The sequence below is a fragment of the Streptomyces sp. NPDC006923 genome, from assembly GCF_040635655.1.
Lineage (GTDB): Bacteria > Actinomycetota > Actinomycetes > Streptomycetales > Streptomycetaceae > Streptomyces.
Genome location: NZ_JBEYIF010000014.1, coordinates 115,343 through 162,823 on the forward strand (window position 1 = coordinate 115,343; position 47,481 = coordinate 162,823).

At 69.5% G+C, this 47,481-nt stretch carries 45 protein-coding genes (1 of these 45 running past the window's edge); 33 read left to right on the top strand and 12 right to left on the bottom strand.

Annotated features, from left to right (window positions below; all coding sequences use genetic code 11):
- Positions 1 to 344 carry the final stretch of a GntR family transcriptional regulator gene (locus tag ABZ707_RS25570; protein WP_360179254.1) on the top strand. 346 nt of this gene lie to the left of the window's left edge, so the window shows 344 of its 690 coding nt (coding positions 347–690); the start codon falls outside the window, past its left edge; its stop codon occupies positions 342 to 344.
- A 219-nt stretch (positions 345 to 563) separates the two neighbouring features.
- Here ABZ707_RS25570 and ABZ707_RS25575 read toward each other — a convergent pair whose 3' ends face one another.
- On the bottom strand, positions 564 to 845 hold the full coding sequence (locus tag ABZ707_RS25575; RefSeq protein WP_360179256.1) for an HPr family phosphocarrier protein: 282 nt from the start codon (positions 843 to 845) through the stop codon (positions 564 to 566).
- A 170-nt stretch (positions 846 to 1,015) separates the two neighbouring features.
- Here ABZ707_RS25575 and ABZ707_RS25580 point away from each other — a divergent pair, with 170 nt between their 5' ends.
- From ABZ707_RS25580 to ABZ707_RS25625, 10 genes are all read left to right on the top strand, one after another.
- On the top strand, positions 1,016 to 3,883 hold the full coding sequence (locus ABZ707_RS25580; RefSeq protein ID WP_360179258.1) for a GNAT family N-acetyltransferase: 2,868 nt from the start codon (positions 1,016 to 1,018) through the stop codon (positions 3,881 to 3,883).
- A gap of 75 nt (positions 3,884 to 3,958) precedes the next feature.
- Positions 3,959 to 4,558 (top strand): DUF5998 family protein, encoded by a 600-nt coding sequence (locus ABZ707_RS25585; RefSeq protein WP_360179260.1) that lies wholly within the window; start codon positions 3,959 to 3,961, stop codon positions 4,556 to 4,558.
- Positions 4,558 to 5,754, top strand: coding sequence for a nucleotide pyrophosphatase/phosphodiesterase family protein (locus ABZ707_RS25590; protein ID WP_360179262.1), 1,197 nt, complete (start codon positions 4,558 to 4,560; stop codon positions 5,752 to 5,754). The genes ABZ707_RS25585 and ABZ707_RS25590 overlap by 1 nt, the downstream gene beginning before the upstream one ends.
- A 100-nt stretch (positions 5,755 to 5,854) precedes the next feature.
- Positions 5,855 to 6,505, top strand: a complete 651-nt coding sequence (locus ABZ707_RS25595) for a thymidine kinase (RefSeq protein ID WP_360179264.1) — start codon at positions 5,855 to 5,857, stop codon at positions 6,503 to 6,505.
- A 77-nt stretch (positions 6,506 to 6,582) separates the two neighbouring features.
- Positions 6,583 to 7,092: a DinB family protein gene (locus tag ABZ707_RS25600; RefSeq protein ID WP_360179266.1), complete on the top strand. Its 510-nt coding sequence runs from the start codon at positions 6,583 to 6,585 to the stop codon at positions 7,090 to 7,092.
- Between the two features lie 1,079 nt (positions 7,093 to 8,171).
- On the top strand, positions 8,172 to 9,308 hold the full coding sequence (locus ABZ707_RS25605) for an ATP-binding protein (protein ID WP_360179268.1): 1,137 nt from the start codon (positions 8,172 to 8,174) through the stop codon (positions 9,306 to 9,308).
- Positions 9,305 to 9,712, top strand: a complete 408-nt coding sequence (locus ABZ707_RS25610; protein WP_319680726.1) for a roadblock/LC7 domain-containing protein — start codon at positions 9,305 to 9,307, stop codon at positions 9,710 to 9,712. The genes ABZ707_RS25605 and ABZ707_RS25610 overlap by 4 nt, the downstream gene beginning before the upstream one ends.
- Positions 9,709 to 10,083 carry a DUF742 domain-containing protein gene (locus ABZ707_RS25615; RefSeq protein WP_360179270.1) on the top strand — a complete coding sequence of 125 codons (375 nt, stop codon included), beginning with the start codon at positions 9,709 to 9,711 and terminating at the stop codon, positions 10,081 to 10,083. The genes ABZ707_RS25610 and ABZ707_RS25615 overlap by 4 nt, the downstream gene beginning before the upstream one ends.
- Positions 10,058 to 10,648 carry an ATP/GTP-binding protein gene (locus tag ABZ707_RS25620; RefSeq protein ID WP_360179272.1) on the top strand — a complete coding sequence of 197 codons (591 nt, stop codon included), beginning with the start codon at positions 10,058 to 10,060 and terminating at the stop codon, positions 10,646 to 10,648. Before ABZ707_RS25615 ends, ABZ707_RS25620 begins: the two co-directional genes overlap by 26 nt.
- 11 nt (positions 10,649 to 10,659) lie before the next feature.
- A complete protein-coding gene (locus tag ABZ707_RS25625) occupies positions 10,660 to 12,018 on the top strand; it encodes a cytochrome P450 (RefSeq protein ID WP_360179274.1) in 1,359 nt (452 codons plus the stop codon).
- Between the two features lie 2 nt (positions 12,019 to 12,020).
- On the opposite strand, the gene ABZ707_RS25630 is transcribed toward ABZ707_RS25625, so the two are convergent.
- From ABZ707_RS25630 to ABZ707_RS25640, 3 genes are all read right to left on the bottom strand, one after another.
- Positions 12,021 to 13,937 carry an acyl-CoA dehydrogenase gene (locus ABZ707_RS25630; protein ID WP_360179276.1) on the bottom strand — a complete coding sequence of 639 codons (1,917 nt, stop codon included), beginning with the start codon at positions 13,935 to 13,937 and terminating at the stop codon, positions 12,021 to 12,023.
- 811 nt (positions 13,938 to 14,748) lie between these two features.
- Entirely contained in the window at positions 14,749 to 15,510 is a 762-nt protein-coding gene (locus tag ABZ707_RS25635) for a PIG-L deacetylase family protein (protein ID WP_360179345.1), read from the bottom strand.
- Positions 15,511 to 15,620: 110 nt separating this feature from the next.
- Positions 15,621 to 15,896 (bottom strand): helix-turn-helix transcriptional regulator, encoded by a 276-nt coding sequence (locus ABZ707_RS25640; RefSeq protein ID WP_360179278.1) that lies wholly within the window; start codon positions 15,894 to 15,896, stop codon positions 15,621 to 15,623.
- A 62-nt stretch (positions 15,897 to 15,958) separates the two neighbouring features.
- Here ABZ707_RS25640 and map point away from each other — a divergent pair, with 62 nt between their 5' ends.
- Complete coding sequence (map, locus tag ABZ707_RS25645) at positions 15,959 to 16,726, top strand: type I methionyl aminopeptidase (RefSeq protein WP_360179280.1); 768 nt, start codon at positions 15,959 to 15,961, stop codon at positions 16,724 to 16,726.
- Between the two features lie 96 nt (positions 16,727 to 16,822).
- Here the strand turns inward: map and ABZ707_RS25650 are convergent, their stop codons facing one another.
- On the bottom strand, positions 16,823 to 17,599 hold the full coding sequence (locus ABZ707_RS25650) for a VOC family protein (RefSeq protein WP_360179282.1): 777 nt from the start codon (positions 17,597 to 17,599) through the stop codon (positions 16,823 to 16,825).
- Between the two features lie 209 nt (positions 17,600 to 17,808).
- Here ABZ707_RS25650 and ABZ707_RS25655 point away from each other — a divergent pair, with 209 nt between their 5' ends.
- Positions 17,809 to 18,636, top strand: coding sequence for a sulfurtransferase (locus ABZ707_RS25655; RefSeq protein ID WP_360179284.1), 828 nt, complete (start codon positions 17,809 to 17,811; stop codon positions 18,634 to 18,636).
- Positions 18,637 to 18,736: 100 nt separating this feature from the next.
- On the opposite strand, the gene sepH is transcribed toward ABZ707_RS25655, so the two are convergent.
- Positions 18,737 to 19,771 carry a septation protein SepH gene (gene sepH, locus ABZ707_RS25660; RefSeq protein WP_360179286.1) on the bottom strand — a complete coding sequence of 345 codons (1,035 nt, stop codon included), beginning with the start codon at positions 19,769 to 19,771 and terminating at the stop codon, positions 18,737 to 18,739.
- A 489-nt stretch (positions 19,772 to 20,260) separates the two neighbouring features.
- Between sepH and ABZ707_RS25665 the strand changes: the two genes are divergently transcribed.
- On the top strand, positions 20,261 to 21,139 hold the full coding sequence (locus ABZ707_RS25665; protein ID WP_360179288.1) for a hypothetical protein: 879 nt from the start codon (positions 20,261 to 20,263) through the stop codon (positions 21,137 to 21,139).
- A gap of 15 nt (positions 21,140 to 21,154) precedes the next feature.
- On the opposite strand, the gene ABZ707_RS25670 is transcribed toward ABZ707_RS25665, so the two are convergent.
- Both ABZ707_RS25670 and ABZ707_RS25675 read right to left on the bottom strand, forming a co-directional pair.
- Positions 21,155 to 22,480, bottom strand: a complete 1,326-nt coding sequence (locus ABZ707_RS25670) for a D-arabinono-1,4-lactone oxidase (protein ID WP_360179290.1) — start codon at positions 22,478 to 22,480, stop codon at positions 21,155 to 21,157.
- Complete coding sequence (locus ABZ707_RS25675) at positions 22,434 to 23,687, bottom strand: MFS transporter (protein ID WP_360179292.1); 1,254 nt, start codon at positions 23,685 to 23,687, stop codon at positions 22,434 to 22,436. The genes ABZ707_RS25670 and ABZ707_RS25675 overlap by 47 nt, the downstream gene beginning before the upstream one ends.
- Before the next feature lie 107 nt (positions 23,688 to 23,794).
- Here ABZ707_RS25675 and ABZ707_RS25680 point away from each other — a divergent pair, with 107 nt between their 5' ends.
- Both ABZ707_RS25680 and ABZ707_RS25685 read left to right on the top strand, forming a co-directional pair.
- The gene (locus tag ABZ707_RS25680) at positions 23,795 to 24,922 is read left to right on the top strand and encodes a ferrochelatase (protein ID WP_360179294.1); all 1,128 of its coding nucleotides are present in this window, start codon (positions 23,795 to 23,797) and stop codon (positions 24,920 to 24,922) included.
- A gap of 12 nt (positions 24,923 to 24,934) precedes the next feature.
- Positions 24,935 to 25,750, top strand: coding sequence for an inositol monophosphatase family protein (locus tag ABZ707_RS25685; protein WP_360179296.1), 816 nt, complete (start codon positions 24,935 to 24,937; stop codon positions 25,748 to 25,750).
- 167 nt (positions 25,751 to 25,917) lie between these two features.
- Here the strand turns inward: ABZ707_RS25685 and ABZ707_RS25690 are convergent, their stop codons facing one another.
- The gene (locus tag ABZ707_RS25690) at positions 25,918 to 26,091 is read right to left on the bottom strand and encodes a hypothetical protein (RefSeq protein WP_360179298.1); all 174 of its coding nucleotides are present in this window, start codon (positions 26,089 to 26,091) and stop codon (positions 25,918 to 25,920) included.
- A gap of 348 nt (positions 26,092 to 26,439) precedes the next feature.
- Between ABZ707_RS25690 and ABZ707_RS25695 the strand changes: the two genes are divergently transcribed.
- The 4 genes from ABZ707_RS25695 to ABZ707_RS25710 all read left to right on the top strand — a co-directional run bounded on the left by ABZ707_RS25695 (position 26,440) and on the right by ABZ707_RS25710 (position 29,963).
- Positions 26,440 to 27,093, top strand: a complete 654-nt coding sequence (locus tag ABZ707_RS25695; protein ID WP_319680710.1) for a response regulator transcription factor — start codon at positions 26,440 to 26,442, stop codon at positions 27,091 to 27,093.
- Between the two features lie 5 nt (positions 27,094 to 27,098).
- Positions 27,099 to 28,334, top strand: a complete 1,236-nt coding sequence (locus ABZ707_RS25700; protein WP_360179300.1) for a HAMP domain-containing sensor histidine kinase — start codon at positions 27,099 to 27,101, stop codon at positions 28,332 to 28,334.
- Positions 28,335 to 28,738: 404 nt separating this feature from the next.
- A complete protein-coding gene (locus ABZ707_RS25705) occupies positions 28,739 to 29,035 on the top strand; it encodes a DUF4193 domain-containing protein (protein WP_030350183.1) in 297 nt (98 codons plus the stop codon).
- A 13-nt stretch (positions 29,036 to 29,048) separates the two neighbouring features.
- Positions 29,049 to 29,963, top strand: a complete 915-nt coding sequence (locus ABZ707_RS25710; protein ID WP_360179302.1) for a hypothetical protein — start codon at positions 29,049 to 29,051, stop codon at positions 29,961 to 29,963.
- An 80-nt stretch (positions 29,964 to 30,043) separates the two neighbouring features.
- Here ABZ707_RS25710 and ABZ707_RS25715 read toward each other — a convergent pair whose 3' ends face one another.
- Positions 30,044 to 30,502, bottom strand: a complete 459-nt coding sequence (locus ABZ707_RS25715; RefSeq protein ID WP_360179304.1) for a DUF3093 domain-containing protein — start codon at positions 30,500 to 30,502, stop codon at positions 30,044 to 30,046.
- 58 nt (positions 30,503 to 30,560) lie between these two features.
- Between ABZ707_RS25715 and ABZ707_RS25720 the strand changes: the two genes are divergently transcribed.
- The 11 genes from ABZ707_RS25720 to ABZ707_RS25770 all read left to right on the top strand — a co-directional run bounded on the left by ABZ707_RS25720 (position 30,561) and on the right by ABZ707_RS25770 (position 42,040).
- Positions 30,561 to 31,181 (top strand): PaaI family thioesterase, encoded by a 621-nt coding sequence (locus tag ABZ707_RS25720; RefSeq protein WP_360179306.1) that lies wholly within the window; start codon positions 30,561 to 30,563, stop codon positions 31,179 to 31,181.
- Positions 31,178 to 31,693, top strand: coding sequence for a dUTP diphosphatase (gene dut / locus ABZ707_RS25725; RefSeq protein WP_360179308.1), 516 nt, complete (start codon positions 31,178 to 31,180; stop codon positions 31,691 to 31,693). The genes ABZ707_RS25720 and dut overlap by 4 nt, the downstream gene beginning before the upstream one ends.
- Position 31,694: 1 nt before the next feature.
- The gene (locus tag ABZ707_RS25730; RefSeq protein ID WP_360179310.1) at positions 31,695 to 32,471 is read left to right on the top strand and encodes a DUF3710 domain-containing protein; all 777 of its coding nucleotides are present in this window, start codon (positions 31,695 to 31,697) and stop codon (positions 32,469 to 32,471) included.
- A gap of 301 nt (positions 32,472 to 32,772) precedes the next feature.
- Positions 32,773 to 32,862: a K(+)-transporting ATPase subunit F gene (gene kdpF / locus ABZ707_RS25735; protein ID WP_033264828.1), complete on the top strand. Its 90-nt coding sequence runs from the start codon at positions 32,773 to 32,775 to the stop codon at positions 32,860 to 32,862.
- Positions 32,863 to 32,864: 2 nt separating this feature from the next.
- Complete coding sequence (gene kdpA / locus ABZ707_RS25740) at positions 32,865 to 34,529, top strand: potassium-transporting ATPase subunit KdpA (protein WP_360179313.1); 1,665 nt, start codon at positions 32,865 to 32,867, stop codon at positions 34,527 to 34,529.
- Positions 34,526 to 36,664 carry a potassium-transporting ATPase subunit KdpB gene (gene kdpB, locus ABZ707_RS25745; protein ID WP_360179315.1) on the top strand — a complete coding sequence of 713 codons (2,139 nt, stop codon included), beginning with the start codon at positions 34,526 to 34,528 and terminating at the stop codon, positions 36,662 to 36,664. Before kdpA ends, kdpB begins: the two co-directional genes overlap by 4 nt.
- A gap of 14 nt (positions 36,665 to 36,678) precedes the next feature.
- Entirely contained in the window at positions 36,679 to 37,341 is a 663-nt protein-coding gene (locus ABZ707_RS25750) for a potassium-transporting ATPase subunit C (RefSeq protein ID WP_360179347.1), read from the top strand.
- Positions 37,342 to 37,576: 235 nt separating this feature from the next.
- On the top strand, positions 37,577 to 40,123 hold the full coding sequence (locus tag ABZ707_RS25755; RefSeq protein ID WP_360179317.1) for a sensor histidine kinase KdpD: 2,547 nt from the start codon (positions 37,577 to 37,579) through the stop codon (positions 40,121 to 40,123).
- Positions 40,124 to 40,149: 26 nt separating this feature from the next.
- Positions 40,150 to 40,839 (top strand): response regulator, encoded by a 690-nt coding sequence (locus tag ABZ707_RS25760; protein WP_360179319.1) that lies wholly within the window; start codon positions 40,150 to 40,152, stop codon positions 40,837 to 40,839.
- A 34-nt stretch (positions 40,840 to 40,873) separates the two neighbouring features.
- The gene (locus ABZ707_RS25765) at positions 40,874 to 41,260 is read left to right on the top strand and encodes an OB-fold nucleic acid binding domain-containing protein (protein ID WP_360179321.1); all 387 of its coding nucleotides are present in this window, start codon (positions 40,874 to 40,876) and stop codon (positions 41,258 to 41,260) included.
- Between the two features lie 3 nt (positions 41,261 to 41,263).
- Complete coding sequence (locus ABZ707_RS25770; RefSeq protein WP_360179323.1) at positions 41,264 to 42,040, top strand: DUF3159 domain-containing protein; 777 nt, start codon at positions 41,264 to 41,266, stop codon at positions 42,038 to 42,040.
- Positions 42,041 to 42,109: 69 nt separating this feature from the next.
- On the opposite strand, the gene ABZ707_RS25775 is transcribed toward ABZ707_RS25770, so the two are convergent.
- The gene (locus ABZ707_RS25775; RefSeq protein ID WP_319680699.1) at positions 42,110 to 42,787 is read right to left on the bottom strand and encodes a TrkA family potassium uptake protein; all 678 of its coding nucleotides are present in this window, start codon (positions 42,785 to 42,787) and stop codon (positions 42,110 to 42,112) included.
- Positions 42,787 to 43,455 carry a TrkA family potassium uptake protein gene (locus ABZ707_RS25780; protein WP_360179325.1) on the bottom strand — a complete coding sequence of 223 codons (669 nt, stop codon included), beginning with the start codon at positions 43,453 to 43,455 and terminating at the stop codon, positions 42,787 to 42,789. The genes ABZ707_RS25775 and ABZ707_RS25780 overlap by 1 nt, the downstream gene beginning before the upstream one ends.
- A gap of 224 nt (positions 43,456 to 43,679) precedes the next feature.
- Here ABZ707_RS25780 and ABZ707_RS25785 point away from each other — a divergent pair, with 224 nt between their 5' ends.
- A complete protein-coding gene (locus tag ABZ707_RS25785; protein ID WP_360179327.1) occupies positions 43,680 to 45,728 on the top strand; it encodes an APC family permease in 2,049 nt (682 codons plus the stop codon).
- A 111-nt stretch (positions 45,729 to 45,839) separates the two neighbouring features.
- The gene (locus ABZ707_RS25790; protein WP_360179329.1) at positions 45,840 to 47,168 is read left to right on the top strand and encodes a class I SAM-dependent RNA methyltransferase; all 1,329 of its coding nucleotides are present in this window, start codon (positions 45,840 to 45,842) and stop codon (positions 47,166 to 47,168) included.
- Positions 47,169 to 47,481: the final 313 nt, after the last annotated feature.

The window sequence follows — 47,481 nt, forward strand, 5'->3', positions numbered from 1 at the left end:
GGCGCGGTCAGGGAGAGGACCTGCGCTCCCTCGGCGCCTGGTTCCACGAGACGCTCGCCCAGGCCTCCGGAAGCCCCGCGCTCACCGCGCTGCTCACCCAGCTCCGGCACAAGATCGCCTGGATGTACATCGTCGAGCAGCCCGCTCATCCCGTGGAGTCCTGGGCGGAGCACGGCGCGATCGTGGACGCGGTGGCACGCGGTGACGTGGAGCGCGCACGGACCCTGACGGCGCTGCACGCGGAGCGCACGGCGGTGGTGCACCGGCTGCGGCGGCCGGATCGCGGCCGGGAAAAGGTGAGGGCTTCGCAACATGCCGTAAACATCGCGAGCGCCCGCACTTAACAATGGCACCGTATACAAAGAGAAGAAATCCGCGGGCCTTATTCATTGCTGCCCGTATTGAAACTACGGGGCCGCGCTGCGTTGAATTACGCGCACCGCGGCCCCGTCATGAAAAAGTCCCGCACGGCCCTGCCCGTGCGGGACATTTGTGTCCGACGTTCTACCGTCAAGACATTCATCGCCGGGACGCTCTGGCGTCGAGACGACTGCCGTCCGGTGTCAGACGGTCTCGGGAAGCTCGTCGAGCCCTTCGGCGACCAGCTTCGCCAGCCGGTCCAGGGCGGCCTCGGCGCCGTCCGCCTCGGAAGCCAGCACGATCTCCTCGCCGCCCTGTGCGCCCAGACCGAGCACCGCCAGCATCGAGGCCGCGTTGACGGGGTTGCCGTCCGCCTTCGCGATCGTCACGGGGACGCCGGTGGCCGTGGCGGCGCGGACGAAGATGGAGGCGGGGCGGGCGTGCAGGCCCTCGGTCCAGCCGACATTGACGCGGCGCTCAGCCATGGTGTTGCCCTTCACGTCTCATGATGTTGTCTAGACCAGTGTCTCATGTTCCGCCGAACTCCTTCCGGCGGGCCCCGGTCCGGACCGGCCGCGGGCGGGCCTCACCACTCTGCCCCAGAGTGACCGGCGCATCCACCGCCCCGGGCCGGGCGGGCCGTAGGCTCTGGGACATGGAGACGCAGCCGGACCACGCGTACCCCGGACACTGGGAAGCGGACGTGGTGCTGCGCGACGGAGCCACCGCCCGGATCCGCCCCATCACCACCGGCGACGCCGAGCGGCTGGTCAGTTTCTACGAACAGGTCTCCGACGAGTCGAAGTACTACCGCTTCTTCGCCCCCTATCCGCGCCTCTCCGACCGGGATGTGCACCGCTTCACCCACCACGACTACGTGGACCGGGTCGGGCTCGCGGTGACGGTGGGCGGGGAGTTCATCGCCACCGTCCGCTACGACCGGATCGACAGTCTGGGCCGCCCGGCGTCGGCCCCCGCCGACGAGGCGGAGGTCGCCTTTCTCGTCCAGGACGCGCACCAGGGCCGCGGTGTCGCCTCGGCCCTACTCGAACACATCGCGGCTGTCGCCCGCGAGCGGGGCATCCGGCGCTTCGCCGCCGAGGTACTGCCGGCGAACAATAAGATGATCAAGGTGTTCCGGGACGCCGGATACACCCAGCGGCGCAGCTTCGAGGACGGTTCCGTACACCTCAGCCTCGACCTGGAACCCACCGTCGAGTCCCTCGCCGTGCAGCGTGCCCGGGAGCAGCGCGCCGAGGCACGCTCCGTGCAGCGCCTCCTCACCCCGCGCTCGGTCGCCGTCGTCGGCACCGGCCGCGCGCCCGGCGGCGTCGGCCGCACCGTGCTGCGCAACCTGCTCGACGGAGGCTTCACCGGGCGCGTCTACGCGGTCAACCGCGCCTTCGCAGCGGACCTGCGAGAGACCGACGGCGTCCCCGCCCTGCGCTCCGTCGCCGAGGCCGGCGAGCCCGTCGACCTCGCGGTACTGGCCGTACCGGCCGAGCGCGTGCCGGAAGCGGTCGCGGACTGCGGTGCGCACGGCGTCCAGGGCCTGGTCGTCCTCTCCGCCGGTTACGCGGAGAGCGGGGCGGAAGGGAGGGAGCGCCAGCGCCAACTGGTGCGCCAGGCGCGTTCGTACGGGATGCGCATCATCGGCCCCAACGCCTTCGGGATCATCAACACCGCCGAGGCGGTCCGGCTGAACGCGTCCCTCGCGCCCGAGCCGCCCGACCGGGGACGGATCGGTCTCTTCACCCAGTCCGGCGCGATCGGCATCGCTCTGCTCTCCGGGCTCTACCGGCGCGGCACGGGCCTGTCCTCCTTCATCTCCGCGGGCAACCGGGCGGACGTCTCCGGCAATGACTTCCTCCAGTACTGCTACGAGGACCCGGACACCGACGTCGTCCTGCTCTATCTGGAATCGATCGGCAATCCACGCAAGTTCACCCGGCTCGCCCGGCGCACGGCGGCGGTGAAGCCGGTCGTGGTCGTCAAGGGAGCGCGCCACAGCGGCAGCGCGCCGCCGGGACACGCGGTCCCGGTGACACGTATCCCGGACGCCACTGTCTCCGCGCTGATGAGCCAGGCCGGGGTGATACGCGTCGACACGGTCACGGAACTCGTCGACGCGGGCCTTCTGCTCGCCTCCCAGCCCCTCCCGTCAGGACCCCGGGTGGCGATCCTGGGCAACTCCGAGTCCCTCGGCCTGCTCACCTATGACGCCTGCCTCACCGAAGGGCTCCGTCCGCTCCCGCCCCTCGATCTGACGACCGGGGCGGCCCCGGCGGACTTCCGGGACGCGCTGGCGACGGCGCTGGCGGACCCGGCGTGCGACGCGGTCGTGGTGACGGCGATTCCCCGGGTCGGCGAGACCGGCACGATGGACCCTTCGGACGGCGGGGCGCTGGGCACGGCCCTGCGCGCGGCGGCGGCGGGCGGCCCGGCCAAGCCGGTGGCGGTGGTCCATGTCGAGATCGTCGGCCTCGCGGAGGCGTTGTCGGCGGTCGCCGGCGGCGCGTCCGGCCCGGCCGTCGCCCGCGCCACGGAACCGGACGGCCCGGCCGAGGTCGCCACCGGTACGGCGCGGCCCGGAGCCCCCGTGACCACGACCACCGGCGGTGGCCCGGAGCCCGCCGGGCCGCGGCCCGGCACCGGGCGGATCCCCGCGTATCCGGCCGCCGAGCGGGCCGTACGCGCGCTCGCCGAGGCCGTCACCTACGCCCAGTGGCGGCGGCAGGCCGCCGAGCCGGGAAAGGTCCCCGAATACGACGACATAGACGAGGGCGGCGCCGCCGCCTCCATCGAGAGGCTCCTCGGCGGCTCGACCGACCCCCGGGGCGTGACCCTCACCGCGGCCGACACCCGGGAGCTCCTGGCCCGGTACGGCATCTCCGTGCGGCCGGCCCTGGCCGCGCCCGGTCCCGACGAGGCCGCCGGCGCGGCCGCCCGGCTGGGCTATCCCGTCGCGCTCAAGACGACCGCGCCCCGCCTGCGCCACCGCGCCGACCTCGGGGGCGTACGGCTGGACCTCACCGACGAGGCACAACTGCGCCTCGCGTACCGCGAGCTGACCGAGACGTTCGGCGGGCCCGCCGAGCTCAGGCCCGTCGTCCAGGCCATGGCGCCGCGCGGCGTCGACACCGTCGTCCGGGCCGCGATCGACGCCGGCGCCGGAGCCGTGCTCTCCTTCGGGCTCGCGGGCGCCGCCTCCGAACTGCTCGGCGACCTCGCCCACCGGCTGGTTCCGGCCACCGACCGTGACGCCGCCGAGCTGATCCGGTCCATCAGGACGGCCCCGCTGCTGTTCGGCTGGCGCGGCTCGGAACCCGTCGACACCGCCGCCCTGGAGGAGCTGCTCCTGCGGGTGTCCCGGCTGGTCCACGCCCACCCGGAGATCGTCTCCGTCACGCTGGAACCGGTGGTCGTCGCGACGCACGGACTCTCCGTCCTTGGCGCGGACGTCCGGCTCGCGCCGAGGCCCGCCCGCGACGACCTCGGTCCGCGCCGGCTGCCGAGCTACTGAGCGGCGGCGCGGGGCCGTGGCGGGCGCCTCGCGGAGCGTCTCCGGCAGCCATCCGGCCACCGTAGGATGGAGCCCATGGCGAAGACCGGTACGACGACCCAGGGGCTGCGCACGGCGATCGAGCGCAGCGGCTACTACCCGGCTCTCGTGGCCGAAGCGGTGGAGGCCGCTGTCGGTGGCGAGCAGATCGCGTCGTACCTGGTGCACCAGGAGACCACGTTCGACGCCAACGAGGTGCGACGGCATGTCACCGTCCTCGTGCTGACGGCCCACCGTTTCATCGTCAGCCACACCGATGAGCAGGCCGCCGACTCCAGCTCCCCGACCCCGTACGCCACCACCTCCACCGAGTCGGTCAAGCTCGACCGGATCTCGTCCGTCGTGGTCAGCCGGGTCGTCGCCAACCCGGAGTCCTACACCCCCGGCACCCTGCCCCGCGAAGTCGTCCTCACCATCGGCTGGGGCGCCGTCTCCCGGATCGATCTGGAGCCCGCCGCCTGCGGCGATCCCAACTGCGAGGCGGACCACGGCTACACCGGCAGCTCCACCGCCGACGACCTGAGCCTGCGGGTCAGCGAGGCCGGCGACGGTCCCGACGCGGTCCGGCAGACGCTGACGTTCGCCCAGGCCCTCTCCGAAGCGACCGCGGCGGCCGGCGCGGCGACCGGCCGCTGATGACCGCCCCGTCCCTCTGGCCGGATTCCGTCCCTCTCGACCCCGGTGCGGCGCCGCTTCCCGAGTACGGCAGCGGCTCGCTCGCCGACCTGCTGCCCACACTCGCGGCCGGGCAGGGTGTACCGGATCTGACGGCGGCCATCCCCGAGCTGACTCCCGCCGACCGGAACTGCGTCTTCCTGATCGACGGTCTCGGCTGGGAGCAGATCACGGCGCATCCGGCCGAAGCGCCCTTTCTGACCTCGCTGCTCGCCACCTCGCGCGGTTCCACCGGCCGTCCCATCACCGCCGGCTTCCCGGCCACCACCGCGACCTCGCTCGCCTCCGTCGGTACGGGTCTGCCGCCCGCCGCACACGGCCTGCCGGGCTACACCGTCCGCGATCCCGCGACGGGCGCGCTGATGAACCAGCTCCGCTGGAAGCCCTGGACGGCGCCGCACGTCTGGCAGCCGTACCCCACCGTCTTCCAGCTCGCCGACGCGGCGGGCGTCCACACCGCCCAGGTGTCCTCGCCGACGTTCGAGCACACCCCGCTCACCAAGGTCGCGCTCAGCGGCGGCACCTTCCTCGGCCGGCTCTCCGGCGAGGAACGGATGGACCTGGCCGCCGAGCAACTCGCCGCGGGAGACCGCTCGCTGGTCTACACGTACTACAGCGAGGTCGACGGCAAGGGCCATCGCTTCGGGGTGGACTCCGATGCCTGGCGTGGCCAGCTCATGTACGTCGACCGGCTGGTCCAGCGGCTCGCCGAGCAACTGCCGCCCCGCGCCGTGCTCTATGTGACCGCGGACCACGGCATGATCGACATCCCCTTCGACGAGCGGTCGCGCATCGACTTCGACGAGGACTGGGAGCTGCGCGCCGGGGTCGCCCTGCTGGGCGGCGAGGGCCGGGCCCGCCATGTGTACGCGGTGCCGGGCGCCGAGGCCGATGTGCTCACCGTCTGGCGCGAGGTGCTGGGCGAGCAGTTCTGGGTGGCGAGCCGGGACGAGGCGATCGCGGCGGGCTGGTTCGGTCCGCCGGGCGCGATGGACGAGCGGGTGTACGGACGGATCGGCGATGTGGTCGCGGCGGCCCACGACGACGTGGTCGTCACCGCCTCGGTCCGGGAGCCGCACGAGTCCGCGATGGTGGGGATGCACGGCTCGATGACCCCCGTCGAGCAGCTCGTTCCCCTCCTCGAAGTACGCTCGTAGCCGCCCGATCGACCACCGACCCCCGTTCCTCCGCGCGGGACACCCGTGCGCGCGGCGACCCGGCCGCGCAGCCGTACAACCGAAAGGCCGTCACTCCGTCATGCCAGAGCTGGTGTTTTTCTCCGGCACCATGGATTGCGGGAAGAGCACCTTGGCGCTCCAGATCGGACACAACCGTTCGGCCCGGGGGCTCCAAGGCGTCATCTTCACCCGCGACGACCGGGCGGGCGAGGGCAAGCTCTCCTCCCGTCTGGGCCTGGTCACCGAGGCGGTCGAGGCCACCGAGGGCATGGACCTGTACGCCTACCTCGTGAATCAGCTCTCCCAGGGTGGCAAGGCCGACTATGTGATCGTGGACGAGGCGCAGTTCCTCGCTCCGCAGCAGATCGACCAGCTCGCCCGGGTGGTGGACGACCTCGGGCTGGACGTCTTCGCCTTCGGGATCACCACCGACTTCCGCACCAAGCTGTTCCCCGGTTCGCAGCGGCTGATCGAGCTGGCCGACCGGATCGAGCAGCTCCAGGTCGAGGCCCTGTGCTGGTGCGGGGCCCGCGCCACCCACAACGCCCGTACGGTGGACGGCGAGATGGTCGTCGAGGGCGCTCAGGTCGTCGTCGGCGACGTCCACCGCCCGGCGGCGGAGATCGGTTACGAGGTCCTCTGCCGCCGCCATCACCGCCGGCGCGTGACCTCGGCCTCGGCCCACGCGAGCGCCCTCTCCCCGGACGTCCTCCCGGTCAACCACGCCTGACACCTCCTGTCCGGGGACGGCCGAGGGGAGCGGATACTCGTCCCGACAAACACCGGCACGGACGAGGAGCATCCTCAATGACCAGCGACAACCGCACGGGCCCGCCCAGCTTTGGCAGCGAACGCGAAATGCTGCGGGCCTTCCTCGACTACCACCGGGCGACCCTCGCCATGAAGTGCGAAGGTCTGACCGACGAGGAGTTGAGGCAGCGGTCGATGCCGCCGTCGACGCTGTCGCTGCTCGGCCTGGTGCGGCACATGGCGGAGGTGGAGCGTGCCTGGTTCCGTCGAGTGTTCGAGGACAGCGACGCGCCCATGGTCTGGTCCGACAAAATCGACTTCCAGGCCGCCTATGACGCGAGCGAGTCGACGAGGGACGAGGCGTTCACGGCCTGGGAGGCCGAGGTGCGGCACTCGCGCCGCGTCGAACAGGAGGCTCATTCCCTGGACCTGGCGGGATATCAGCCGCGATGGGGCGAGGAGGTCTCGCTGCGGATGGTGATGGTGCACGTGCTTCTGGAATACGGCCGCCACAACGGGCACGCTGATTTTCTGCGTGAGGGTATCGACGGGACCGTGGGCGCCTGAGTCCGCGCGAGGGCCCGGTCTCTGCCCGCTGATCGCTTTCGGAGAAGCACCCGCGCGTTCGGCGGAAGGCGTCCAACACCTGTATGTGAATTCGGCGTTGTACCTGTTCCCCATGCCGAAGAGAAGAGAATGCGCACACGTCCGGAGAGGGCTCGTCGGAGCAGCCGGAAGCCGCGCGACGAGGTGCCCGACCGCCGATCCGGGCGGACCCATGAACAGATGGGAGAGGTTCCGTGAAGGGATTACGGGGCGGGGGTCCGGTGGACAGTCTGTATCAACGGCCGGGCGGGGACCCGGGTCGTTCCTTTCACCGCCGACTTGCCCGGCTTTGATCGGGTCGCTGGTCATCCTTACCCGGGTAATCCAATTCGTGCCCACTCCGAGCGAGGGAATCGGGAGAAACGGCGTCATCCGGCGGGCGACGGCGATATCTCCGTCTCCCGACGGGCTCAACATCCGAAGTCCCGTTTGTGTCAGGCCCTGAACGAGACCGTGTGCCGACGCTCCAGGTGCGCCGGGAGCCGTCCGGCGGGGTCGGAGAGCCTCGCGGGCGCCCCTGAACGATCCGTCGCGAGCCGTGTGGACGGGTGGCCCCGGGCGCGCTCGCACCCGTCACGCGAAGTGGCCGGCCTGGGCGGGCGGACGGCCCGGGCGGACGCTCCGTAAGCGCGCCTTCGCCGTGCGAATCCATGCCGGGCGCCATGCGAAACGGGTGGTTCGGCCGGAAAGGGGTAAGTGTTCCGAGCGGACCCTCGGGGGCGGCTAATGGGCGCCAATGATCTTAAAACGGAAATCCCGCTGAAAATGTGTCAGATGGCAGAAAAAGCGCAGGTGGGCCGGGCTGTCGGTTCATGGCGTGGTGATAGACTTGCTAAGTAATGTCAAACTCGCTATAGCGTTGTGGATTCAACGCTTCGGCCCAGAAAGTCAGTCATCCCTGGGAGAACTGTGCCATTAGTCCGGCCTTTAATGCGGGCAGGCGTGCGCGGCCCATCCCGTATGTCCATGACCGTGTGCTCATTTCAACGCACACTCTAGGCATTCAGTGCCCGGTCGTACACTCGTCCGAAGAGAGTCTTGTGACGCAATACTTTCAGGATCCAGCGTTTTGGGGTTTGATCGCTGGTACTCCCATCGCCGCAACCGCGATTGTTCGCGGTAGAAAATCGATTGCCGCGCTGCGGAAGGAGAAGGAGGAGCTCAAGTCCCATTACGCGAGGCTTGAGGACCATTACACCGAGGCCGTGGAAGAGGCCAAGGACGCGGCCGAAGAAGCCACAAAAAACGCCCTGAAGGCCGCTATGCGTACTCTTCAGGGTCTTGCGAGTGAGCAGCAGCTCGCCATCACCAAAATCCAGGACAAGTATGGAGAGCTCCAGATTCTCCAGGACCTCCTGGACATCGACCACATGAATTCGCAGTTCGCGCGGCGCGCCCAGTCCATTGCCGTGCTCTGCGACGGCTGGCTCGGCCGCCAGCGCGCCGCCGCCTCTCTTTACGACGTGGTCCGCAGCGCCAAGGGCCGTATCCGCCACTTCACGCGTGTCGAAATCCGCGCCCAGAGCAACGTCGCGATCGTCAGCCGCGCCGTCGAACCGGTCGCGCTCACGCTTGCCGAACTGCTCGACAACGCCACCAGCTACTCGGCGCCGGAAACGATCATCGAGATCAATATCCGGCCCGTGCCCAAGGGCGTCTGCATCATCGTCGACGACGCCGGTGTCGGCATGAACGAGGAAGAGAAGAGCAGGGCGGCGAAGCTCCTTTCGAGTGAGCGCTCACCCGGTGTCTCCGGTCTCGGCAACCCGCCGCAGTTCGGCTTCACCGTGATCGGTGTGCTCGCCGCCCGCTACGGCTTCACCGTCTCGGTGGACTCCACTTCTCCCTACGGTGGCGTGCGCGCGGTCGTGCTTCTTCCCGAGGAGCTCCTCACAGCCATGCCCGAGCCGGAGCCCGAGCCCGAGGAGAGTTCCGCCGTGGCCGCGTCCTCCCCGATGCCGCCCGAAGAGAGCGCGGTAACCCCCAGAACCACGTTCGGCGGTCTGCCGAAACGCCGGCGCCGCGGTGCGATATCCATCGTGCCGGCGGCCGAGAGCGCGGACGCCCCGGCCCGGAGCAGCGAACAGGCAGCCTCCGTCATGGGCGCGTTCCAGCGGGGCACGCAGTCGGGCCGTCGTTCCACCAACACAAGCAGTGAAGGGCATGAGGCTCAGTGAATTACGATCTCTCGTGGATGCTTGACAGTGCTCTGGAAGTGCCCGAAGCACGCCACGCGATTCTCGTTTCCGCCGACGGTCTGCTGATGGCGCGATCGAAGGATGTCGGCAAGGACCACGCCGACACCGTCGCCGCCGCGATGAGCGGTATGCAGTCGCTCAGCCGTACGGTCGCCGATTTCTGCGGCGGACCCGACCAGCGGCCCCAGTGGCGGCAGACGCTGGTCGAGTTCGACCACGGCTGGGTTTTCCTCATTTCCGCGGGTGAGGGTGCCTATCTCGCCGTTTCCGCCTCGCCCGAGGTCGACATGGCGGAGATCACCTTCCGTATGCAGCAGCTTGTCGGACAGCTCGGGAAGGCGCTGACGAGCCCGCCCCGTGAGAATTCCGAGGCGAGGGCATGACCACGCCGGACGAGTCCGAGGTGGAGGCCACACCCTTAGTGCGACCGTATGTGATTACCAACGGTCGCGAACTGATCGACGACAACGATTTCTCGTTGATCACCTTGGTTACGGTCTCGGAGGACGTTCCGCGCAACGGGCTGCTGGACCCGGAGAAGCGCCGGCTGCTGGAACTGTGCTCCGGAGGGTTTCTCTCGGTCGCCGAAATAGCCGGGCACATCCAGCTTCCCGTCGGCATCGTCAAGATCCTCCTGCACGACCTCACGGCGGAGGGCTACCTCTACACCCGCGCCCCCATTCCGCCCGCAAAAAGAGTCAACAGGCAAATTCTCGAGGAGGTGCTGAATGGGCTCCAAGCTCGCTTTGGATGACAGCGTCTACCTGCGCGATTCGGTGCAGACGGCGGCCAAGATTCTCGTGGTCGGGCATTTCGCCGTCGGCAAGACGACCTTCATCGGGACCATGTCCGAGATTCCTCCGCTGCGTACCGAAGAGGTCATGACGCGGGCCGGCGAGGAAGTCGACGATCTCAAGGGCACCTCCACCAAGACCACGACGACGGTCGCCATGGACTTCGGCCGTCTCACACTCAGTGAGAAACTGGTCCTTTATCTCTTCGGAACACCTGGACAGCAGCGCTTCGTGCAGGTGTGGGAGGACATGTCACGCGGTGCGCTGGGCGCGCTCGTCCTGGTGGACCCGGAGCGGCTCGAAGAGTCTTTCCCGGTGATGGACCTGGTGGAACACTACGGAATCCCCTATGCCATAGCGGTGAACAGATTCGTCGGGAGACCGGATCACTCCGACGACGAGATCCGAGAGGCGCTCGACCTGCTCCCCGAGACCCCCCTCGTCAACTGCGACGCCCGTGACCAGCGTTCGTCCGCGAACGCCCTCATCGAGCTCGTTCGTTACCTCCAGTCACGCCTCAACTAGGAGTCCGACCCATGCCCTCTCCTGCGGATATCCCCGCCCCGCCGCCAGGCTGCCCGGCGCACAACAGCGGCAAGGGAATCCCCCTGTACACAGCTGATTTCGCCGATGACCCGCAGGCCCACTACGAGTACATGCGCGGCTTCGGGGTCGCCGCGCCCGTCGAACTCGCGCCCGGTGTGGACGCCTCGCTGGTCACGGACTACGCGGCGGCGCTCCATGTGCTGCAGAACCCGGACGTCTTCGGCCGTGACTCACGGCGCTGGCGGGCCCTCAACGAGGGCCGTATACCGGCGAACAGCCCCGTCCTGCCCATGATGGCGTTCCGGCCGGGTCCGCTCTTCACCGACGGGCCCGAGCATCTGAGGCTCCGTCAGGCCATGACGGACAGTCTGGCGAAGATCGACAGCCGTTGGGTGACCCGGCTGGGCGAGCGAATCGCCAAGTACCTGATCGAGCAGTTCAAGGGCCGTGGCACGGTCGACCTGGTCCGCGAATACGCGCAGGTCCTCCCGCTGCTCGTCTTCAACGAGCTGTTCGGCTGCCCCGCCGACGTGGGTGACCGGGTGGTGTTCGGCATCTCGGGCATCTTCGACGGGACCGACGCGGAGAGGGCCAACAAGGTGCTGGGGGAGGCACTGTTCGAGCTGGTGACGCTCAAGCGCAAGGAGCCCGGCGAGGACGTCATCTCCTGGCTGATGCAGCATCCGGCCGGCCTGACCGACGAGGAGATGATCCCGCAGATCATCCAGCTCATCGGTGGCGGGACGGAGCCGCTGGCGAACCTCATCGCGAGCGCCCTGGCGGTGCTGCTCTCCGAGGAGACGATCGCCGGGCTGCACTCCGGCGGTCTGCTGGTTGAGGACGCTGTCAACGAGGTCCTCTGGAACAGCGCCCCCATCGCCAACTACGCCACCCATTTCCCCCTGCAGGATGTCGAACTGTCCGGGTACCGGCTGGACGCCGGGGACCCGGTGCTCATCAGTTTCGCCGCGGCCAACACCGACCCCAATCTGTCCGGGGACCGGCAGACGCTCAGCAAGCGGGCGCATCTGGCCTGGGGGGCCGGGCCGCATGCCTGCCCCGCCAAGGATCCCGCGCTGCTGATCTCCGTGCAGGCCATTGAGAACCTCCTCAAGGACCTGCCGGACATCGAGCTGGCGGTGCCCTCGGAGAATCTGGCCTACCGGCCGGGCCCGTTCCACCGGGCGCTGAGTTCACTGCCCGCGCGATTCACCCCCGTCCGGACCTCGCAGCGGGAGAACGCGACCCGGACCGCGGTCCGCACCGCCGGCGGACCCCGGACCGAGGACGCGTCCGCACCCCAGAAGGGGAAGTTCTGGAGTGGCTTCCTGGCCTGGATGAAGGGCTGAGATCAGTGGGTCGCGGAACCCGAGTCTGAGGCCAGTGGCCACGTCGACCAACTGTCTCCCTCGTCACCGATCCGGCCGCCGCTGGCGATCGGCACGGTGGCGAGGAACTCGGCGGGCAGGTCGAACGCGTCCACCAGACCCAGCATATGAGGGGCCAGACCGGCGATGAGGTCATTGCGGACCCCCGGGAACGCCCGCACATGGTCGGCGGTCAGATGCCCGTCGGCGAGCAGCCGGCCCGTGTGCGGGTCGAGCTGACGGAGCAGGAACAGCCGGCACAGATCCTCCAGCAGGTTCCGTGCCGTCGGATCGGCCGCCCGGCCCGCCGCGGCGATGAACGCGTCCGCGGCCTGTCGGCAGACATGCGCCGACACCATTTCCAGTGCCGTTTCGGACGCCTCGTTCCAGCGTCCGAGCGGATCTCCCGCGGGGCCCTGGCGCAGGGCGATCCTCGCCCGGCGCTGTGCGTCGGACTCGACCTCGGCCAGGAGGTCCCGCAGAAAGCGGAGATCGGTCAACGACCTCTCGGCCAGGGGCTCGTCGAACGGCCGACGGCTTTCCATCTGATGGCCGAAGAGCATCTCGGACGCCGCCTTGTTCCAGATGACAAGGTTGTCGCCCTCCGCGGTGATGCCGCCCTCTATGTTCAACGGCAGGTCGGAGATGCCGTTGACCGGGAAGAGTCCCTGAGCCCCGCACCGCTCCCGGGACTCGATCGCGATCGCGCGGGCCTGCCAGGTGATCCACCCCTTGGTGATCGCGACCAGGCGCTCGGTGTCGGCGCGGTTCTCCGGTGTGTGCCCGACCCACTGGGAAACCACATCCCGGTGGAGGAGCGTCATGGCGTACGCCGTCGCGATCGAGTCGAGCAGGCGGCTGTGATGGCTGCGATGCGCCACCACGGGGATCTGCTCACCGCGCTTCATCCCGCTGATGTGGCGGGAGTGTGCGTGCCGTACGGCGATGGTCAGCGCCGCCCTCGACATGCCCAGGGTGCCCGCGCTCATGCAGAGCTTGCCGGTGGTGACACGGCCGATCGAGTGCAGGAACCGCTTGCGCGCGCTGCCCAGCGTGCTGTCGAGCCGGCCTTCCCCGTCCAATCGGCCGTGCTCCGCTTCGAGCAGCGCCTCACGCGGCAGCCGCACCATGTCGAAGCGGGTCAGACAGTGGTCGACAGGGGTGCCGGTACGGTCAGGGAGTTGCCTGACGTGGACCCCGGGCAGATGGCCGTTCTCGTCGCTCAGCGGGGTGAGGAAGAGGAAGGCGCCCTGGTCCGCTCCGTCGACCAGCAGCCGCGCCGCCACAACGGCCGACTTCGGGCCGCCCGCCAGGCTGGTGTTGGGCATGAACTTCTGCGCGCGGTCATTGGGCGTGTGAAGGATGAACCCGCCGGTCTCCCGGTCGTATGCAGCGGTTGTCTCAAGAGCCGCCACGTCATTGCCATGACCGAGCTCGGTGCAGAGGAACGTGCCCGTACGCCGCATCTCGGTGAAGGCGGACAGATCGCGCCCGCCGTTGTCGGTGTCCTGTTCCAGCAGACTGCCCAGAAACAGGTTGTAGTGGATGCTCGCCAGGGTGCAGAGACCGCCGTCCACGACCCCGGTCCACTCGTGGAGTGCCGAGAGCCGCTGCGGGTCCAGGGCCAGGTCCGTGGGAGAACCGGCCACGTCGTTGACCAACCGCAGACGCGAGTAAGAGAGTTCCACGCGTTCCGCGGGGGACAGACCGGGACGGTGCCGAAAATCCGCCGCGGAGAGGAGGTTGCGCCATGCTCCATGAACCCGTGCCTGGTCGTCACCGTCGAAGAGCAGGTGCCTGAGTTCAGAACGGGCCCTGTCCTGTCCCTGCGTCGGCAGGGACGGCAGCACCGGGGCGGTGCCCTGGGGAAGATCCTTGTCACGAAATGTCAGCATGGTCATGAATAACTCCGCATGAATGCCCTACGCCAACGAACAGAACTTGAGACAATTTAATACGGGCAAGACTATTGCCTCCAGCGTTTTCAAGATCTTTTTTTGAGTGGAAAATCACTCGGGGGGACACTTGAGGATGCCGTCGAGCTCCATTACCCTCGGCGCACTTGAATTGCCAGGCCCTGGCCCCGTGTGTTTAGGAGTAAGGCCAAGATTAAACGGCTGCGCCTCGGGGAAGTGTTGAAAGTTTTAGTCAAATCTCTGGAGTCGTTACGCTACGGGTCGTGACGACGGAGGCGAAGAGTCACCACCCGGCGACCCTCCGCCTGACACCCGGACGCGTTGCACAGTGGACTTGAGGTGGGAATTCCCTCGATGTCCCATGTTTCCGACATATGCCCGGACCGTGATGCCGACTGCCTGCTGTTGGGGGGTGCCGCCCTCTCGGTGATCGCTTCCGGCATTTTTGTTTCCCGTTGTCTTGATTTCGATGGCCTATTCTGAGCGGGATGGATTAACTTTGTCAATTCCCGGCCCGGGATATCTTCATTCATGCGCCGCCGTAAATGGCGGAGAATGCTGACGGGTGGCTTCAATGAAATGCCTCATCGGTATTCCGTCGAAATGGCGGGGGTCGGCCATTCGGGTCATTCGTGCGAAGCGGGTGCATAACCATGCGCCAGGGCATGGCGGAGCCGGGTGACTGGCGGCGACGGTCCGCGGTGTCCACGCGCCGGGGTTCACCCGTCCGGCGGGCCGGCGCGCACGTCCGGACGGTGGCGGTGAACGACCGGCCGGACCCCGCTGAAACGGCGGGTCAGATTGTCAACTGCCGCAACCCGCCCGGAGGGTGGGCGAGGCTGACGCGGGTGTAGTACTCGGTGCCGAGGATGCGGTTCCGGGTCTCCTCCGGGAGGCGGGACAGGATCCCGGGCAGCGGACGCTCCCCCTTCACCTGGCCGCGGTGCGCCAGGATCGCGCGCCACTTCCGGTCCAGCCACGGCCGGACGTCCACCGTCGCGGTGACATGGTCGTCCGGCACGCTCAGCACCGACTTGCCGACCCGGCTCAGGAGTTCGCCGAGATCGCCGACGTCCGAGTGGGGATGGGTCGCGAGGTAGACGGCGCGAGGCTGCCACGGCTCGCCTGCTTCGGGGTAAAGCTGCCCCAGCCCGGCGGAGGTCACGGCGAGCATGGTCATCCGGTGGGTGTGGCGGTGATCGCGATGTCCTGTCAGCTGACCGTAGGCATCGTGGGTGATGACGATCTCGGGCCGGACCTCCCTGATGTGGGCGACGAGACACCCGACCGCTTCGTCGACGGGCACATCGCACCATCGCGGTCGCCCGGGAGCGGATTCGGGAACGCGGTGGTCCGCGTAGCCGGGCATGCGCGGTGGCTCGCGGATCCCCAGGGCCGCCAGCGCGTCGGTGAGTTCGGGAGCGCGCGAGCTGTCGGATGCCCAGGTGGCGGTGACAACGGCCGTACGGGCACCCGCTTCGGCGTGCTGAGCAAGGACGCCGCCGGAAGCGATCGCCTCATCGTCCGGATGTGCGAAGACGGCCAGAACGCTGGGCAACACGGGTCTCTCCTCGTCCGGTCCGGTCACTTGCCGTCGGTCGGGTGGCAGAGCGGATCGCGTGCGCTGTCAGCTGCGTCTTTCCCTCGGACCGCGGGCTCTCCTGACGTTCACGCCGACATGGCCCGGCCGCCGTCGTCGGCGTCCTCCGCACAGGCTGCGGCCAGGTCGTCCAGCGACAGGTCCAGCGCGTGGGCCAGGGCCGCCACGGTGAAGAAGGCCGGGGTCGGGGCCCGGCCGGTCTCGATCTTACGGAGTGTCTCCGCGGACACCCCGGCCGCCGCCGCCACGTCCACCATGCTGCGGTCACCGCGGACCTCGCGGAGCAGGGCCCCGAAGCGTTCTCCGCGTCGCCGCTCTTCCGGGCTCAAAGGAACTCTCACCATGCCTGTGATACTAATACCGGTATAAGTATTGGGTAGCTCGACAGCGCAGGGAGTCACGACACATGGTGGAGATCAAGACCGACACGGCACTGGAGGCGATGCGGGAAGCCGGACGCGTCGTGGCCGAAGCCCTTGCCGCCGCCCGCCGATCGGCAGCCGTGGGGGTCAGCCTGCGCGAACTCGACGAAGCCGCCCGCACCGTCCTGACCAAGGCCGGGGCGCGCTCGCCGTTCCTGGGCTACCAGCCCTCCTTCGCCCCCACCCCCTTCCCGGCGGTCATCTGCGCGTCCGTCAACGACGCCCTCGTGCACGGCATCCCCGGCGACTACCGCCTGCGCGACGGTGACCTGGTCAGCGTCGACTGCGGAGCCGAACTCGACGGCTGGACCGGCGACGCCGCGATCAGCTTCACCGTCGGCACCCCCCGCCCCGCCGACCTGGAACTCATCGCCGCCACCCAGCGGGCGCTGGACGCCGGCATCGCCGCCGCCACCGTCGGCCACCGCATCGGAGACATCTCCCATGCCATCAACACCGTCGTCCGCGCCGCCGACTGCGGCATGCCGACCGACTTCGGCGGCCATGGCATCGGCCGCCGGATGCACGAGGACCCCCACGTCCCCAACCAAGGACGACCCGGCCGCGGCTTCCCCCTGCGCCACGGACTCACCCTCGCCATCGAGCCGATGCTCATGGCCGGAGGGCACAACGACTACCGCACTGACCCAGACGGGTGGACCCTGCGCACGATCGACGGCAGCCGCGCCGCCCACATCGAACACACCATCGCCATCACCGAGGACGGCCCCCGCATCCTCACCCAGCTCTGATCTCGAACGCGCTCACGCGCGGGGCAGAAGACGCCGGCCCCGACCGCGGACGCCACCCCAGGGCACGCGAGTCCGGCAGGATCCGGACGAGAGGCCCTAGCCGGCGGACGACCGCACGATCGTGAAGATCGCGCCCTCCGGGTCCGCGACCGTCGCGCTCCGCCCGTTGACGGTCTCCCGAGGCGGCTGGAGCACTTGTCCGCCCAGCTCGGTCACCAGGCGCGCGGTGGCGTCGGTGTTGCCCACCTCGAAATGGGTCATCCAGTGCGCGCCCCGGTCACGGGCCAGCGCCCGTCCCACCCCGTGCAGTGAGGCGACCGGTCGTCCCTCCAGAAGGAGTGTCAGAAAGTCGAAGTCGGCGGAGACGACCGCGTCGACCTCGTAGTCGAAGAGTGCCTCGTAGAACTTGCCGACCACGGAGGTGTCGCGCGTGATCAGCTCGTTCCAGACCGGGGTGCCATGGGCCCCGGCCACCGCCGTCCCGGTGTGCGCCATGGCCTGCCAGATGCCGAAGACCGCGCCCGCCGGGTCCGAGGCTATGGCCATCCGGCCGGCCTCGGCCGCGTCCAGCGGTCCCACACCGACCGTGCCGCCGTGGCTCCTGATCGTCTCGGCGGTCTTGTCGGCGTCGTCCGTCGCCAGATACGTCGTCCAGGCGATCGGCAGATGGCGGTCGGGCGGCAGTTGACCGATTCCCGCGATCTCCTTGCCGTCGAGCAGCCCGTGGACGTACGGTCCGAGCTGTCGCGGCCCGGGTCTGAACTCCCAGCCGAACAGCGCTTCGTAGAAATCCTGAGTCGTGGCAAGGCCGTGCACCATCAGACTCACCCAGCATGGTGTGCCGGGTGTGCGCCGGGTCGCTGCCTCGGTCATCGTCACTCTCCTCGGACCATCGTGGTGGCTGTGTGGAGACCGGGCACGCCGCCCTGAGCCGAAGCGGTGGCCGTACCCGAGCAGATGCTCGCACCCACCGGCACACGGCGCTCCGGGCCGCGCCGCTTTTGGCGGGATCTCGATTCGGTGTTTACCGCCTTTTTCTCAGTGGTTGGGGACGGGGCGGACCGTGCGCGAGGATGGATTCCATGACAGCCATCATCAGCGCGGCCCAACTCGTCGGCGAGTCGGCCGGGACGCGTCCGCCGGTACTGCTCGATGTCCGCTACGCGCTGGGCGGGCCCCCCGGCCGACCGGAATACGAGGCCGGACATCTGCCGGGCGCCGTGTATGTCGACCTCGACGCGGAACTCGCAGGTCCGCCGGGTGCGGGCGGCCGGCATCCGCTGCCCGACGTGGCGGCCTTCGGCGCGGTGATGCGCCGCGCCGGGGTCTCGGCGGACTCGCCCGCAGTGGTGTACGACGGGGGCCAGGGCTGGGCCGCCGCCCGTGCCTGGTGGCTCTTGCGCTGGACGGGTCATCGCGATGTCAGGGTGCTGGACGGCGGCCTCGCGGCCTGGACCGGCCCGCTGTCCACCGAGATCCCGACCCCGGAACCGGGTGATTTCAGCCCCGTCGCCGGTTCGCTTCCGGTGCTGGACGCGGACGGAGCGGCGGCCCTGGCCCGCGAGGGTCTGCTGCTGGACGCCCGGGCGGCCGAGCGCTATCGGGGTGAGGTCGAGCCGATCGACCGGGTCGCCGGCCACATCCCCGGCGCGGTGTCGGCTCCCACGACGGAGAACGTGGACGAGGACGGCCGGTTCCTTTCCGCCGAACGGCTGGCCGCCCGTTTCGCCGGACTCGGCGCGGCGGACGCCAAGGAGATCGGGGTCTACTGCGGTTCGGGGGTCTCCGCGGCCCATGAGCTGCTCGCCCTGGAGATCGCCGGATTCCGGGCCGCCCTGTACGCGGGTTCCTGGTCCGAGTGGTCCGCGGCCGGTGACCGCCCGGTGGCCACGGGACCCGACCCCCGGTAACCGCGAACGCGAGGGCCCCGTACGCGCATGGCGTACGGGGCCCTCGCTCTACTACGCGTCACGAATGTCCGCTTCCCCCCGCGACGGTGGGCCGAACGGGCTACTCCTGCTTCTTGCGGCGTGTACCGAACACAATCTCGTCCCAGCTCGGCACCGCCGCCCGCCGGCCCGGTCGGACACCGTCCGCCTCGGCCTGGCGGTCCGTCGTACCCGTGAGCCGGTCCCGGTGTCCGGTCACCGAACGGGGCATCAGCACATCCGCGTACGCCGATCCCGCCCCGGCCGACGCGGCGGGCGCCACCGGCTCCTCCGTCTCCGGATCGTGTCCCGGATCCAGGTCCGGCGGCTCCGGCGGCGCGGGCCGCTCGGGCACCACCATGTCGCCGCGGAAGCTGGGGACCGCCTCCAGCAGGCTGGTCAGGGAGTCGCGCTCGCTGTTCTCGTCGGACTCGGGCAGCGCGGGCCGCTCCAGCGCGCGGTCCAGGGACCGGTCCAGCGGCCGGTCGCGCGGCAGCCGCGCGATCCGTGGGACGAACGGGAAGCTCGGCTCCTGCGTGACCGTGTCGTCGGTGTCGCCGATGAGCGCGCGCGCCTCGTCGTCGACGGCCTGGACGAGCCGCCGCGGCGGGTCGTACGTCCAGCTCGCCGAGTGCGGTTCGCCCGCGACCCGGTAGACGAGCAGGACCTCCCAGGTGCCGTCGTCACGGCGCCACGAGTCCCACTGCACGGTGTCCTTCTCGGCGCCGCGCAGCGTCAGCCGCTCCTGCACCGCCTCACCGAGCTGGGGTCCCGTGTTCTCGCCGGGGCGCCGCACGGCGGTCTTCCTGGCGCGCTCGGCCATGAAGGCGCGCTCGGCGAGCACCGGTCCCTCGAACCGGCGGACCCGGTCGACGGGGATGCCGGCGAACTGGGCGACCTCCTCGGCGGAGGCACCGGCCCGTATACGCGCCTGGATGTCACGCGGTCTGAGGTGGCTCTCCACCTCGATCTCGATCTGGCCGAGGCGGGCGCGGTCATTGCGCACGGCGGCCCGCAGGCGCTCATCAATCGGAAGCGTGTATTCCGTGCTGTCGGCAGCCTTGAGCACCAGTCGTGTGCCGTCGTTTGAGACGGCCACGACACGCAGTTCGGGCATGGGAACCTCCCGGGTGGTGCCTGCCGACGTCACGTGCGTCGCTGCTTCCGCTAGTCGAGTGTGGCCTGCCCGGGTGCAGCCTGCCACAACCTTGCCGTGCTGCCCGGCGTGTCGGGCCTGGGCCCTGGACCGCCGTTATGGCACGGTTACCTCTTTGCGACGCAGAGTGACATACCCGGTCACTCCGTGCAGCAGGCGCCCGTGCGGAGCCGCGGCGCCGCCGGATCGAGTGCCACCTTCGGCCCCCTTCCCGCAGGTCCCGGACACCCAAGAGAGAGTCCGGCCCCAGGGCTCGCCACAGTACTCCATTCGGGCCATGGGGGTGGACCGGCGCGCCGCCCAAGTTCTCCGTAGGCGCGGGAGTTGAGGCGCCGGGGCACCCGCGAGGGGTGTCATGTTTCACAGAACCTACAAAAACGGAACTATTCGCTTCGCTCAGTTGTCCCTCACTGGTGCGGGGTAGAACGGCTGGGCGAGCAGAGGGCGGAGATGGATCAGAAGCTGGGCGGCGGCACGGAACGGCGGGACGGCGAGGTCCGGCAGCGGGAACGGCGGCTCGACCTGACCGTGCCGCAGGTCGCGGGCAGCGCGCTCGCGGCGATCGCCGCGGCGGTGCTCGCCTCGCAGCTCGGCGTCTACGGCACGGTCATCGGCGCGGGTGTGGTCAGCGTGGTCGCCACCGCCGGCGGTTCGGTCTTCCAGCAGCTCTTCCGGCGTACCGGCGAGCAGATACGCGTGGTCACCGTCCAGGCGAGGCCGGGCGGCCGGCGCGGTCGGGGGCGAGACGGTCAGGACGATCCGCGCGACCCGGGTGAGGTGGCCTGGGCGCTGCCCCGGCCGGAGGGCCACACCGGGCGGTTCGGCGCGGCCACGACGCACGGCAGCCGGATACGGGGCTGGAAGCGGCCCGCTCTCGGCGCCGTCGCCGTCTTCCTGGTGGCGATGATCGGGATCACCGGATACGAGCTGATCTCCGGTCAGGACCTGAGCGGGGGCAAGGGAACGACCGTCGGTTCCGTCGTACGCGGCGGCGACCGGTCCGTGCCCGCGAAGCCTCCCGCCGACTCCCCGGACCCGGACCCGACCCCGGGCGACCGGGCCCCGGGTGACGCGGTCACTCCTGGCGGACCGTCCGGCGACGGCCCGAGCACCGGGCCGGAACAGGACGGCACGGGCGTCACACCGCGGTCTCCGACGCCCACTCCCTCGCGTTCGGGCGGCGACCCCGCCTCGCAGCCGCCCGGTCCGACGCCGACCCCCTCCGGTACGTCCGGAGACACCGCGGGGGCCGGTGGCACCGACGGCGGCGCGACGGGACAGCACACCGGTCCCGGGGCGGCGGACCGGCAGACGGAGACGGATCGCTGAGACGGTCACCGGGGTTCAGGCTCCCAGGACTCGTCGCAGATAGTCGTTGCCGAACAGCCGGTCCGGGTCCAGCCGGTCGCGCAGGGCCGTGAACTCGGCGAAGCGCGGATACACCCCGGAGAGGTACTCCGCGTCCCGGGTGTGGATCTTGCCCCAGTGCGGCCGTCCGGCGTGCGCGGTCATGATCCGTTCCACCGCGGTGAAGTACGAGCGGTACGGCGTGCCCCGGTAGAGATGGACCGCGATGTACGCGCTCTCACGTCCCGAGGCCGTCGAGAGCGGGATGTCGTCCGAGGGCGCGGTCCGTATCTCCACCGGGAAACTCACCTTCAGGGGTGAGCGCTCGATCATCGCCTTGACCTCGCGCAGCGCGCCGACCGCGGCCTCCCGGGGCAGTGCGTACTCCATCTCCACAAAACGCACCCGGCGCGGGGACGTGAAGACCTTGTACGGGATGTCCGTGTACGTACGGGCGGACAGCGCGCGGCTGGAGATCCTGGCGATGGCCGGGATGACCGCGGGAACGGCCCGGCCGAGTGAACAGGCCACCTGGAACGCGCCGTTGGAGAGGAATTCGTCGTCCACCCAGCCGCCGACCCTGCCGGGCGGGGCCAAGAGGCCCGAACTGCGGTTGTTGCGCTTGGTGTTGCAGTTGCCGGTGTGCGGAAACCAGTAGAACTCGAAGTGCTCGTTCTCGGCGACGTGCTGATCGAATTCCGCCGTGACCCGGTCGAAGGCCATCGGCTCTTCGCGGGCCGTCAGCAGGAAGACCGGTTCGACGGCGAAGGTGATGGCGGAGACCACACCCAGGGCGCCCAGTCCGATCCGGGCGGCGGCGAAGACGTCCGGGTTCTCCTCGGCGGAGCAGCGCAGCAGTGTGCCGTCCGCCGTGACGATCTCCAGGGCCCGGATCTGAGCGGCTATGGAGGCCGAGTCACGGCCGGTGCCATGGGTCCCGGTGGAGGTCGCGCCGGCGACGGTCTGCTCCATGATGTCGCCCATGTTGGTGAGCGACAGGCCCTCTCCGGCCAGCGCCGCGTTCAGGCGCCTGAGCGGAGTGCCCGCCTCCACCGTGACCGTGCCCGCGGCCCGGTCGATCTCCCGGATGCCGGTCAGCAGATCGGGGCGTATCAGCACCCCGTCGGTGGCGGCGGTGGCGGTGAAGGAGTGGCCCGTGCCGGCCGCCTTGACCCGGAGGCCGTCCCGCGCCGCCTCGCGTAACACCTCGGTGAGTTCTCCGGTGGAGGCCGGGAACACCACCCGGGCCGGCCGGGCGGTGACGTTCCCCGCCCAGTTACGCCACCCGCTCCTGGTCGTCGTGCGTGTGTGGGTCCTGGTCATCCGCCCCGCGCCCTCCCAGAATCGGCACCGGCACGCGCAGCCGGCGATACCCCAGGAACGCCACCACGGCCGCGGCCGCGCCCGCCACGACGGGCACCCCGTACCCCGCCTCGGCACCGGCGGCGTCGACCACCCAGCCGGCGGCCGATGAGCCCAGCGCCACGCCGACCGCGAGCCCGGTACTGGTCCAGGTCATGCCCTCGGTCAGCTTGGTGCGCGGTACGTGCGCCTCGACAAGGGCCATCGTGGTCACCATCGTCGGTGCGACGGAGAGGCCCGCGACAAAGAGCGCCACGGCCAGAAACGGCAAATTCCCGGCCAGTTGGAGGGGGATCATACTCACGGCCATCGCGCAGACACCCACCAGCCACCTCCGCGGGGCGGGCCCCTTGAGATGCAGCAGCCCGAACACCACGCCCGCGGTGCAGGATCCCAGCGCGTAGACCGCGAGCACCAGGCTCGCTGCCGTCTTGTGGCCCTGCTCCTCGGCGAAGGCGACCGTCACCACGTCCACCGCGCCGAAGATCGTTCCGGTCGCCACAAAGGTCGCCACCAGCACCCGCAGGCCGGGGGAGCGCAGCGCCGAACCCGCGGTGTGGTGCTCGGACGGCCCCGGCACGGGCTCGGTCGCACGCTGCGCGGTCAGCCAGAGGACGCCGACGACCAGGAAAGCCGCCGCGAGCAGCGGGCCGGCCTCCGGGAACCACACCGTCGAGAGGCCGATGGAGATGATCGGGCCGAAGATGAAGCACACCTCGTCGACGATCGACTCCCACGAGTACGCGGTGTGCAGTTCACGCGGCCGGCCGCGGTGGATCGCCGCCCAGCGGGCCCGCACCATCGCGCCCACACTCGGCATACAGCCCGTGCCCACGGCGAAGACGAACAGTGTCCAGTCGGGGGCGCCCTGCTGGGCGCAGAGCAGCAGCCCGGCGATGCTCACCACGGTGATCAGCGTCGTCGGACGCAGGACCCGTCGCTGGCCGTGCCGGTCGACGAGCCGGGAGATCTGCGGGCCCAGCGCCGCTGCCGACATCGCCATCGTCGCGGAGACCGCTCCCGCCAGTCCATAACGCCCGGTGAGCTGCGAAATCATCGTCACGACACCGATGCTGGTCATGGCCAGCGGCAGCCTGCCGATCAGACCGGCCGCACTGAATTCCCAGGTGCCGGAAGGGGCGAATATCGCACGGTAGGAACTGGGCAACGGACGCTCCGGTAAGTGATGAATCAGGCCGCTACAGCTTACGGGCGTACCCACGCCCTCCGCGCCGCGGTTTCCCGGCGGACCGGGGCGGATGGCAGGATCGAAACATGTCCGAACAGCCTGCGACTTCCCCCTACGACGCCCTGCTCCTGCTCTCCTTCGGCGGCCCCGAGGGCCCGGACGACGTGGTCCCGTTCCTGGAGAACGTGACCCGGGGGCGCGGTATCCCCAAGGAGCGGCTCAAGGAAGTGGGCAAGCACTACTTCCTCTTCGGGGGAGTCAGCCCGATCAACGAACAGAACCGCGCCCTGCTGGACGCGCTGCGCAAGGACTTCGCCGAGCACGGGGTGAACCTGCCGGTCTACTGGGGCAACCGCAACTGGGCCCCCTATCTGACCGACACCCTGCGCGAGATGACCAACGACGGCCGGCGCCGGATCGCCGTCCTCGCCACCAGCGCGTACGCCTCGTACTCGGGCTGTCGCCAGTACCGCGAGAACCTCGCCGACGCGCTCGCCACCCTGACTGCGGAGGGACTCGAACTGCCGCGGGTGGACAAACTGCGCCACTACTTCAACCATCCGGGCTTTGTCCGGCCCATGACAGAGAGCGTGCTCGCCTCGCTCGCGGACCTGCCCGAGGACGTCCGCGCCGGGGCGCACCTCGCCTTCACCACCCACTCCATCCCCGAGACGGCGGCCGACACCTCGGGGCCCGTCGAGGCGCACGGTGAGGGCGGTGCCTATGTCGCGGAGCATCTCGACGTCGCCCGGGTGATCGCCGAGGCGGTGCGCGAGGAGACCGGCGTGGCCTACCCCTGGCGGCTCGTCTACCAGTCCCGCAGCGGCGCTCCGCACATCCCGTGGCTGGAACCTGACATCTGCGACCACCTGGAGACGCTGCACGGCGAGGGCGTCCCGGCCGTCGTGATGGTCCCCATCGGCTTTGTCTCGGACCATATGGAAGTCCTGTACGACCTCGACACGGAGGCCACCGCCAAGGCCGCGGACCTCGGCCTGCCCGTCCGCCGTTCGGCGACGGTGGGAGCGGACCCGCGCTTCGCCGCCGCCGTACGCGATCTCGTCCTGGAGCGGGCCGCGACCGAGCGGGGGCGTGCGGTGGAACGCTGCGCCCTGGGGGCGCTCGGCCCGAGCCATGATCTCTGCCCGGCCGGGTGCTGCCCGGCCCGTGCCCCCAGGCCCGCCGCGGCGGGCGCCGACAGCCCGTACGCCTGAAGGAGCCAAGCAGTGACCGACGCCCGGCCCGAGGCCGCCCTCACCGACGAACTGCTCGCACTCGCCCTGGAGGCGGCGCGCCGGGCCGGCGCGCTGCTGCGCGACGGCCGTCCCGACGATCTCGCCGTCGCCGCCACGAAGTCCAGCCCCGTCGACGTCGTCACCGAGATGGACATCGCCGCCGAGAAGCTGATCACGGCCTATCTGGCGGAGCACCGCCCCGACGACGGCTTCCTCGGCGAGGAGGGCGCCAGCTCGCCCGGCGGCAGTGGCATCCGCTGGGTCATCGACCCGCTGGACGGCACGGTGAACTATCTCTACGGGCTGCCGACCTGGTCCGTCTCCATCGCCGCCGAGCGGGACGGCGAGAGACTCGTCGGGGTCGTCGAGATCCCGATGCGCCGGGAGACCTTCCGGGCCGTGCTGGGCGGCGGCGCCTTCGTCAACGACCGGCCGGTCCGCTGCCGCCCCGCCCCGCCGCTGGAGCGCGCCCTGGTGTCGACCGGTTTCAACTACGTCACCGCCGTCCGCACCCACCAGGCGGAGATCGCCGCCCGGCTCGTCCCGCTGCTGCGCGACATCCGGCGCGGCGGGTCGGCGGCCGTCGACCTGTGCGATGTGGCGGCCGGCCGTCTTGACGGCTACTACGAGCGCGGACTGCACCCCTGGGACCTCGCCGCCGGCGATCTCATCGCGCGCGAGGCCGGCGCGCTCACCAGCGGCCGTCCCGGCACCCCGCCCGGCTGGGACCTCACGGTGGCCGCGACGCCCGGGGTCTTCGAGCCGCTGCTGGCGCTGCTGGAGGAGTACGGCGCCTGGCACGACTGAGCCGGCCCACCGTGCCCGCCGCTCGGCGGGCACGGAGAAGGGCCCCGGCGCCGTCCCCTCGGCACCGGGGCCCTTCTCGTTGGTTCTGTACGGCTCTTGTCTTGACGGCTCTGTACGGCTCTGTAAGTGGTAGGGCTGTCCAGGAACGTACATCCGTGGTGCGTGGGTCAGAAGCTGGCGGCGCCTACCTCCACACCGTGTTCGGCGGCGAGCCGGCGAAGATCGTCCAGCTCTTCCTGTTCGACGTCCGCGAGGAAGTCGTCGCCCATTTCGCGGGCTCGGGTGAGATCAGTTTCCGTGGCCTTTATACGCTGCAGCAGCCCGGCGGTGAACGCGTCCATTGCGCCCCCTCGTCGTGGGTCAGTGGCACGGGGGTGTGCCGACGTCTTGGTCAGTGGCACGGGATGTGCCGACGGCGGATGGATCACGCACCCACTGTCTCTGGATGACAGATAAGGGTGTGGCATGCCACAAACAGGGCGTGATCTAGGGTGTGCAGTCGTCTTCCCCAGGCTCCGTCATCGAGAAACCTCAACCCGACAAAGAATCCATTCCATTCCCGTCGTGCCAGGTCGTCCGCATCGTCTTACCGCCGGTTTATGGGCGTAACGGGCAGGATGTAGCAGCACAACCAGTGCTACGACCTGCCCTGATCACGGCTGACGGGGCTCAGAGGAAGGAACAGCGACGTGCGAGTACTCGTCGTCGAGGACGAGCAACTGCTCGCCGATGCGGTGGCCACCGGACTGCGCCGGGAGGCCATGGCCGTCGACGTCGTGTACGACGGCGCCGCCGCTCTGGAGCGTGTCGGAGTCAATGACTACGACGTGGTGGTGCTGGACCGCGATCTTCCGCTGGTCCACGGCGACGACGTGTGCCGCAAGATCGTGGAACTCGGGATGCCCACCAGGGTCCTGATGCTCACGGCCTCCGGCGATGTCAGCGACCGGGTCGAGGGCCTTGAGCTGGGCGCCGACGACTATCTCCCCAAGCCCTTCGCGTTCAGCGAGCTGACCGCCCGGGTGCGGGCGCTGGGCCGCCGTACGAGTGTGCCGCTGCCGCCGGTCCTGGAGCGCTCGGGGATCAAGCTCGACCCCAACCGCCGCGAGGTCGTCCGCGACGGCAAGGACATCCAGCTCGCGCCCAAGGAGTTCGCCGTGCTGGAGGTCCTGATGCGCAGCGAGGGCGCGGTCGTCTCGGCGGAGCAGTTGCTGGAGAAGGCGTGGGACGAGAACACCGACCCCTTCACCAATGTCGTCCGGGTGACCGTCATGACGCTGCGCCGCAAGCTGGGGGAGCCACCCGTGATCGTCACGGTGCCCGGCTCCGGTTACCGGATCTGATGCCCGTGGCAACGACCCCGCCGGCGCCTCCCGCCGCGCCTCCGAAGCCGACCTGGGACCCGCGGCGGCCCGATCAGGCCCTCCCCTGGGTGCGCCCGACGATCCGGATACGTCTGACGCTGCTGTACGGCGGGATGTTCCTGATCGCCGGCATCCTGCTGCTCTCGATCATCTATCTGCTGGCCGCGCAGGCCCTGCATGTGGGCAGCGAACTGCCTTTCAAGATCGTGACGGGCAATGTGAGCAGCGATGTCTGCAACTTCCCGGCCAAGGCGCCGCCGGAGCAGTTCAACGCGGCGATGAACAGTTGCGTCAACCACCAGCGGAAGCAGGCGCTCGACGATCTGCTGACCCGCTCGCTGTTCGCCCTGGTGGGCCTCAGCATCATCGCGTTCGCCTTCGGTTACGCGATGGCCGGCCGGGTCCTGTCGCCGCTGGGCCGGATCACCCGCACCGCCCGGCGCGTGGTCGGCTCCGACCTGTCGCGCCGGATCGAGCTGGACGGCCCGGACGACGAGCTCAAGGAGCTGGCCGACACCTTCGACGAGATGCTGGAGCGGCTGGAGAGGGCCTTCACGGCGCAGCAGCGCTTTGTCGCCAACGCCTCGCACGAGCTCCGCACCCCGCTCGCCATCAACCGCACCCTGCTGGAGGTCCATCTCTCCGATCCGGGGGCGCCGATGGAGCTCCAGCAGCTCGGCAAGACCCTGCTGGCCACCAATGAGCGCAGTGAACAGCTCGTGGAGGGCCTGCTGCTGCTCGCGCGCAGCGACAACCAGATCGTGGAGCGAAAACCGGTCGATCTCGCCGAGGTCGCCACCCGCGCGGTGGACCAGGCCCTCGCGGAGGCGGAGGCGAAGGGGGTGGAGGTCCGCGGCGAGCGGGCGCCCGTCGTCGTGCAGGGAAACGGTGTCCTGCTGGAGCGGATCGCCCTGAATCTGGTGCAGAACGCCGTCCGGTACAACATTCAGCACGAAGGCTGGGTGGAGGTCACCACCGAGACCCAGGGGGGCCAGGCCGTCCTGACGGTGTCGAACACCGGTCCGATCGTTCCCGCATACGAGATCGACAATCTTTTCGAGCCGTTCCGGCGGCTGCGGACGGAGCGCACCGGCAGTGACAAGGGAGTGGGCCTTGGCCTGTCGATTGCCCGTTCCGTGGCCCGCGCTCACGGCGGCCGTATCTTCGCGGAGCCGCGAGAGGGCGGTGGTCTCGTGATGCGTGTCACTCTTCCGATCTGAGATGCTGCGCGCAGCGTTCGGCGACGAGATTGCTTTGTTCGCTTTGCGCGGAATTCTCAGGCCCCAATCCAGGCGGGACCGTGTGTGATCGATCACAGGGTCGAATTCCCGCCTCTCCACTCTCCGTCATCGGGCCGTCCTCGGAAAGCCGGTAAAGTCCGGGTTTCCGGGGGCCCGGATCACGGGAAGTACACGGGGTGGCGCCCGTGGAGTGCGACCTCAGGACCGTGTACGGTCCCCTTCGCCACCCGAAGCCGATCACTCGTCAGGAGTGCGGTTGGGTGTCGATTGAGTAACAGACCTTGATGTGAGGCAAAATCTCCGCCTCAGGTCGGGCACAAGTCCGGCCTCTCACGCGTTACGTGCGCTGAAGACACCACAGACACCCAGAGGGGGAGAGCGACATGGCAACGGATTACGACACCCCACGCAAGACCGATGACGACGTCGATCAGGACAGCCTTGAAGAGCTGAAGGCCCGGCGGAACGACAAGTCGACGTCCGCGGTGGACGTCGACGAGTTCGAGCAGGCGGAAGGCCTTGAGCTGCCCGGCGCGGACCTCTCCAACGAGGAGCTGTCCGTCCGGGTGCTGCCCCGGCAGGCCGACGAGTTCACCTGCATGAGCTGCTTCCTGGTGCACCACCGCAGCCAGTTGGCCAGGGAGAAGAACGGCCAGCCCATCTGCCGCGACTGCGACTGAGGTCAGGTCGGCCGTGGCAGGCGACACACCGTCTAGGAAACGGCGCTTCCGGCGCAAGGCTTCGCCGGAGGCGTATCAGGGCGGCACAGGCCCGGCAGATGGCACTCAGCCGCCTGCCGAGCACTCCGCCCTCCTGCCCCATCCCGACGCGCGTGACGACGAGCGGGGCCTTGCGGCCTCGCTCGAAGCGGCACGGGGAGACCACGACGGCCCCGCGACCGGGGGCCGCCGCCTGGACGCCGTGAAGCGGGGTGTCCGCAAGGGCGGCGAAAGCGCCAAGGCGGCGCTGGTCCACCTCGCGGACCGGATCATCGACAACGCGCCTCGGGTCCCGGTCCGGGATCTCGCGACTCTGCGCAAGCAGTTTCCGGGTCTCGGCCCGGAGGAACTGGCCGACAAGCTGGTCGCGGGCGCCGCGAACAGCAGCTCCACGGTCGGCGCGGGCATTGGCGCGATCGCGATGATGCCCGTACCGCCCGCGATGCCGACCGAGCTGGCGGCCGAGATCACGGCCGTCGCCGCGATCGAGATGAAGCTCATCGCCGAGCTGTACGAGGTCTACGGACAGCGGCCGCCCGGCGGTCTCAAGGAGCGCAGCACCGTCTATCTGATGTCCTGGACGGAGGAGCGCGGGGTCGATCTCAGCAAGCCCGGGACCGTCAACGCCGCGCTGAGCGTCGGGATGAAGCGCGAGCTGCGCCAGCAGATCATGAAGCGCACGGTCCGCAGTCTGCCGAATCTGGTTCCGTTCATGATCGGCGCGGCCGTCGGCGCGATGATGAACCGGCGCGACACCCAGAAGGTCGCCGAACGCGTTCGCAGGGACCTGCGGAGCAGACAGATCCCCTGGGACGCGCTGCCGGCACTCCCGCCGCTGGAGCGGCCCGAGGAGCTGCCGCCCGAGCTGCCCAAGGGACTCGGGGACTAGCGTCTCGCGGCCTGCCGGCCTTTTTTCACGGCGTGTACGAAGCCCCGCACCGAGTCGGCCCGTGGCTGTCGCGGCCGGTCTCAGGCCGCACGTACCGCCTCCAGCGCCGCCGCGAGCGCGGCCGGGTGCCGGGTCGACAGATAGAGGTACGGAGTCGGGTCCTCCGGGTCCGTGACCTCCACGCGCAACGCCGTCGGCACATAGCTGCGCAGCAGCATGAACGCACGCGGATCGGCCTTGTGCAGCCGCCAGGCCCGTGCCTCCTCGCTGTCCAGCAGATGGGCCTCGCCAAGGGCCGAGACCGGGATCCGGGCGTCACCGGCGACCAGCGAGTCCGCCACCACCCGGATCCGCGCGGATCCGTAGGAGCTCACCCCGGCCGCCGCCAGCGCGCCCGCGCCGATCAGCCCGCCGAGCAGCGGCACAGGCCCCAGGGGCAGCAGGATCAGACCGCCCGCGAGTGCGATGAGGGCGGCGATCCCCCACCAGGAACGGGGTGCGGTGAGGCGTTCGTCGTAGCGCGCGGGGGAGGGCTCCATGGAGCCAAGCTTGACATGGTGAGGTCGGCGGACGACCGCGCGGGTAAGGTCTGCGCCTGTGAGCAATGTGCCATCCCCGGGGACGCCCCCCGGATCCTCCGCCGGGCCGGGGACCCTGACACCGCCGTCCGGTGCCGCACCGCCGGTACGGCATCCCGACGCACCGCCCCCCGGCGAGCTGCTGGGCTCCCACTACGAGCACTGTTTTGGCTGCGGCGGCGCGCAGCCGCACGGGCTGGCACTGGAGGCGCGCGCCGGTGAAGGCGTGAGCATCACCGCCGAGTTCACCGTGAAACCGGCCCACCAGGGTGCTCCGGGACTCGCCCACGGCGGCGTCCTGGCGACGGCGCTCGACGAGACGCTCGGCTCGCTGAACTGGCTGCTGCGTGTGATCGCGGTGACCGGCCGGCTGGGGACCGAGTTCGTCCTGCCCGTGCCGGTGGGCACGCTGCTGTATCTGGAGGCCGAGGTCACCGCCGTCCACGGACGGAAGATCTACTGCACGGCCACCGGCCGGCTCGGCGGCCCCGGGGGCCCCGTCGCCGTGCGCGCCGAAGCCCTCTTCATCGAGGTCAAGGTCGAACATTTCACGGACAACGGCCGCCAGGAGGAGATCCGGGCGGCCATGGCCGATCCCGACCAGGTCACACGCGTTCGCGCGTTCGAGGTGAACCCATGAGCCGCTCTCCTGTCGATGTGCTGATCCGCCGCGTGGACCCGGAGGTGCCGCTTCCGTCGTACGGGCATCCGGGCGACGCCGGAGCGGATCTGGTCACCACGGAGGCCGCCGAACTCGCCCCGGGGGAGCGGGCCGTGCTGCCGACGGGGGTGTCCATCGCGCTGCCCGACGGGTACGCGGCCTTTGTGCACCCGCGCTCCGGGCTGGCCGCCCGCTGCGGTGTCGCTCTGGTGAATGCCCCCGGGACGGTGGATGCCGGGTACCGTGGGGAGATCAAAGTGATCGTGGTCAATCTGGACCCCCGCGAGAGCGTGCGGTTCGAGCGGTTCGACCGGATTGCCCAGCTGGTCGTCCAGCAGGTCGAGAAGGTGCGCTTCCACGAGGTGGCGGAGCTTCCCGGATCCGCGCGGGCCGAGGGGGGCTTCGGGTCCACCGGCGGCCATGCCGCCGTGGGCGGCGTACAGGGTGGGAATCGATACGCTTCGGCCGTATCCGACCGGGAAGGACAGTGACGTGTTCGGACGTCGCAAGAAGAGTGGTTCCGCAGAGGACGCGGCGGACGCAGCGGGCGAGACCGAGCAGGTCGTCGACGGCGTGAACGCCGATGACAACGAGGTGGTGGCCGCGACCCGCCGGGCCAATCTCCCGCCGGCGCCCAGGCCCGACGGTCCCTGGGACATCTCCGAGGTCTCCAGGCCCGACGAGGGCCGGGTCGACCTGGGCGGCATCTATGTCCCCGGGGTGGACGGTATGGAGCTGCGCGTCGAGGTCGCCGGTGACGCGATCGTCGCCGCCACGGTCGTGGTGCGCGACAGCGCCGTCCAGCTCCAGGCGTTCGCGGCGCCCAAGAAGGAAGGCATCTGGGGCGAGGTCCGCGAGGAGATCGCCTCCGGGATCACCCAGCAGGGCGGCATCATCGACGAGGTCGAGGGTCCGCTGGGCTGGGAGCTCCGGGCCCAGGTCCCCGTACAGCTTCCGGACGGCACCGGAGGCGTGCAGCTCGTGCGCTTCATCGGCGTCGACGGGCCGCGCTGGTTCCTGCGCGGTGTGATCTCCGGGCAGGGCGCGGTGCAGCCCGAGGCCGCCGGTCTGCTGGAGCAGATCTTCCGGGACACCGTCGTCGTACGCGGTGACGGACCGATGGCGCCTCGCGACCCGATCGTCCTCAAGCTGCCGAACGACGCGCAGATGGTGCCCGAGGGCGTACAGCAGGACGACCAGGAGGGCTCACGCTTCTCCGGTGGCATGGGGCAGCTCCAGCGCGGTCCCGAGATCACCGAGGTGCGCTGAGCAGCCCGGCCCGAAACACCCGTGGCCGGTGGGCCGCACCCCTTCATGGACGTTCATGGGGTGCGGCCCACCGGCGTTTTCGCTGGTCACGACCGTCGCCATATGGAGTGCGTCAAGCCGGCCACCCCGGCCGTATGGGACCCGTCAACAACCGGCCCGCCCCCTGAATCAGAGGGTTTCCTCAGTGAGTCAGAATTCCCGGACTCATCTAGGAGCTCACGATGGCCGACCTGGCCTTCGTCGTCACCACGATCGCGGTCTTCGCGCTGGTGGCCCTCATCGCCAAGGGGGTGGCGAAGCTGTGACTGCCGAGAACATCGTCGGCCTCGTCGTGGCCGTCGCCCTGCTGGGCTATCTCGTCCTCGCCCTTGTGTTCCCGGAGAGGTTCTGAGTATGAGCCCCGTCCTCGCCGGTGTGCTCCAGATGCTCGCGCTGATCGCGGCGCTCGGTCTGGCGTACCGCCCGCTCGGCGACTACATGGCCCGTGTCTACAGCTCGCCCGGGCACCTCAGGGCCGAGAAGTGGATCTACCGGGCCATCGGCGCCGATCCCACCACCGAGATGCGCTGGCCCGCCTATCTGCGCGGCGTCCTCGCCTTCTCCGCGGTGGGCGTCCTCTTCCTGTACCTGCTGCAACGGGTCCAGGGCGGCCTGCCCGGGTCGCTCGGTTTCTCCTCGATCGACCCGGACCAGGCGTTCAACACCGCCGTGTCCTTCGTCGCCAACACCAACTGGCAGTCGTACTACGGCGAACAGGCCATGGGCCATGTCGTCCAGACCGGCGGACTCGCCGTCCAGAACTTCGTCTCCGCCGCGGTCGGCATGGCCGTCGCGGTCGCCCTTGTACGGGGCTTCGCCCGGTCCCGCACCGGTGAGCTGGGCAACTTCTGGTCGGACCTGGTGCGCGGCACCGTCCGCATCCTGCTGCCGCTCTCGGTGATCGGCGCCATCGTCCTGGTCGCCTGCGGCGCCATCCAGAACTTCGCCGGAATCCACGAGGTCGGCCAGTTCATGGGCGGCTCCCAGCAGTGGAACGGCGGCGCCGTCGCCTCGCAGGAGGCCATCAAGGAACTGGGCACCAACGGTGGCGGTTACTTCAACGCCAACTCCGCCCACCCCTTCGAGAACCCCAACGGAATCTCGAACCTCTTCGAGATCTTCCTGATCCTGGTCATCCCCTTCGCGCTGACCCGCACCTTCGGCACGATGGTCGGCAGCGTCAGGCAGGGTTACGCGATCCTCGCCACGATGGCGGCGATCTGGATCGGTTTCACCGCGCTGATGATGTGGACCGAGTTCGCGCACCACGGTCCGGCCTTCGACATCGCCGGCGGCGCCATGGAGGGCAAGGAGACCCGCTTCGGCGTCGGCGGTTCGTCGATCTTCGCCGTGGCCACCACGCTCACCTCGACCGGCGCGGTCAACTCCTTCCACTCCTCGTTCAGCGGCTTCGGCGGCGGCATCACGATGCTGGGCATGCAGCTCGGCGAGATCGCGCCCGGCGGTGTCGGCTCGGGGCTCTACGGCATGCTGATCATGGCGATCATCGCGGTGTTCATCGCCGGCCTGATGGTCGGCCGTACGCCCGAGTACCTGGGCAAGAAGATCGGCACCCGCGAGATCAAGTTCGCCGCGGTCTACATCCTGATCACCCCGGCGCTGGTGCTCTGCTTCACCGCCGCGGCCATGGCACTGCCCACACCGGGCAACTCCATGACCAACTCCGGTGCCCACGGCTTCTCCGAGATCCTCTACGCGTACACCTCGGGCGCCAACAACAACGGCTCGGCCTTCGCCGGGCTCAACGCCGACACCCAGTGGTTCAACACCACCATCGGCCTGGCCATGCTGCTCGGCCGCTTCCTGCCCATGGTGTTCGTCCTCGCACTGGCGGGCTCGCTCGCCGAACAGAGACCCGTCCCGGAGACGGCGGGCACCCTCCGTACCCAGAAGCCGCTCTTCACCGGGCTGCTCGTCGGCACGATCTTGATCGTGACCGGTCTGACCTACTTCCCGGCGCTGGCGCTGGGACCGCTGGCGGAGGGGCTGGCGTCATGACCACTCGCCCGAAGCAAGGGGACCAGGAGAAATCCATGTCCACAGTCACACCGACCCGTGCGCCGCATCAGGACGTGCACACCGGTCACAGCACCGGGGGCGGACGCGTCGGCGGGGGTCTCTTCGACCCCGGACAGCTCCTCACGTCCTTTCCCGAGGCGATCAGGAAGCTCGACCCGCGGATCATGGTCAAGTCGCCCGTGATGTTCGTGGTCCTCATCGGATCCGTCCTGAGCACGGTCTTCGCGGTGAAGGACCCGGGCGACTGGTTCGGCTGGGCCGTGGCGGCCTGGCTGTGGCTGACCACCATTTTCGCCAATCTCGCGGAGGCGGTCGCCGAAGGCCGCGGCAAGGCGCAGGCGGACACGCTGCGCAAGGCCAAGACCGACACGGTGGCGCGCCGGCTGCACGGCACCGGCGAGGAACGGGTGCCGGGCACGGAGCTGCGCGTCGGGGACCTGGTCGTCTGCGAGGCGGGCGACATCATCCCCGGCGACGGTGATGTGATCGAAGGGGTCGCCTCCGTCGACGAGTCGGCGATCACGGGCGAGTCGGCGCCGGTGATCCGGGAGTCGGGCGGCGACCGTTCGGCCGTCACCGGCGGTACGAAGGTCCTCTCCGACCGTGTCGTCGTCAAGATCACCACAGAGCCCGGCGAGACCTTCATCGACCGGATGATCAAGCTGGTCGAGGGCGCGGCCCGGCAGAAGACACCCAATGAGATCGCGCTGAACATCCTGCTCGCGTCTCTGACCATCGTCTTCCTGCTCGCGGTCGTCACACTCCAGCCGTTCGCCGTTTACGCGGGTCAGCGGCAGTCCATGATCGTCCTGATCGCGCTGCTGGTCTGTCTGATCCCGACCACCATCGGGGCCCTGCTGTCCGCGATCGGTATCGCGGGCATGGACCGGCTCGTCCAGCGCAATGTGCTGGCCATGTCGGGACGCGCGGTCGAGGCCGCCGGAGACGTGTCGACGCTGCTGCTCGACAAGACCGGCACCATCACCCTGGGCAACCGCCAGGCAGCCGGGTTCGTCCCGGTCAGAGGCGTGACGGAGGCCGAACTGGCCGATGCCGCCCAGCTCTCCTCGCTGGCCGACGAGACCCCCGAGGGCCGTTCCGTCGTCGTCCTCGCCAAGGAGAAGTACGGACTGCGCGAGCGTCACCAGGGCGAGCTGACCGGCGCCGAGTGGGTGCCCTTCACCGCCCAGACCCGGATGTCCGGTGTGGACATCGAGCGCCGCAAGGTGCGCAAGGGAGCGTCCGGCTCGGTCCTCGGCTGGGTCCAGGAGCGCGGGGGAGCGGTCCCGGACGAGGCGCGGACACTCACGGACAGGATCTCCATGGCCGGCGGAACGCCACTGCTGGTCGCCGCGGAGGACGAGAACGGCGCCCGTGTCCTCGGTGTCATCCACCTCAAGGATGTCGTCAAGGAGGGGATGCGGGAGCGGTTCGACGAGTTGCGCCGGATGGGCATCAGGACGGTCATGATCACGGGTGACAACCCGCTGACCGCCCGGGCGATCGCGGAGGAGGCGGGGGTGGACGACTTCCTCGCCGAGGCCACCCCCGAGGACAAGATGGCCCTCATCAAGCGGGAGCAGGCGGGCGGCAAGCTCGTCGCCATGACCGGCGACGGGACGAATGACGCCCCGGCGCTGGCGCAGGCGGATGTCGGTGTGGCCATGAACACCGGTACCTCGGCCGCCAAGGAGGCCGGGAACATGGTGGATCTGGACTCGAATCCGACGAAGCTCATCGAGATCGTGGAGATCGGCAAGCAGTTGCTGATCACTCGTGGTGCGCTGACGACGTTCTCCATCGCCAACGATGTCGCGAAGTACTTCGCGATCATCCCCGCGATGTTCGCGGTGGTCTATCCCGGCCTGGACAAGCTCAACATCATGGACCTGTCCTCGCCCGAGTCCGCGATCCTCTCCGCGGTCGTCTTCAACGCGCTGATCATTGTCGCGCTGGTGCCGCTGGCCCTCAGGGGCGTGCGGTACCGGCCGACGAGCGCGGACCGGATGCTCCGCAGAAACCTCGGGATCTACGGGCTGGGCGGACTGGTCGCCCCGTTCATCGGCATCAAGATCATCGACCTGGTCATCTCCCTCATCCCCGGCATCGGGTGAACGGCATGTCTCCTATGAACAACTCGGCGGGAAGCACCGCACGGATACTCGGGGCCGGGCTGCGCGCCCTCCTCGTCCTGACCCTCGTCTGCGGGGTGATCTACCCGCTGGCCGTCACCGGCATCGCCCAGGGACTCTTCAGTCACCGGGCGAACGGATCCGAGGTCAAGGAGGCCGGCAGGGTCGTCGGCTCCTCACTCATCGGCCAGCGCTACGATCTCCCGCTCAAGGCGGGCCAGGAGACCCCGGCGCCGGACCTCAGATGGTTCCAGCCGCGTCCGTCCAACGGCCTCGGCAGTAACAGCGTCAACACCCAGTACAAGCTGATCCTCTCCGGAGCGACCAACCGCTCGGGCGACAACAAAGAGCTGATCCAGTGGGTCAAGGACGCCAAGGCCGCCGTCGTCAGGGACAACTCCACGGCTGGTTACCGGGTCGATCCCGCGGCGGTGCCCGCGGACGCGGTGACCTCCTCGGGCTCGGGTCTGGACCCGGACATCTCGCCGGAGTACGCGCGGCTCCAGGTGCACCGGGTGGCCGAGCGGAACCACCTCTCCGTGGCGCGGGTGGAGAAGCTGGTCGGGGAGCACACCGAAGGTCGGGTGCTCGGCTTTGTGGGAGAGCCCCGGGTGAATGTCCTCGCCCTCAACATCGCACTCAGGGAGCTGGCCGGCTGACCCGGCCCGCCCGTCCCGCGGCCCGCGGTGGTCTGTCACACAGACCACCGCGGGCCGCTGGGCTTTTCCGGGCGCTGTCGGGACAGCCGCTGATCAGAGGCCCGTCCGCCCATCAGAATCGCGTCAAGACCCACCCTTGACTCTGGCTTATGTCCGGAATGTCCCTGTCGCTGGGCGTAACTTCTGGAGAGCCGGCGCCTCGGACGCGCGGGCTCTTCTGGAAGACAATGGGGCCATGGGACGCGGCAAGCTTCGGATCTATCTGGGTGCGGCACCGGGGGTCGGCAAGACATACGCGATGCTCTCGGAAGCACACCGGCGGGTGGAGCGCGGCACGGACTGCGTGGTGGCCTTTGTGGAGCACCACGACCGGCCGCGTACGGAGGTGATGCTGCACGGTCTGGAGGAGGTGGGCCGGCGGGAGCTGGAGTACCGGGGCACGGTCTTCACGGAGATGGACGTGGACGCGGTGCTGGCGCGTCACCCCGCCGTGGCGCTGGTCGACGAGCTGGCGCACACCAATGTCCCCGGCTCCCGCAACGCGAAGCGGTACCAGGACGTCGAGGAACTGCTGCGGGCGGGGATCGATGTCGTCTCGACGGTCAACATCCAGCATCTGGAGTCGCTGGGTGACGTCGTCGAGTCGATAACGGGGGTGCGGCAACGCGAGACGGTGCCGGACGAGATGGTCCGGCGGGCGGACCAGATCGAGCTGGTCGACATGTCGCCACAGGCGCTGCGGCGGCGGATGGCGCACGGGAACGTCTACAAGCCCGACAAGGTCGACGCGGCGCTGTCCCACTACTTCCGTCCGGGCAATCTGACGGCGCTGCGGGAGCTGGCGCTGCTGTGGGTCGCGGACCGGGTGGACGAATACCTCCAGCAGTATCGCGGCGAGCACAACATCCGCAGCACCTGGCAGGCCCGCGAACGCATCGTGGTCGGTCTCACCGGCGGCCCCGAAGGACGTACGCTCATCCGCCGCGCCGCCCGGATGGCCGCCAAGGGCTCCGGCAGTGAGATCCTCGCCGTCTACATAGCACGCAGCGACGGTCTCACCGCGGCCTCGCCCAAGGAACTCGCGGTCCAGCGCACCCTGGTCGAGGACCTCGGCGGCACCTTCCACCATGTCATCGGCGACGACATCCCCTCGGCGCTGCTGGAATTCGCGCGCGGGGTGAACGCCACCCAGATCGTGCTCGGCTCCAGCCGCCGCAAGAGCTGGCAGTACATCTTCGGTCCCGGTGTCGGCGCCACCGTCGCACGGGAGTCCGGGCCGGATCTGGACGCGCACATCGTCACCCACGAGGAGGCCGCCAAGGGCCGGGGGCTGCCGGTGGCGCGCGGGGCCCGTCTGGGCCGCACCCGGATCATCTCGGGCTGGCTGGCCGGAGTCGTCGCGCCCGTGCTGCTGTCTCTGCTGCTGACCGCGCTGAGCGACACCCTCGGGCTCGCCAATGACGTGCTGCTGTTCCTCTTCCTGACCGTGCTGGCGGCGCTGCTCGGCGGACTGCGGCCCGCGCTCGCCTCCGCGGCGGTCGGCTCGCTGCTGCTGAACTTCTACTTCACCCCGCCCAGGCACACACTGACCGTGCAGGATCCCAGGAACCTGGTCGCCATCGTGATCTTCTTCGCGGTGGCCGTGTCGGTGGCGTCCGTGGTGGACCTGGCGGCCCGCCGTACCCATCAGGCCGCCCGGCTGCGGGCCGAATCCGAGATCCTCTCCTTCCTGGCGGGCAGCGTGCTGCGCGGTGAGACCACGCTGGACGCGCTGCTGGAGCGGGTCCGGGAGACCTTCTCCATGGAGTCCGTGGCCCTGCTCGAACGCACGAGCGATGTCGACCCCTGGACCTGCGCCGGCCGTGTCGGACCGGCCGACCGGGTGGAACGTCCCGAGGACGCCGATGTGGACATGCCGGTCGGTGACCATATGGCGCTGGCGCTCTCCGGCCGGGTGCTGCCCGCCGAGGACCGCCGGGTGCTCGCCGCGTTCGCCGCCCAGGCCGCCGTCGTACTCGACCGGCAGCGTTTGGTCGGCGAGGCCGAGCAGGCCCGGGAACTGGCCGAGGGCAACCGGATCCGTACGGCTCTCCTCGCCGCCGTCAGCCATGACCTGCGGACACCGCTGGCCGGGATCAAGGCCGCGGTGACCTCGCTCCGCTCCGACGACGTCGAATGGTCGGAGGAGGACCAGGCCGAACTCCTCGAAGGCATCGAGCACGGCGCCGACCGCCTGGACCACCTCGTGGGCAACCTCCTCGACATGTCGCGGCTGCAGACCGGCACCGTCACCCCGCTGATCCGCGAGATCGATCTCGATGAGGTGGTCCCGGTGGCACTCGGCGGCGTACCGGAGGACAGCGTGGACCTGGACATCCCCGAATCGCTGCCCATGGTGGCCGTCGATCCGGGCCTGCTGGAGCGCGCGGTCGCCAATATCGTCGAGAACGCCGTCAAGTACAGCCCCGCCGGCCGGCGCGTCCACGTCGCCGCCAGCGCGCTCGGCGACCGGGTCGAGGTACGGGTCGTGGACCGCGGCCCCGGTGTCCCCGACGACGCCAAGGACCGCATCTTCGAGCCTTTCCAGCGGTACGGCGACGCCCCGCGCGGCGCCGGTGTCGGACTCGGACTCGCCGTCGCCCGCGGCTTCGTGGAGGCGATGGGCGGCACCCTCGCCGCCGAGGACACCCCGGGCGGCGGCCTGACCATGGTCCTCACCCTCGGAGCGGCGCCCGGATTCGTCCCGGTGCGCCCGGAACTCCCGGCCCGGGTCACCTCGTGACCGGGACAGCAGAAAGGCAGACCTCTATGACCCGGGTGCTCGTGGTCGACGACGAGCCGCAGATCGTACGTGCCCTCGTGATCAACCTGAGAGCGCGCAAGTACGAGGTGGAGGCGGCCGCCGACGGCGCCGGCGCGCTGGAACTCGCGGCCGCCCGCCATCCCGATGTCGTCGTGCTCGACCTCGGACTGCCGGACATGGACGGCGTCGAGGTCATCAAGGGCCTGCGCGGCTGGACCCGCGTCCCCATCCTGGTGCTCTCCGCCCGCCACACCTCCGACGAGAAGGTCGAGGCGCTGGACGCCGGCGCCGACGACTATGTCACCAAGCCCTTCGGCATGGACGAGCTGCTGGCCCGGCTGCGCGCCGCGGTGCGCAGGGCCGAGCCCGTCGGCGGGGACGGTGACGACGGAACGGCGGTCGTGGAGACCGAGGGGTTCACCGTCGATCTGGCCGCCAAGAAGGTCCAGCGTGAGGGCAGGGACGTGCGCCTCACCCCCACCGAGTGGCATCTGCTGGAGGTGCTCGTACGCAATACGGGCCGGCTCGTCAGCCAGAAACAGCTCCTCCAGGAGGTCTGGGGGCCCTCGTACGGCACGGAGACCAACTACCTGCGGGTCTACATGGCACAGCTCCGCCGCAAGCTGGAGGCGGATCCCTCGCATCCCCGGCACTTCGTCACCGAACCGGGCATGGGCTACCGCTTCGAACGATGACCTGGGCGCGCCCGTACCCCGGTACGCTCTAGACATGAGTGCTGAGAAGCCGACCGGCCGCTTCCGCCGGATGTTCGACCGGCTGTCCAGCTCCCAGGAGGATCTGGAGTCGGAGGAACTGCGGGAAGACACGCAGGCGTCGGGATGCACGCTGATCTCCGACTGCAACGACCGCCAGATAGTCCGGGTGACTGGTACGTTGCGGACGGTCACGTTGCGTCCGCGAGCCGGTGTGCCCGCCCTGGAGGCGGAGCTGTTCGACGGCACCGCGCCGCTGGACGTGGTGTGGCTGGGCCGGCGCTCCATCGTGGGCATAGAACCGGGCCGCAAGCTGATCGCCTCCGGCCGGATCTCTCTGAGCCACGGCCGGCGGGTGCTGTTCAATCCCAAATACGAGCTCCGACCGCTCGGACAGGAGTAGCCGGTGACGTCACTCGACAAGCCCCCCGCCTCGCCCGCTTCCGGCGCCTCACCGACCTCGCAGGACGAAGAGGCGAAAGCCGTCACCGAGGCGGCGCTTTTCGAGGCGTTCGGCGGCCTGCGCGGCATGGTGGAGACAGTCCTCCCCGGTCTGCTCTTCGTCACGATCTTCACGATCAACAAGGACCTGCACAGCTCGGCGATCGCGGCCGTGGCCGTGTCGCTGCTGCTGGTCGTGGTCCGGCTGGTCCGCCGGGACACCCTCAAGCACGCCTTCAGCGGGGTCTTCGGCGTCGCCTTCGGTGTCGTCTTCGCGATGATGACCGGCGACGCCAAGGACTTCTACCTGCCGGGCATGATCTACACGCTGGGGCTCGCGGTCGCCTACATCGTGACGACCCTGGCCGGTGTGCCGCTGATCGGGCTCATCCTCGGCCCGGTCTTCAAGGAGAACCTCTCCTGGCGCACCCGGAACCCGGGCCGCAGGAAGGCGTACGCCAAGGCGAGCTGGGCCTGGGGCCTGATCCTGCTCGCCAAGTGCGCGATCCTCTTCCCGCTCTACTGGTGGGCCGACACCACCCAGCTCGGCTGGGTGCTGATCGCGCTCAAGATCCCGCCCTTCCTGCTGGCGGTCTATCTGACCTGGGTCTTCCTGGCGAAGGCGCCGCCGCCGATCGATGTGTTCGCCGAGATGGAGGCGGAGGAGCAGGCCGAGAAGGAGCGCAAGGCCGCGGCCGCCGCCACCAGTGAAGGACCGGTCCGGCACCGCCGGGACACCTAGCGTCCGCCCCACGCGTGCGGAAGGGCCGGCCCCCGGGGGTGCCGGCCCTTCCGCACGCCCACCGCCGGATCAGCCGGCCGCGTCCTCGCGGCGCACCGACAGAAGGTCCTCAAGCTGTTCCTCGCGCGCCTGGGCCGCCACGAACAGCAGCTCGTCGCCCGCCTCCAGCGTCTCCTCCGGGTTGGGAGTGAGCACCCGCGTACCGCGGATGATCGTGACCAGGGACGTGTCCTCGGGCCAGGTCACATCGCCGACCTGGGTGCCGGTCACGGCCGACTCCGGGGGCAGCGTCAACTCGACGAGATTGGCGTCACCGTGGCTGAAGCGCAGCAGCCGTACAAGATCGCCGACGCTCACCGCCTCCTCGACCAGCGCCGACATCAGACGCGGCGTGGAGACCGCGACATCGACGCCCCAGGCCTCGTTGAACAGCCACTCGTTCTTCGGGTTGTTGACCCGCGCCACCACCCGCGGCACGCCGTACTCGGTCTTCGCGAGCAGTGAGACGACCAGATTGACCTTGTCGTCGCCGGTCGCGGCGATCACGACATTGCAGCGCTGCAGCGCGGCCTCGTCCAGTGACGTGATCTCACAGGCGTCGGCCAGCAGCCACTCGGCCAGCGGGACCCGCTCCACCGAGATCGCCGTCGGCGCCTTGTCGATCAGCAGGACCTCGTGTCCGTTCTCCAGCAGCTCGCCCGCGATGGAACGGCCCACCGCACCTGCCCCGGCAATCGCGACGCGCATCAGTTCCCGCCTCCGTCCGGACCTTCGGCGAATGCCGCCTCGACCTTCTCGATGTCGTCCGTACGCATCATCACGTGGACGAGATCGCCCTCCTGCAGCACCGTCTGGGACGTCGGCAGCATCGCCTCGCCCAGCCGGGTGAGGAACGCGACGCGGACGCCCGTCTCCTCCTGCAGCGTGCTGATCTTGTGCCCGATCCAGCTCTCCGACGTGTGCACCTCCGCGAGCTGCACACCACCGCTCGGATCGCGCCACAGGGGCTCCGCGCCCGACGGCAGCAGCCGCCGCATCATCTGGTCGGCGGTCCACCGGACCGTGGCCACGGTCGGGATGCCCAGCCGCTGATAGACCTCGGCGCGCCTCGGGTCGTAGATGCGGGCCGCGACGTTCTCGATGCCGAACATCTCGCGGGCCACCCGGGCAGCGATGATGTTGGAGTTGTCGCCACTGCTCACCGCCGCGAACGCGCCGGCTTCCTCGATCCCCGCCTCACGCAGGGTGTCCTGGTCGAATCCGACCCCGCCGACGCGACGGCCGCCGAAACCGGAGCCGAGCCGGCGGAACGCCGTGGGGTCCTGATCGATGACGGCGACGGTGTGCCCCTGCCGCTCCAGATTCTGCGCGAGTGCGGCTCCCACTCGGCCGCAGCCCATGATCACGATGTGCACGTCGCCTTACCCCGCAGTCCTGAACTCGCTGACCTGCGAAAACACCCTGTTCACTCTTCTTTCTCGACGTGCCGGGCACTAAATGGGACACCGTATACGGTGTCCCCCTGGGTCGAGCTTAAGCGGCGGCGGCGTGAAGCCGTCATCTCCATAAGGCCAAGACTCCGGGACAGTGAGGGGTACTGGCTGCGCGGCATGCTGTTCGAACGCATACGATCCTCTGCGTGTCCAAACTGACCGACGTGCCCAAACGAATCCTGATCGGGCGGGCGCTGCGTAGCGACAGGCTGGGGGAGACCCTCCTCCCCAAGCGCATCGCGCTGCCCGTCTTCGCCTCCGACCCGCTGTCCTCGGTGGCGTACGCGCCGGGAGAGGTCCTCCTGGTCCTGTCCATCGCGGGAGTCTCGGCCTACCACTTCAGCCCGTGGATCGCGGTCGCCGTCGTGGTCCTGATGTTCACGGTCGTCGCCTCGTACCGGCAGAATGTGCACGCCTATCCCAGCGGCGGCGGCGACTACGAGGTGGCCAACACCAACCTCGGCCCCAAGGCCGGTCTGACCGTCGCCAGCGCGCTGCTGGTCGACTACGTGCTGACCGTCGCCGTGTCGATCTCCTCGGGTGTGGAGAACCTCGGCTCCGCGATCCCCTTCGTGGTGGAACACAAAGTCCTCTGCGCCATCGCGATAATCGTGCTGCTGACCCTGATGAATCTGCGCGGCGTACGAGAATCGGGGAAGCTCTTCGCCATTCCGACCTATGTCTTCGTCGGCGGCGTCTTCATCATGATCATGTGGGGCGCGTTCCGCGGGCTTGTGCTCGGCGAGACCATGAGCGCTCCGACCGCCGGCTTCCAGATCAAACCCGAGCACCAGGGCCTGGCCGGCTTCGCACTCGTCTTCCTCCTGCTGCGGGCGTTCTCCTCCGGCTGCGCCGCGCTCACCGGCGTCGAGGCGATCAGCAACGGCGTCCCGGCCTTCCGCAAACCGAAGAGCAAGAACGCGGCGACGACGCTCGCCCTGATGGGCGGCCTCGCCGTCACCATGTTCTGCGGCATCATCGTGCTGGCCATGGTCACCAAGGTGAGGATGGCCGAGTACCCGGCCACCGATCTGTTCCGCGACGGCGTTCCGGTCGGCCCCGGCTATGTCCAGAACCCGGTGATCTCACAGGTCGCCGCGGCCGTCTTCGGGCCCGAGACCTTCTTCTTCGTCCTTCTCGCCGCGGCCACCGCGCTCGTACTGTTCCTGGCCGCCAACACCGCGTACAACGGTTTCCCGCTGCTCGGCTCGATCCTCGCCCAGGACCGCTATCTGCCGCGCCAGCTCCACACCCGAGGGGACCGGCTGGCCTTCTCGAACGGCATCGTGCTGCTGGCCGGCGCCGCCGCGCTGCTGGTGGGTGTGTACGGCGCGGACTCCACCCGGCTGATCCAGCTCTACATCGTCGGCGTCTTCGTCTCCTTCACGCTCAGCCAGACCGGCATGGTGCGGCACTGGAACCGCCATCTGAAGACCGAGCGCAATGTGGCCAAGCGCCGTCACATGGTCCGCTCCCGGGCCATCAACGCCTTCGGCGCCTTCTTCACCGGCCTGGTCCTGGTCGTCGTCCTGGCGACCAAGTTCACCCACGGTGCCTGGGTCGCGCTGCTCGGCATGGTGATCTTCTACGGGACGATGACCGCGATCCGGAAGCACTACGACCGGGTCGCCGAGGAGATCGCCGCCGCGGAGGGTCCCTCCGACGACAGTGTCCGGCCGTCCCGGGTGCACTCCATTGTGCTGGTGTCCAAGGTCCACAAGCCCACGCTGCGGGCGCTCGGATACGCCAAGCTGATGCGCTCGGACAGCCTGGAGGCGCTCAGTATCAGCGTCGACCCGGCGGAGACGAAGGTGCTCAAGGAGGAATGGGAGCGGCGCGGTATCAACGTACCGCTGAAGATCCTCGACTCGCCCTACCGCGAGATCACCCGGCCGATCATCGAGTACGTACGGGGTCTGCGCAGCGAGAACCCGCGTGACGCGATCAGCATCTACATCCCCGAGTACGTGGTCGGCCGCTGGTACGAGCATCTCCTGCACAACCAGAGCGCCCTGCGGCTCAAGGGGCGGCTGCTCTTCACCCCCGGGGTGATGGTGACCTCGGTGCCGTACCAGCTCGAATCCTCCGAGCTGGCCAAACAGCGGGCGAAGCGGCGGCCCGCGTACCAGGCGCCGGGCTCGGTCCGGCGCGGTCCTGTCGACTCGCACCCGAAGGATTCCGGCTCCAGGGACTGACCGGCGGCGGAAAGCGCCCGCGATCCGCAGTGGCGAGGGGGCCGGCCGCGCGCACGTAGACTGGTGGGCTGTTGTCCCGCTCTCCCCTTTGATCTTTGGAGCCACCCCCTCATGCAAACTGAACCGCAGGCTTCACTGATCGGGGAGGAGTACGAGGTCGAGGTCGGTCCCGTCGCGCATGGCGGCCACTGCATCGCCCGTACCGACGAGGGCCGCGTGCTGTTCGTACGGCACGCGCTGCCCGGCGAGAGGATCGTCGCGCGGATCACGGAGGGCGAGGAGGACTCCCGCTACCTCCGGGCCGACGCGGTGAAGATCATCGACGCGTCCAAGGACCGCGTCGAGGCGCCCTGCCCGTACGCCGGTCCCGGCCGGTGCGGCGGCTGCGACTGGCAGCACGCCAAGCCGGGCGCGCAGCGGCGCTTCAAGGGCGAGGTCATCGCCGAACAGCTCCAGCGGCTCGCGGGCCTCACCCCCGAGCAGGCCGGCTGGGACGGGACCGTCATGCCCGCGCCGGGGGACAAGCTGCCGCCGGGCGAGGTGCCCGCCTGGCGCTCGCGGGTGCAGTACGCCGTGGACGAGGACGGCCGCGCGGGACTGCGCAAACACCGGTCGCACGACATCGAGCCGGTCGACCGCTGCCTGATCGCCACGGAGGGCGTGAGCGAACTCGGTGTCGAGCGGCGCGAGTGGCCGCAGATGGCCACGGTCGAGGCGATCGCGGCGTCGGGCTCCGGCGACCGCCAGGTGGTCCTCGCTCCCCGGCCGGGCGGCCGGCTGCCGCTGGTGGAGCTGGACAAGCCGGTGTCCGTGCTGCGGGTGGAGGAGCACGACGGCGGGGTGCACCGGGTGCACGGCCGCGCCTTCGTCCGCGAGCGTGCCGACGGCCGTACGTACCGCGTCGGCATGGGCGGCTTCTGGCAGGTCCACCCGCAGGCTCCGCAGGTGCTGGTCGAGGCCGTGATGCAGGGGCTGATGCCGCGCAAGGGCGAGACCGCGCTCGACCTGTACTGCGGGGTCGGCCTCTTCGCCGGGGCGATCGCGGAGCGCGTGGGGGAGGCCGGGGCGGTGCTGGGCATCGAGTCCGGCAAGCGCGCCGTCGAGGACGCGCGCCACAACCTCCGGGACCTGCCCAGGGTCCGCGTCGAGCAGGGCAAGGTCGACCAGGTGCTGCCGCGCACGCACATCACCTCGACGGATCTGATCGTGCTCGACCCGCCGCGCGCCGGCGCCGGCAAGCAGGTCGTCAAGCACATCTCGGGCCTGGGCGCCCGCCGCATCGCGTACGTCGCCTGCGACCCGGCGGCCCTCGCCCGCGACGTGGCGTACTTCCGGGAGGGCGGCTACAAGCCGCGTACGCTGCGCGCCTTCGACCTGTTTCCGATGACGCATCATGTCGAATGCGTCGCGATCCTTGAGCCTGCCGCAAAGGGTGTCTGACCTGCTGTTTCGTCGAGTGTGCACTATGAGCGTTGTGTGTGTTACGGGCGATATCTTGACGCATATTCGACGCACGTGAGGCCCTTCTGACGCACGCTTGACGCATGCGCTGACGGGGCGTCAGGTCGTCGATGGTGCTCATGATGGCGCGTCAGGTCCGGCTGCGGGCGCTGGGTCTTGCTGTGCCTTGGCGGCGGAGCCGGTGCCGCATGTTGCCCCTAGGGCGTGTTTTAGAAGTCGGTGACTTGTCTGGTTGGCTGTCCGGGAAAGTCGCGGGCGGCCATCCAGATGGTGAGGTCGTGTGCGATGCCGT

What these genes read in the sequence shown, in the direction of transcription:
- ABZ707_RS25595 (WP_360179264.1), top strand. Translation starts at nt 5,855, where the DNA reads ATGCCAGAGCTGGTGTTTTTCTCCGGCACCATGGATTGCGGGAAGAGC.
- ABZ707_RS25755 (WP_360179317.1), top strand. Translation starts at nt 37,577, where the DNA reads ATGGGACGCGGCAAGCTTCGGATCTATCTGGGTGCGGCACCGGGGGTC.
- dut (WP_360179308.1), top strand. Translation starts at nt 31,178, where the DNA reads ATGAGCCGCTCTCCTGTCGATGTGCTGATCCGCCGCGTGGACCCGGAG.
- ABZ707_RS25790 (WP_360179329.1), top strand. Translation starts at nt 45,840, where the DNA reads ATGCAAACTGAACCGCAGGCTTCACTGATCGGGGAGGAGTACGAGGTC.
- ABZ707_RS25590 (WP_360179262.1), top strand. Translation starts at nt 4,558, where the DNA reads ATGACCGCCCCGTCCCTCTGGCCGGATTCCGTCCCTCTCGACCCCGGT.
- ABZ707_RS25580 (WP_360179258.1), top strand. Translation starts at nt 1,016, where the DNA reads ATGGAGACGCAGCCGGACCACGCGTACCCCGGACACTGGGAAGCGGAC.
- ABZ707_RS25765 (WP_360179321.1), top strand. Translation starts at nt 40,874, where the DNA reads ATGAGTGCTGAGAAGCCGACCGGCCGCTTCCGCCGGATGTTCGACCGG.
- ABZ707_RS25575 (WP_360179256.1), bottom strand. Translation starts at nt 845, where the DNA reads ATGGCTGAGCGCCGCGTCAATGTCGGCTGGACCGAGGGCCTGCACGCC.
- ABZ707_RS25760 (WP_360179319.1), top strand. Translation starts at nt 40,150, where the DNA reads ATGACCCGGGTGCTCGTGGTCGACGACGAGCCGCAGATCGTACGTGCC.
- ABZ707_RS25670 (WP_360179290.1), bottom strand. Translation starts at nt 22,480, where the DNA reads ATGACCAGGACCCACACACGCACGACGACCAGGAGCGGGTGGCGTAAC.
- ABZ707_RS25585 (WP_360179260.1), top strand. Translation starts at nt 3,959, where the DNA reads ATGGCGAAGACCGGTACGACGACCCAGGGGCTGCGCACGGCGATCGAG.
- sepH (WP_360179286.1), bottom strand. Translation starts at nt 19,771, where the DNA reads ATGCCCGAACTGCGTGTCGTGGCCGTCTCAAACGACGGCACACGACTG.
- ABZ707_RS25615 (WP_360179270.1), top strand. Translation starts at nt 9,709, where the DNA reads ATGACCACGCCGGACGAGTCCGAGGTGGAGGCCACACCCTTAGTGCGA.
- ABZ707_RS25680 (WP_360179294.1), top strand. Translation starts at nt 23,795, where the DNA reads ATGTCCGAACAGCCTGCGACTTCCCCCTACGACGCCCTGCTCCTGCTC.
- kdpA (WP_360179313.1), top strand. Translation starts at nt 32,865, where the DNA reads ATGAGCCCCGTCCTCGCCGGTGTGCTCCAGATGCTCGCGCTGATCGCG.
- kdpB (WP_360179315.1), top strand. Translation starts at nt 34,526, where the DNA reads ATGACCACTCGCCCGAAGCAAGGGGACCAGGAGAAATCCATGTCCACA.
- ABZ707_RS25625 (WP_360179274.1), top strand. Translation starts at nt 10,660, where the DNA reads ATGCCCTCTCCTGCGGATATCCCCGCCCCGCCGCCAGGCTGCCCGGCG.
- ABZ707_RS25650 (WP_360179282.1), bottom strand. Translation starts at nt 17,599, where the DNA reads ATGACCGAGGCAGCGACCCGGCGCACACCCGGCACACCATGCTGGGTG.
- ABZ707_RS25600 (WP_360179266.1), top strand. Translation starts at nt 6,583, where the DNA reads ATGACCAGCGACAACCGCACGGGCCCGCCCAGCTTTGGCAGCGAACGC.
- ABZ707_RS25655 (WP_360179284.1), top strand. Translation starts at nt 17,809, where the DNA reads ATGACAGCCATCATCAGCGCGGCCCAACTCGTCGGCGAGTCGGCCGGG.
- map (WP_360179280.1), top strand. Translation starts at nt 15,959, where the DNA reads ATGGTGGAGATCAAGACCGACACGGCACTGGAGGCGATGCGGGAAGCC.
- ABZ707_RS25665 (WP_360179288.1), top strand. Translation starts at nt 20,261, where the DNA reads ATGGATCAGAAGCTGGGCGGCGGCACGGAACGGCGGGACGGCGAGGTC.
- ABZ707_RS25690 (WP_360179298.1), bottom strand. Translation starts at nt 26,091, where the DNA reads ATGGACGCGTTCACCGCCGGGCTGCTGCAGCGTATAAAGGCCACGGAA.
- ABZ707_RS25640 (WP_360179278.1), bottom strand. Translation starts at nt 15,896, where the DNA reads ATGGTGAGAGTTCCTTTGAGCCCGGAAGAGCGGCGACGCGGAGAACGC.
- ABZ707_RS25705 (WP_030350183.1), top strand. Translation starts at nt 28,739, where the DNA reads ATGGCAACGGATTACGACACCCCACGCAAGACCGATGACGACGTCGAT.
- ABZ707_RS25775 (WP_319680699.1), bottom strand. Translation starts at nt 42,787, where the DNA reads ATGCGCGTCGCGATTGCCGGGGCAGGTGCGGTGGGCCGTTCCATCGCG.
- ABZ707_RS25620 (WP_360179272.1), top strand. Translation starts at nt 10,058, where the DNA reads ATGGGCTCCAAGCTCGCTTTGGATGACAGCGTCTACCTGCGCGATTCG.
- ABZ707_RS25630 (WP_360179276.1), bottom strand. Translation starts at nt 13,937, where the DNA reads ATGACCATGCTGACATTTCGTGACAAGGATCTTCCCCAGGGCACCGCC.
- ABZ707_RS25750 (WP_360179347.1), top strand. Translation starts at nt 36,679, where the DNA reads ATGAACAACTCGGCGGGAAGCACCGCACGGATACTCGGGGCCGGGCTG.
- ABZ707_RS25715 (WP_360179304.1), bottom strand. Translation starts at nt 30,502, where the DNA reads ATGGAGCCCTCCCCCGCGCGCTACGACGAACGCCTCACCGCACCCCGT.